The following is a 57671-nucleotide window of genomic DNA, read 5'->3' as shown; positions in this document are numbered from 1 at the left end:
CAATTCGTGCCATGCAGGCGACCTTAACGGCCGCCGCCGACAGCCCCGCCGTCAACCCCAGGGAGCGCTGGACGGGGGCCCGACGGGCTGGTGCGCCCGGCGCTTCTCCGCGCGGCGCTCGGCCCTGCGGCGCCAGAACCGGCGGATGCGGGAGGCGAGGAAGAACACGATCGCCAGACCCACGACGAGGAGCGTCCCGGCGAGCGTGGCGGCTATCCACGGATGGAAGATCGCGAAGGTGATGACGCCCGCGACGCCCAGATCCTCGGCGGCACTCAGCGCGATGTTGCTGAACGGCTCGGGGGAGGTGTTGACCGCCATCCGCGTCCCGGCCTTGACCAGATGGCTCACCAGGGCGGTCGAGCCCCCGATGGCACCGGCCGCGATCTCCGGGAGCGAACCGCTCTCGCCGGCCAGCAGCGCCGCCACGACCGCGCCCGCCACCGGCCGGACGACCGTGTGCACCGCGTCCCACACGGTGTCGACGTACGGAATCTTGTCGGCGACGACCTCGCAGAGGAAGAGGACCGCGACGACCACGAGCACGTCCGTGCGCTGGAGCGAGGCGGGCACCTCGTCGCTGACACCGGTCGCGCCGAATATGCCGAGCAGGAGGACCACCGCGTACGCGTTGATCCCGCTCGCCCAGCCGCTTGTGAACACCAGAGGGAGTACCGACACGCAGGCGATCGTAGCCAGCGGGTCCGGCATCCCGGCAGGGCGCGTGGTACCCGGCTCTGAGTACCCGTACTCAGGGCGCGGGTTGAGTAGCCGCACGGATGGGCCTTGACCTGCCGGAACGGCAGAGTTGGTGTCCACGGAAGGGGCGCCGCCCCGCCACCGCCGGCACGGGGCGGCGGTGGCGGGGCGGCGCCGCCCTTCCGAACGGGGGTGCGCGGCGGAGGACTTCGGGACCACGGGGGCAACGGGTCACGGGGGAAGGTCCTCCGGCAGCACGGAAGGCGCCGGTCGGGCGGGCTCGGGGGACGGGCCGCGCGCGACCGGCGCCTTCGTGCGTACGGGGGCGGGCGCGGCCTCAGTGTCCGCTGACGCGGCCGCGCAGCAGCAGGGACAGCGCCGAGTGCACGTCGTCGATCGAGCGCTCCGGCTGGAACGCCTGCCAGTCCAGCGCCGCCACCAGCACCATCCCGACCAGCGCCGCCGCGGTCAGCGGCACGTCGATCTCCTCGCTCAGTTCGCCGCTCGCCACGCCGTCCGCGATGACGCCCTCCACCACGGCGACCGCCTCGCGGCGCACCACCAGCAGCGTGGACTGCCAGGCGCGGTTGGTACGCCACAGCTCGGCCACGTACAGCTGGGTGAAGGCCGGGTAGCGGTCGATGAAGACCAGGCCGGCCCGGATCATGGCGTCCAGTGCCTCGACCCGGCTGCCGCCGCGGGCGCCGGTCTCCTCGGCCGCCGTGCGCAGCGAGGAGGTGAGCAGCCCGACGCCGTGGCGCAGCAGCTCCTCGAAGAGCTCGGTCTTGCTCTTGAAGTTGTAGTAGACCGTGCCCTTGGCGACCCCCGCCCGGTCGGCGATCTCGTCCACCGTGGTCGCCGAGAAGCCCTTCTCGGCGATGAGGGTGACGGCGGCTTCGTAGAGCTTCTGCCGGGTGGCCTGGCGGCGCGCGCTGCTACTGCTTTCCATGGACCTGATTCTCACAGGTCCCGGCACGGTCACAGGCTCAGCTCCGGATGCAGCCGCTCCAGTGTCCACATCTGCTTGCGGCGGGCCGACAGGGCGGTCAGCGCGAGCGCCCCGGCGGTGAAGGCGGCGAGCACCGCACAGCCCTGCCAGACCGGGCCGAGCCCGCCGCCCGTGATGAGCCGGCGCAGCCCCTCCACGACGTAGCTCATCGGCAGGTACGGGTGGATCGCGTTGAAGAAGCCCGGACTGGTCTGGACGGGGTAGGTGCCGCCGGCCGAGGTGAGCTGGAGCATCAGCAGCGCGAGGACGAGGATGCGCCCGGCCGCGCCGAAGCAGGCGTTCAGCCACTGCACGATCGCCGCGAAACAGCAGGTGACCAGCGCCAGGAAGCCGAGGGTCCCGGCGGTGTGCGCCATGTCCAGGCCGGGGCCCCAGTGCAGCACGGACATCAGCGCGGCCGTCTGGAGCAGCCCGACCCCGGCCACCGGCAGCCAGCCTGCGAGGGCGATCCGCCAGGACGGTGCCCCGGCGGCCAGCGCGCGCCCGCTGAGCGGCCGGATCAGCATGTACGCCACCATCGCGCCGACCCAGAGGGAGAGCGGGATGAAGTAGGGCGCGAAGCCGGTGCCGTAGTTCGGGGCGGAGTGCAGGGACTGCGAGGCCAGCCGCACGGGGTCGGCCATGACCTCCGTACGGGCGTCGCGGTCCTTCTTCCCGTAGTCGGGAATCCGGCCGACACCGTCACCGAGCCCCCGGGCGAGTGTCGCTGATCCGTCCGTGAGGCGGACCAGCCCCTTGTCGAGGCTCGTGGCGCCCTTCCTGAGCTTGCCGACGCCCGTGTCCAGGTCGGCCGATCCGGTTTTCGCCGTGCCCAGGCCGGTGTGCAGCCGGTCCGCGCCGGTGGCGACCTTGTGCGCGCCGGTGTTCAGCGCGTTGATCTTCTTGACCGCGGCTTCCAGGTCCTCGTCCAGGTGCGGGGAGCGCGCGGCGAGTCCCTTCGCCTGCTTCTCCAGCGTGGTCAGCTGGGTGCGGAGCTTCTTCAGGTCCCCGTTCTGATTCCTGACCAGCGCGTTCACGTCGTCGGCCACGGCGGCGACGTCGGCCGCCGCCGTCACGGCCCGCTTGAGCGGCGGGCAGACGGCGGGGTCGGGGACCGGCTGCGCCGCGCACCGGGTGCGGTGGACCTCGGTGAGGTCGTCGGCGGCGGTGTGGGCGGCGGTGGCGGCGGTGGGCGCCGCCTTCACGAGCAGGTCCAGGTTGTCCCGTACGGTCTTCGACGTGTCGGCGACCAGCCGGGCGGTGTCGCCGATGGCCTTCCCGTTGTCCTTCAGGAACGGGCGCACGTCGGCGGCGACTCCGTTGACCTTGTCGGCGAGGAGCTGGGTGCCGTCGGCGACCTGGCGCGAACCGGTCTCCAGGTCTCCCGCGCCCTTGTCCAGCTTCACGATCCCGCCGGCCAGCTTGCCGCTGCCCTTCTCGGCGTCCTTCAGCCCGTCCGCGAGGTCCTTGGAGCCCTTCTTCGCCCTGCCGATCCCGTCCTTGAGATCGGTCGCGCCCCTGGCCGCCTTCGCCGTCCGGTCGTGCAGGTCGGAGAAGCTGATGAAGATCCGGTCCAGGAACCCGCGCGAGGCGTTGGCCGAGGCGGCGGTGCGGACCTCGGAGAACACGGTCCGGGATATCTGCCCGACGATGTAGTTGTTCGCGTCGTTGGTCCGCACCTGGAGGGCGCCGGTCTCGGGGGAGTCACCGGCGCTGGAGGCGATGCGCGCGCTGAAGTCGGCGGGCATCCGCAGCGAGAGGTAGTACGTGCCGTCCTCGACGCCCCGGTCCGCCTCCTCGGCGCTCACCTCGTGCCAGTCGAACGTCTTCGAATCGAGGAGCTTGCCGGTGATCTCGTCGCCGGCCGCGATCCGCTTGCCGTCGGCGGTGGCGCCCTTGTCCTCGTTGACCAGGGCGACCGGGATGCGGTCCAGCCGGCCGTACGGGTCCCAGAAGGACCACAGGTACAGGGCGCCGTAGAGCAGGGGGAGCAGCAGGAGCGCGGCGAGGGCGGCGCGCGGCAGCCGCCCCCTGCCGAAGCGCCTCAGCTCAAGCGCGGCCAGTTTCGGCGAACGCATCGGCCGGTTCCTCCTCGTGCGTGGTGGCGTCGGTGGTGTCGGGGGCGGTGCCCGTGCGTACGGTGACGGCGTCCTCGGGCGCCTCGCTGCAGACGGCCAGGACGGTCGTGCCGGTGGCGGCCACGGAGCGCAGCAGCGCCCAGACCTCGGCCCGCTCGGCGTCGGACAGCTTCAGATCGGTGTCGTCCACCCCGAGCAGCCGGGGCCGGCCCATCAGCGCGAGGGCCACGGACAGCCGGAGTGCCTCGGTCCGCTCCAGATCCCGTACGGCGGTGCGCTCCGCCTTGGGCAGGGCGGCGGGGTCGAGTCCGGCGGCGTCCAGGGCGGCGTCGATCCGGGCGCGCGCGGCGGCGCTCCGCTCACGGGGCCGGCGCAGCAGGGCGCGCGGGGAGCCGTCGTAGCGGCGCAGGAGCAGGGCCCGTTCGCGCAGGTGCTCGGCGACCGTGAACGCCGGGTCCAGCTCGCTGACGCCGGGCACCGGGCCGAGGGCCGCGACGCGGCGGACGGCGGCGGCCCGGCGCGGCAGGGCGAGGCCGGCGGTGGCGGCCTCGCCCTCGGTGGGGCGCATACGGCCGGTGAGGGCGAGCAGGAGGCAGGTGCGGCCGGAGCCGGACGGGCCTTCGACGGCGATCAGGGCGCCGGGCTCCGCGCGGAAGCCCACCCCCCGGAAGGCCCAGCCGCGCGGCCCGCGGAGCCCCAGGCCCTCGGCGGTGACGGCCGCCCCGTGCGGACGCTCCACGCCCTTCCCCCTTCATTTGAACTGACTGGTCAGTTCAAAAAGTAGCGTGAACGTGCGATCGAAGCAAAACGCCAGGTCAGCACCGTGCGAGGGGTGATTGTCAGTGGGGGCCGTCACGATGGATACAGACGGCCACGGAGCCGTCACCGAGACAGGAGGTTCTGTCATGGCCCACTCGTCCGCAGCCGCCGCTCCGCGACGCCGCGCAGACGGCCCTGCTCCCTCACCGACCGGCCCGGCCCGCGATGTCCACCCCGTCGTCCGGCGCACCAGCGCACCGCCCGCCGCCCTCGATCTCCTCGCCCAGGCCCGCGCCGGTCTGGACGAGGCAGCTGTCCTTTCCGTGCCCAACGAGCGGTACGCCACCGCACACCTCGCCGCCCTGCGCACCGCGGCGGCCGTCCTCGCGGCTCGGGCACGCCCGGAGCCCGCGCGCCGGCGCCGGGAACCGATCCGCAGCGCCTGGGAGATCCTTCCGGAGCTGGCCCCCGAGCTGGCCGAGTGGAGCGCCCTCTTCGCCTCCGGCGCCGCCCGGCGGGCCCGCGCCGAGGCGGGCATACCCGGCGCGGCCAGCCGGCGGCAGGCCGACGACCTGCTGCGCGACGCCGCCGTGTTCCTGCGCCTCGTGGAGCGGCTGCTCGTGCTCCAGCCGGTGCTGCCCCAGCCGCGCGGGGAGCGGCCCGAGGCGGGGTGACCACGGGGGCGGCGCCAGGCAATAAGGTGGGCGGTACCTGTCATCTGCGCTGTTCACGCTCCGCCCCCGGGCGGCCCGTGCCGAGGAGTCAACTGCCGTGTCGGACCCGCTGCGCCCCCGTGCCTCCCTCCGTACCGCCGTGGTCTGGGAGGTCCTGAAGGACGCCCTCGACCGCCGGGTCGAGGCGACCGGCCGGGACGCCCTGGACGTGCTGGACACCGGCGGCGGCACGGGCAACTTCGCGGTGCCCGTCGCCCGCCTCGGCCACCGCGTCACCGTGGTCGACCCCAGCCCCAACGCGCTCTTCGCGCTGGAGCGCCGCGCCGCCGAGGCCGGGGTCGACGACCGGGTGCGCGGGGTGCAGGGCGACATCCTCGGCCTGTTCGACGTGGTGGAGCGCGGGGGCTACGACGCGGTGCTCTGCCACGGCGTCCTGGAGTACGTGGACGACCCCGCCGAGGGCGTACGGCACGCGGTGGAGGCCCTCCGTCCGGCCGGTGCGCTCAGCCTGCTCGCCGCCGGTCTCGGCGGCGCCGTCCTGGCCCGCGCCCTGGCCGGCCACTTCAACGAGGCGCGGCACGCGCTGGGCGACCCGCAGGGCCGCTGGGGCGACGGGGACCCGGTGCCCCGGCGGTACACGGCCGAGCAGCTGGCCGAGCTGGTCACGGCCGCCGACGTCGAGGTGGGCGCCGTGCACGGGGTCCGGGTCTTCGCCGACCTCGTGCCCGGGGTCCTGGTGGACACCGAGCCGGGCGCGATGGAGGCCCTGCTCCGACTGGAGGCCGCCGCAGCCGAACTGCCCGCCTTCCATTCCGTGGCCACCCAGCTGCACGTCCTGGGCACCAAGCGGGGCTGAACCCCGGAGGATGACCGGCGGGAGCGGGGCTGATCAGCGACGCAGCGGCAGACGGAGTAGGCACCGACAGCCCCGTTCGGCGCTCCGGCCCCGTATGATCGGGGGACACCATCCGGCATGACGGATCGGAGGTTGGGGAATCAACTCAGCAGCTGAGCCGTCGTGGCGGCCCGGACTGGCTGTTTGGCAATGAGGGCGGGTTTCACGGGGGCGATTCCCTGCCTATCCTGGAAGGGCCGCATACCGGCCGCCCCCCGCGGCCGACGACGAGGAGGACTCCGTGCCGCTCTCGGAGCACGAGCAGCGAATGCTCGAGCAAATGGAGCGAGCGCTGTACGCCGAAGATCCCAAGTTCGCGACAGCGCTCGAGGGAAGCAAGCTGCGTACGTACACCCGGCGACGGGTCTACCAGGCGGTCGCTGGCTTTCTGGTGGGTATCGCGCTCCTCATGGGCGGAATGGTCGCCCGGCTGACCTGGGTCAGCGTGGTGGGCTTCCTCGTCATGCTGGGCTGCGCGGTGCTCGCGGTCACGGCATGGCGCAACGCGCCCAAGCCGGGTGAACAGCAGTCCGTGCGCACCGGTGGTGCGGGTGACCGCAGGCAGTCCCGGCAGCGTCGGTCCGTGATGAACCGGATCGAACAACGGTGGCAACGCCGCCGCGACGAGCAGGGACAGTAGGCACAGAACGCTTCCGATGAAGGGGCGGCCGCGACACGCGGCCGCCCCTTCACGCGTGCGGGGGCCTTGGGCGGCCGGCATCGGTGCGGACGCGGCGCCCGCGTGGGCGTCGGCCGGGGGCGCGACCCCCGGCGCTCCGTGGGCCTGCGCGGTGGGGAGGCGTCCCGTGCTCCCGCGATCCGGTCTGTCGGCCGGGGCCCGGCATCCGGCCCTCGGTGCCTCGGCCCGGGGCGGTCGCGCCTCGGTGCCTCGGTGCCTCGGTGCCTCGGCCCGGGGCCCGGACCTCAGCCGGGACGCGCCCCCGGCCCGGGCCGCCTGTGGCCCCCCTCAGCCCTCCTGGCGGGTCGGGCGGCGGGTCCATGCCGGGCGGGGCGGCAGGCGGAAGCGGGCGGACAGGGCCGCCCTCCGCTTCGAGAGGGCCCAGGCCACCCGTACGGACGAGCGCGGGGTGAGGAGCGCGCGGAGGCGGGCCGGGCGGCCGGCCGACAGGCCCAGGCCGGTCCGTACCGCCCGCGCGTCCTCGGCGAGGCCCGGCGCCGGGCGCGCCTCACGGGCGTAGAGCACCTGCTCGACCGCATCGGCGACCCGGTGCACCGCGTCCGCCGCCTCCGTGTCCAGCCGGCCCAGGCGCACCAGCCGCTCGGCCGCCCGGCGCGGCGTCAGCGCCTCGTCCGGGGGAATGCCGTGGTCCCACGCCGTGTCGGTGACCTCCCGCCACACCGCCAGCGTCCGCGCGGTCGCGTCGGCCGGGGTGCGCCCGCCCGAGGAACCCAGGCGGCGGGCCCGCGCCCGCAGCCGCCAGAGCATCGGCAGCAGGGGCAGCACCAGGAGCAGCACCACCGCGGCGGTCACGCCCAGCACGGTGCCCGCCGGTGTCCCCGGGTCCGCCGGCGCGGCGGCACCGGGCGCCGCCGACTGCCCGCACTCGCCCTGCTTCCGCATCTGCGCCGGGCAGCTCTCCGACGCGGACGGCGTCACCGCGACCGGCGCCGAGGCGTTCGCCTCCGGCCGGGCCGGGTCCGCCGTGTCACCGGACGGCGCGTCGGGCAGGGTGTACGACGGGACGGAGCCCCGCGTGGGCGTCGGCTCGAAGCGCGTCCAGCCGATCCCCTCGAAGTACAGCTCGGGCCAGGCGTGCGCGTCGCGCAGCCCCACCGAGTACGAACCGTCCGCCTGCGCGCTGCCCGGTGTGAAGCCCACCGCGACCCGGGCCGGGATGCCCAGCGTCCGGGCCATCGCCGCCATCGTGAACGAGAAGTGGACGCAGAAGCCCTGCTTGTCCTTCAGGAAGCGGGCGATCGCCGCGCTGCCCGTACCGGAGTCGACCGAGGTGTCGTACGTGAATCCGCCGTCGGTGGAGAAGTAGTCCTGGAGCCGCACCGCTCGCTCGTAGGAGTTGGCCGCCCCCGCGGTGACCTCGTCGGCCGTCCGCGCGACCACCTCCGGCAGCGCATCGGGCACCTGCGTGTACTCGCGCAGCAGCTCCGGCGGCACCGCACCCGCGCGGGCCAGCTGGTCGGCCGTCGGCTGCACGTCGAGGCTGGTCACCGTGTACTGCGCACCGCCGGTGGTCTCTCCGTCGTCACCGACGAGGGTGCGCCCCTCGGGCTCGAAGCGCCACCGGCCGCCGACCCGCACCTCGGCCGCCGGGTAGGGCAGCGGCAGATACGTCTGCTTGTAGGAGGCCGACGCCGAGACGGTCGACCTGACCTCCGTGACCGCGACGGACGGGGAGAGGCCGGCCGGGGTCGGCAACCGCTTCGGCACGTCCTGGAGCGCGCGCGTCGACGCGCGCCACTCGTTCCCGTTGAACCGGTCCAGGGCCAGGATGCGCAGATAGAAGTCGCCCGGACTGCTCGCGTTGGTGCGGTACGACATCACCTGCCGGTTCTCCGGCTGGTTGAGGTTGTCCTGGAGCGAGACCAGCGGGTTCACCGCGGAGATCGTGCCGCCCCCGCCCCCCTTGCCGCCCCCGCCGCCCGTACCGGCCAGCAGGCCGCCGTCGAGCGCCGGCAGCGCCGCGGGCACGACCAGCGCGATCCCGAGGGCCACCGCCCCGATCCGGCGCCCCGTGCGCACCGGGGCGAGCGCCCGGCCGCCGCCCGAGGTGTCGAGCCCGGCGGACGAACCGCCCCGGGGCCGCGCGGCCCCGGCGAAGACCCGGCCCCACTGGGCGAGCCGGTCGCGCCCCTCGGCCAGCAGGAGCAGCAGGTAACCGCAGGCGGCCAGGACGAACCAGAGCCAGCCCGCGCCGCCCTCAGCCAGCCCGGCGGCCACCGAATACAGCGCCAGCAGAGGCAGCCCGGCGGGCGCCGCGCTGCGGAACGTCACCGCCAGCGTGTCCACCACGAGCCCGACCAGCAGGACACCGCCCACCAGCATCAGCCGGATGCCGGGGGTCGCCGGTGCCGGGATCGCGTACTGCCCGACGTCGTCCCCGCCGGCCGTCAGGAGGTCCGCGAGCTGCCGCAGGGCCTGCGGTCCGGGCAGCACGCCCGCCACCGCCTGCTCCCGGGCGAACGCCACGGTCAGCAGCATCACCATGACCAGCGCCTGGGCGGCGGCCGTCAGCATCCGGGGCAACGGCACCCGGCGGCCCAGCATCCCCACCCCGCACTGCACGGCCAGCAGGAACGCCGCCTGCACGAGCCAGCTGACCGGGTCCACCAGCGGCAGCATCGAACAGGACGCCATCAGCGTCGCCGCGAAGGCGGCCAGCGCCAGCCGGCCCCGGCCGCTCACGACCGGCCCCCGAATCCCGCCGGACCGGCGGCGGCGCCGGACCCGGCCACCGCGCCGTGCCGGCCCGCCAGCTGCCACAGATCGGCCAGCCGTGCGCCGGGCCGCACCGGCACCACCGTCCACCCCGCCTCGCGCAGCAGCCGCAGCCGCCGCTCCGCCGCCTCCCGGGTGGCGGGCGACTCGCCGCTCACCCAGGCGGCGCTGTCCAGGACGAAGGCCACGGCCCCGCCGCTGCGCTCCCGCATCCGGGCGGCCATACCGGTCTGCTCCTCGTCCAGATCGCCGAGGAACGCGATCAGCAGCCCCTCGCCGCCCCCGCGCAGCACGTCGTGGGCGCGGGAGAGGCCCCCGCCGTCGGAGTGCTCGATCTCGGCGAGGGTGTCCATCATCAGCCCGGCCGCGTCCGCGGCGGCCTGGGTGGCGGCGAAACCGCCCTCGCCCTCGCCCGGCACCGCGTTCCCCGAGTCCGTCAGCAGCCGGACCGCGAAGCCGCGCTCCAGCATGTGCACCAGCGCGGACGCCGCCCCGGAGACGGCCCACTCGAACGCGGAGTCCGGCCCCGTCCCCCGGTAGGCGGCCGCCCGGGTGTCCAGCAGGACCGTGCACCGGGCGCGCTGGGGCTGCTCCTCGCGGCGCACCATCAGCTCGCCGTAGCGCGCGGTGGAACGCCAGTGGACCCGGCGCAGATCGTCCCCGTAGCGGTAACCGCGCGGGATCACGTCGTCGTCACCGGCCAGCGCCAGGGACCGCTGTCGCCCCTCGCCGTAACCGGAGGACTCACCGGCCAGCGGCACCGGGGGCAGCGGTTCGGTACGGGGGATCACGACCAGGGTGTCGTAGGCGCTGAACGAGCGGGTCAGCTCGCACATGCCGAAGGGGTCGCTCAGCCGCAGTTGCAGCGGCCCGAGCGGATAGCGTCCGCGCAGGTCGGAGCGGACCCGGTAGGACACCTCGCGGCGTCCGCCCGCCTCCACCCGGTCCAGCACGAACCGGGGCCGCGGCCCGAGCACGTACGGCACCCGGTCCTGGAGCATCAGCAGCCCCGTGGGCAGCCGTGAGACGTTGTCCATGCGCAGGTGGACGCGGGCCTCGGAGCCGGCCGGGACGCGCGAGGGGGAGAGCCTGCGGGTGCCCGTGACCCGGTAGCGGGTGCGGTAGAGCACCGTCACGGAGACCAGCGGCAGCACGGCGAGCAGCAGCCCGACCCGCAGCAGGTCGCCCTGGCCCAGCACATAGGCGCAGACCGCCGCCGCGATCCCGGCCGCGAGGAAGGACCGCCCACGCGTCGTGAGGCCGCCGAGCGCGGCCCGCACCCCGCCCTTGTCGTCGCCGCCGTCCACCGCGACGGCCCCCGACGCGGCCATCACGGACGCCGCGCGCCGGGCTGCTGCGCTCCGCCGTACGCCGGGCCCGCCGGATAGGCGGGGGCCTGGGTACCGGCCCCGCCGGAGGCGGTGGGCACCGGGGTCTGGTGAAGGATCTCCCGCACCACCTGCTCGGCGGTGCGGCGGTTGAGCTGGGCCTGCGCGGTGGGCAGCAGCCGGTGGGCGAGCACCGGGACGACCAGGGCCTGCACATCGTCCGGCAGGCAGTAGTCACGGCCGGCCAGCGCGGCGGACGCCTTGGCGGCGCGCAGCAGATGCAGCGTGGCGCGCGGGGAGGCGCCGAGCCGGAGGTCGGGGTGGCCGCGGGTGGCCGCGACGAGCTGGACCGCGTATCTGCGGACCGCCTCGGCGACGTGGACCGCGCGTACCGCCTCGATCAGCTTCACGATGTCGTGCGCGTGCGCCACGGGCTGGAGGTCGTCCAGCGGCGAGAGGCCGCCGTGCACGTCGAGCATCCGCAGCTCGGCATCCGCGCTGGGGTAGCCGATCGACACCCGGGCCATGAACCGGTCGCGCTGGGCCTCGGGCAGCGGATACGTGCCCTCCATCTCCACCGGGTTCTGCGTCGCCACGACCATGAAGGGCTCGGGCAGCTCGTAGGTGTGCCCGTCGATGGTGACCTGGCGCTCCTCCATCGACTCCAGGAGCGCGGACTGGGTCTTCGGCGAGGCGCGGTTGATCTCGTCGCCGATCACGACCTGCGCGAAGATCGCGCCGGGCTTGAACTCGAAGTCCCGGCGCTGCTGGTCGTATATGGACACACCCGTGATGTCCGAGGGCAGCAGGTCGGGCGTGAACTGGATGCGCCGCACCGAGCAGTCGACGGACCGGGCCAGCGCCTTGGCCAGCATGGTCTTGCCCACGCCCGGGACGTCCTCGATCAGGAGGTGGCCCTCCGCGAGCAGCACGGTCAGCGAAAGCCGCACGACCTCGGGCTTGCCCTCGATCACGGCCTCCATCGACCCGCGCACCCGATCGACGGTGGTGGTCAGATCTGTGAGGCTCGCTCGATCGTCATAGGTCGTCACCCCGGCCCTCCTCGGCCCCGCCCCACGCTCACCAGGAGCAGGGGATTTCCCCAGTCACGGGCCGGCGCCCTCGTGCGGCCCGGCCCACCCCGAATTGCGGACACCGCGCCGGACGGGGTCCGGCGCGTGTCACTCACGCATTCTTGTTGCCGTTACCGCTTCGTGTCACTCGCCTGTGGACAACCAGGGGTGATATGTCGGATTGGGTGAGGATTTCGTCACCGGAAGGTGGTGGTCCGGCGTCGGTCGGACCTTCGGTCAGGAGGCGGGCAGGACCTCGCGCAGCTTGCCGGTGGTCACGTCGAAGACGAATCCGCGCACGTCGTCGGTGTGCTTGAGGAACGGCGAGGTGCGGGCCCGCTGCATCGACTGCCGCACGTCCTGGTCCGCGTCGGTGTACGCCTCGACGGCCCAGGACGGCCGCTGCCCGACCTCGTGCTCCAGCTCCTGGCGGAAGTCCTCCGTGATCGACTCCATGCCGCAGCCCGTGTGGTGGATCAGGACGATGCTGCGGGTGCCCAGGGCCCGCTGACTGATCGCCAGCGACCGGATGACGTCGTCGGTGACCACGCCGCCCGCGTTGCGGATGGTGTGGCAGTCGCCCAGCGAGAGACCGAGCGCCTTGTGCAGGTCGAGACGGGCGTCCATGCAGGCGACCACGGCGACCTGGAGTACCGGCTTGGCGTCCATGCCGGGGTCCTTGAAGTCTGCCGCGTAACGGCTGTTCGCCTCGACCAGGCGGTCGGTGACGGTGGCGGTGGGGGCGGGGGAGTGCGCGGAAGTCGACATGCCCAAGACGTTAGCCCTCACCACCCGCCCCAGGGCGAGAGGGAAGCGGACAAAAAACGTCAACGGTGCTTGTTGTGAGGTAATCCACAAGCCCGCTCCGGCCGCCCGCTCGGATGAACGGGCGGCGGCCGACGCGCTGCCGGGTTGATTGATCGGGAATCGATCGAGTGGCAGGGTGGACTAAAGTGACGGGAAGTTACCGACACCCTGCACATTTCGAACTTTTACCCGTGTGCGCGGCGTACGTACGGCCCGGCCCTCTCCCGCTCGCCGGTCGGCTGACGCCCCTTCCCCGGCGCCGGCGGACCTCCCCTTCGCGAGCGGGCGGGGACCAGGCCGTACGTCCCGCCACCCGGGAGCTGAGCCTGAGAGGGCGCATGAGCCAGACCCGACACGTCCCGGTGATGCTCCAGCGATGCCTGGACCTGTTGGCACCGGCTCTGGAGGCCCCCGGCCCGCAGCCCCCCGTGGTGGTCGACTGCACCCTCGGCCTCGGCGGCCACAGCGAGGCGCTGCTCGCCGCCTTCCCCACCGCCCGGCTGATCGCCCTCGACCGGGACAAGGAGGCCCTGCGGCTCTCCGGCGAGCGGCTCGCCCCCTTCGGCGACCGCGTGACCCTGGTGCACGCCGTCTACGACGAACTGCCCGAGGTGCTCGACCGGCTCGGCATCCCCCGGGTGCAGGGCGTCCTGTTCGACCTCGGCGTCTCCTCGATGCAGCTTGACGAGTCCGACCGGGGCTTCGCCTACGCCCGCGACGCACCGCTCGACATGCGCATGGACCAGACGACCGGCATGAGCGCTGCCGAGGTCCTCAACACCTACCCGCCGGGCGAACTGGTGCGCATCCTGCGCGCGTACGGCGAGGAGAAACAGGCCAAGCGCATCGTCTCCGCCGTCGTACGCGAGCGCGAGAAGGAGCCCTTCACCAACAGCGCCCGGCTCGTCGAGCTGATCCGCGAGGCCCTGCCGCAGGCCGCCATGCGCACCGGAGGCAACCCGGCCAAGCGCACCTTCCAGGCCCTGCGCATCGAGGTCAACGGAGAGCTCACCGTCCTGGAGCGGGCCATCCCGGCCGCCGTCGCCGCCCTCGCCGTCGGCGGGCGCATCGCGGTCCTCTCGTACCAGTCCCTGGAGGACCGGCTCGTGAAGCAGGTCCTCGCGGCGGGCGCCGCCAACACCGCACCGCCCGGCCTGCCCGTCGTCCCCGAGCGCTACCAGCCCCGGCTGAAGCTCCTCACCCGGGGCGCCGAACTCCCCACCGAGGAGGAGGTCGCCGAGAACCGCCGCGCCGCCCCCGCCCGGCTGCGCGGCGCCCAGCGCATCCGCGAGGACGAGCGGTGAGCCGGCGGACGGCCGTGCGCGCCGGGGACGGAGCGGCGCGGTGAGCAAACCGGCCGGGCAGCGACAAGGGCGCGTCGCACGGCTCACCCGGCTGATGCCCGCCGGGCCGAGCACCGCCGCCCGGACCCCGTTCGTCCTGCTGGTCGTGGTGCTCCTCGGCGGCGGCCTGATCACCCTGCTGCTGCTCAACTCGGCGCTCAACGAGGGCTCCTTCGAGCTGAGCGAGCTGAAGAAGCGGACCACCGAACTGACCGACGAGCAGCAGGCCCTGCAGCGCGACGTCGACGCCTCCTTCGAGCCCGACGCCCTGGCCCGCCGCGCCCGTGAGCTGGGCATGGTCCCCGGCGGCAGCCCCGCCTTCCTCGACCCGGACGGCACGGTCCGGGGCGTCCCGTCCAAGGCCGCTCCGGCCCCGGTCGCCGCGCCTCCGCCGAGCACGCCCACGCCCACGCCCACGCCCTCGCCCACACCCGGCCCCACCGCCCCCTCCGCCGGCACCCCGGCGCCCGGGCCCGTCGGGTCGACGCCGCCCTCCGGCACACCGGCAGCCCAGCCCTCCACGAGCCCTGGCAGGTGACGCAGTGCCCCCCAAGGAACCGCCGCGCCGCCGGGTCCCCGGCCCCGCGCGTCCCCGTAACGCCTCCGCGGCGTCCGGCCGCCCGCGTCCCCAGCAGCGACGGCGGCCCCCGTCCGCCGCGCCGCGCGGAGGAGCGCCGCGCGGTGGCGCGTCCCGTGCCCGCCCGGCCCGCCCGCTGCGGCTGGGCAGCCCGCGCCCCCGGCTGCGGCTGGTCAGCCTCGCCCTGACGCTCGTCATGATCGCGTTCGTCGTACGGCTCCTCCAGGTCCAGGCCGTCGACGCCCACGCGTACGCCGCGAAGGCCGAGACGAACCGCTACCTGAGCTACACGGTCGCCGCCGAGCGCGGTGAGATCACCGACCGCAGCGGCATCGCGCTGGCGACCAGCGTGGACGCGTACGACATCACGGCCGACCCCAAGATGTTCACGCCGGCCGACAGCAAGGCGCCCGACGCCCCTCAGCAGGCCGCCGCCCTGCTCGCGCCGATCCTCGGCGTCGACGCGGAGGGACTGGTCAAGAAGCTCTCCAAGCCCAAGAGCCGGTACGCGGTGCTGGCGCGCAGGCAGACCCCGCAGGTCTGGAAGCAGATCAAGGACCTCAAGTCCGTGTTCGCCGAGAAGGCCGCGAAGGACAAGGCGGCCGGCGGGCCCGGGGCCAACGTGCTGGCGGGCGTCTTCCAGGAGGCCACCACCAAGCGGGTCTACCCCAACGGCACCCTGGCCGCCGGGATACTGGGTTACGTCAACGCGGCGGGCGAGGGCGCCGGCGGCCTCGAATCCCAGCTCGACAAGCAACTCGCGGGCGAGGACGGCACCATCAAGTACGCCCAGTCCGGAGGCCGCAGGGTGCCCACCGCCGGCACCAAGGAAGTGCCCGCGGTTCCCGGCTCCGACATCGAGCTGACCATCGACCGCGACATCCAGTGGGCGGCCCAGAAGGCCATCTCCGACCAGGTGGCGAAGTCCAGGGCCGACCGCGGTTACGTCATCGTGCAGAACACCCGCACCGGCGAGGTCCTCGCCATGGCCAACGCCCCCGGCTTCGACCCCAACGACCTCTCCCAGGCCGACGCCGCCTCGCTCGGCAACGCGGCCCTCCAGGACGTCTACGAGCCCGGCTCCACCAGCAAGGTGATGTCCATGGCCGCGGTGCTCGAAGAGGGCGCCGCCACCCCGCTCACGCACGTCACGGTCCCCAACCGGCTGCACCGGGGCGACCGTCTGTTCAAGGACGACATCGACCACCCCACGTGGCATCTGACGCTCAACGGCGTCCTCGCCAAGTCCAGCAACATCGGCACCATCATGGCCACCGGCGAGCTGGGCAGGACGCAGGCCCGGGCGAACAAGGTGCTGTACTCCTATCTGAGGAAATTCGGCATCGGATCGCCCACCGGGCTCGACTACCCGGGCGAGACGGCCGGCCTCCTCGCCAAGCCCGAGGACTGGTCCACCTCGCAGCAGTACACGATCCCGTTCGGCCAGGGCCTCTCCCTCAACGCCATGCAGGCCGCCTCGATCTACTCCACGATCGCCAACGGCGGCGTACGCATCGAACCGACGCTCGTACGCGGCACCAGGGGCCCGGACGGCCGCTTCACCCCGGCCGAGGCGCCCGAACAGACGCGCGTGGTCAGTGAGAAGACGGCGAAGACGCTCGCCACCATGCTCGAATCCGTGGTCGCCGACCAGGAGGGCACCGGCACCAAGGCCCAGATCCCCGGCTACCGGGTCGCGGGCAAGACGGGCACCGCCAACCGCGTGGACCCGGTGCGCGGCGGCTACCACGGCTACACCGCGTCCTTCGCCGGTTTCGCGCCCGCCGACGACCCCCAGGTCACCGTCTACTGCGCGATCCAGAACCCCACCAAGGGCAGCCACTTCGGCGGCCAGACCTGCGGACCCATCTACAAGCAGGTCATGGAGTTCGCCCTCAAGACGCTCCAGACACCCCCGTCCGGCCGCGCGCCGGCCAAGCTGCCGGTGTTCTTCGGAACCGGCGAGTGAACTCGCGGAGACCACCAGTGACAACCATCACCCCCGACCCCGGGAACCGGAACGAGAACGTCCGGTCACCGGGCCCCTCACTTCGCGAGAGGCCGGGTGAGCCCGGTACGCTCACCGCCGTGCCCCACGCCGAACAGCCCCGAACGACCCAGAAGGACGCGCCTGTGAACTACCCGGGAGCGCCTCGCCCGGACCGCCTGCGGCCCACCTCCCTGGTCACGCTGGCAGAGCGACTGGGAGTCGAACCGCCGGGCACCGGCGACATCACCGGCATCACCCACGACTCCCGGGCCGTGCGCCCCGGCGACCTGTACGCGGCCCTGCCGGGCGCCCGCCTGCACGGCGCCGACTTCGCCACCCAGGCGGCCGGCCTCGGCGCCGCGGCCATCCTCACCGACCCCTCCGGCGCCGACCGCGCCCGGGCCACCGGGGTGCCGGTCCTGGTCACCGAGGACCCGCGCGGCCGGATGGGCGAGCTCGCCGCCGAGATCTACGGCCACCCCGGCACCGGCCTCCTCCAGGTCGGCATCACCGGCACCTCCGGCAAGACCACCACCGCCTACCTCGTCGAGGGCGGCTTCCGCGGCGCCGGACGCACCTCCGGGCTCATCGGCACGGTGGAGATGCGGATCGGTGACGAGCGCATCAAGTCCGAGCGCACCACCCCCGAAGCCACCGATCTCCAGGCCCTGTTCGCCGTCATGCGCGAACGCGGCGCCGACGCCGTCACGATGGAGGTCTCCAGCCACGCGCTGGTCCTGGGCCGGGTCGACGGCTGCGTCTTCGACGTCGCCGTCTTCAACAACCTCAGCCCGGAGCACATGGAGTTCCACTCCGGCATGGAGGACTACTTCCAGGCCAAAGCCCAGCTGTTCACCCCGCGCCGCAGCAGGCAGGGCGTCGTCAACTACGACGACGAGTACGGCCGCAGGCTCGTCACCGAGGCGACGGTGCCGATCACGACCTTCTCCGCCGAGGGCCACCCGGACGCCGACTGGCGCGCCGAGGACGTCGTCGTCGGCCGGCTCGGCTCCCACTTCACCGTCGTCGGGCCCAAGGGCGAGCGGGTCACCGCCAAGGCCCCGCTGCCCGGCCCGTTCAACGTCGCCAACACCCTGGCCGCGATCGTCGCCCTCGCCACCGCCGGCATCGACCCGCAGACCGCGGCGGACGGCATCGCGACCGTGCCCGGGGTGCCCGGCCGGCTGGAGCGCGTCGAGGCCGGACAGCCCTACCTGGCGCTGGTCGACTACGCGCACAAGACCGACGCCGTCGAGTCCGTGCTGCGGTCCCTGCGCAAGGTCACCAAGGGCCGGCTGCACATCGTCCTCGGCTGCGGCGGCGACCGCGACACCACCAAACGCGGCCCGATGGGCGCGGCGGCCGCCCGGCTCGCCGACACCGCCGTGCTGACCTCCGACAACCCCCGGTCCGAGGACCCCCTCGGCATCCTCGCCGCCATGCTCGCGGGCGCCGCCGAGGTGCCCGTCCACGAGCGCGGCGACGTCCTGGTCGACGCCGACCGCGCCGCGGCCGTCGCCGCCGCGGTGGCCCGGGCCGAGCCCGGCGACACCGTGCTCGTCGCCGGCAAGGGCCACGAGCAGGGCCAGGACGTCCACGGCGTGGTCCGCCCCTTCGACGACCGGGTCGTCCTGCGCGAGGCCATCGAGCGCTCCCTGGGGCACGAAGGCGCCGGAGCCCGTGCCTCCCACCACGAGAACAACAGTCAGGGATGACCAAGTGATCGCCCTTTCCCTCGCCGAGATCGCCGAAATCGTCGGCGGGCAGACGCACGACATACCGGATCCGTCGGCAACCGTCAGCGGGCCCGTCGTCATCGACTCCCGCAAGGTGACCCCCGGCAGCCTCTTCGTCGCCTTCGCCGGCGAACGGGCCGACGGCCACGACTACGCCGAGCGCGCCGTCGAGGCGGGCGCGGCCCTCGTCCTGGCCACCCGCCCCGTCGGCGTGCCCGCGATCGTCGTGGACGACGTCGTGGCCGCCCTCGGCGCGCTCTCCCGCGCCGTCGTCGGCCGCCTCGGCGCCACCGTCGTCGCCCTCACCGGCTCCGCGGGCAAGACCTCCACCAAGGACCTCATCGCGCAACTCCTGGAGCGCAAGGGGCCCACCGTCTACCCGGAGGGCAACCTCAACAACGAGATCGGCCTGCCGCTCACCGCGTTGCGCGCCACCGACGAGACCCGGCACCTGGTCCTCGAAATGGGCGCCCGCTACATCGGGGACATCCGCTACCTCACCGGACTCGTCCCGCCGCGCATCGGCCTGGTGCTGAACGTCGGCAGCGCGCACATCGGCGAGTTCGGGGGCAAGGAGCAGATCGCCCAGGCCAAGGGCGAGATGGTCGAGTCGCTGCCCGAGGACGGCATCGCCGTGCTCAACGCCGACGACCCCCTCGTACGCGCCATGTCCTCCCGTACCAAGGCGCGCGTCGTCCTCTTCGGCGAGGGCGCGGATGCGGACGTACGGGGCGAAGACGTGCACCTCACCGACGACGGACGCCCCGCGTTCCGCCTCCACACACCCACCGGGTGCAGCGAGGTGACCATGCGCCTGTACGGTGAGCACCACGTGTCGAACGCGCTCGCCGCGGCCGCCGTCGCCCATGAGCTGGGCCTGTCCGCAGACGAGATCGCCGAAGGGCTCTCCGAGGCGGGCACCCTCTCCCGCTGGCGCATGGAGGTCACCGAGCGTCCGGACGGCGTGACGTTCGTCAATGACGCCTACAACGCCAACCCCGAATCCATGAAGGCCGCGCTCCGCGCGCTGGCCGCCATGGGGAAGGGGCGTCGTACGTGGGCGGTGCTCGGCCTGATGGCCGAGCTCGGCGACGCCTCGCTCGCCGAGCACGACGCGGTCGGACGGCTCGCCGTCCGGCTCAACGTCAGCAAGCTCGTCGCGGTCGGGGGCAGAGAAGCCTCCTGGCTGCAACTGGGCGCATACAACGAGGGTTCGTGGGGTGAGGAGTCGGTGCACGTGTCCGACGCACAGGCTGCCGTCGACCTGTTGCGCAGGGAACTGCGCCCGGGAGACGTGGTGCTGGTGAAGGCGTCCCGGTCGGTCGGCCTTGAGCAGGTCGTCACAGCGCTGCTGGAGAACGCGACCGAGGGCGAGGTCGCGGGCCGATGAGGCAGATCCTCTTCGCGGGAGCCATCGGGCTCTTCCTGACCCTGGTCGGCACGCCGCTGCTGATCAAGCTCCTGGCCCGCAAGGGATACGGGCAGTTCATCCGCGACGACGGCCCGCGTACCCACGGGTCCAAGAAGGGCACGCCCACGATGGGCGGCATCGCCTTCATCCTGGCGACGCTCATCGCGTACTTCCTGGCGAAGGTGATCACCGGCGAGGAGATGCGCTTCTCCGGTGTGCTGGTCCTCTTCCTGATGACCGGCATGGGACTCGTCGGCTTCCTGGACGACTACATCAAGATCGTCAAGCAGCGCTCGCTCGGCCTGCGGGCCAAGGCGAAGATGGCCGGCCAGCTGATAGTCGGGATCGCCTTCGCGGTGCTCTCGCTCCAGTTCGCCGACGCCCGCGGCAACACCCCGGCCTCCGACAAGCTCTCGTTCGTCGAGGACTTCGGCTGGTCGATCGGCCCGGTGCTCTTCGTCGTCTGGGCGCTGTTCATGATCCTCGCCATGTCCAACGGCGTGAACCTGACGGACGGTCTGGACGGCCTGGCCACCGGCGCGTCGGTGATGGTCTTCGGCGCGTACACCTTCATCGGGCTCTGGCAGTTCCAGGAGTCCTGCGCCAACGCCGGCACCCTCACGAACCCGAGCGCCTGTTTCGAAGTGCGCGACCCCCTCGACCTCGCGGTCGTGGCCTCCGCGCTGATGGGCTCCTGCTTCGGCTTCCTGTGGTGGAACACCTCGCCGGCCAAGATCTTCATGGGGGACACCGGCTCGCTCGCCCTCGGCGGCGCGCTCGCCGGCCTCGCGATCTGCTCCCGCACCGAATTCCTGATGGCGATCCTCGGCGGCCTCTTCGTGATGATCACGATGTCCGTCGTCATCCAGGTCGGCTCGTTCAAGATGACCGGCAAGCGCGTCTTCCGCATGGCCCCGCTCCAGCACCACTTCGAACTCAAGGGGTGGTCCGAAGTCCTTGTCGTGGTCCGCTTCTGGATCATCCAGGGCATGTGCGTGATCGTCGGACTCGGCCTCTTCTACGCAGGGTGGGCAGCCAAGAAGTGAGCAACGTGGACTGGCAGGGCAAGCACGTCACGGTCGCCGGGCTGGGGGTCTCCGGAATCCCTGCGGCCCGGGTGCTGCACGGCCTCGGCGCCGTCGTCACCGTGGTCAACGACGGCGACGACGAGCGCTCCCGCGCCCAGGCCGCCGAACTGGAGGCGCAGGGCATCACCGTGCGCCTCGGCGACGGCGACACCCTGCCCCCGTCCACCGAACTCGTCGTCACCGCCCCCGGCTGGAAGCCCGGCAAGCCGCTGTTCGCCGCGGCCGCCGAGGCGGGCGTCCCGGTCTGGGGCGACGTCGAACTCGCCTGGCGGCTGCGCGGCCGGGACGGCCGCGAGCCGGCCCCCTGGCTCGCGGTCACCGGCACCAACGGCAAGACCACGACCGTACGGATGCTCGCCTCCATCCTGGAGGCCGCCGGGCTGCGCACCGCCGCCGTCGGCAACATCGGCGTCTCCCTGCTGGACGCCGTCCTCGGCGAGGAGACGTACGACGTGCTCGCCGTCGAGCTCTCCAGCTACCAGCTGCACTGGGCGCCCTCGCTGCGCGCCCACTCCGCCGCCGTGCTCAACCTGGCCCCAGACCACCTGGACTGGCACGGCTCCATGGCGGCGTACGCGGCCGACAAGGGCCGGATCTACGAGGGCAACCGCGTCGCCTGCGTGTACAACGCGGCCGACCCGGCCACCGAGGAGCTGGTGCGCGAGGCCGACGTCGAGGAGGGCTGCCGCGCCATCGGCTTCACCCTCGGTACGCCGGGCCCCTCGCAGCTCGGCGTCGTCGACGGCATCCTGGTGGACCGCGCCTTCGTGCAGAACCGCCAGAAGCAGGCCCAGGAGCTGGCCGAGGTCGCGGACGTGAATCCGCCGGCCCCGCACAACATCGCCAACGCCCTGGCCGCCGCCGCCCTGGCCCGCGCCTACGGCGTCGAGCCCGCCGCCGTCCGCGACGGGCTGCGGAACTTCCGCCCCGACCCGCACCGCATCGAGCACGTCGCGGACGTGGCCGGGGTCGCGTACGTGGACGACTCCAAGGCCACCAACACGCACGCCGCCGAAGCCTCGCTCGCCGCCTACGACTCCATCGTCTGGATCGCCGGCGGCCTGGCCAAGGGCGCCACCTTCGACGAGCTGGTGACCGGCTGCGCCAAGCGGCTGCGGGGCGTCGTGCTCATGGGCGCGGACCGGGCCCTGATCCGCGAAGCCCTCGCGCGACACGCCCCCGAAGTACCCGTGGTCGACCTCGACCGGACCGACACTGGGGCGATGTCCGAGGCGGTCCGCGAAGCCGCACGGCTCGCCCGGCCGGGAGACACCGTACTGATGGCCCCGGCCTGCGCCTCCATGGACATGTTCGTCAACTACAACAAGCGGGGCGAGGCCTTCGCGGACGCCGTCCGCACACGCGCCGCCGAGAGCGTCTGACGGGCCCGGCCGCCGCGCCCCGGGCACGAGCAGTGGAGGGGACAGGGACATGCCGGCCGAAGAGAGCGTGCGGGTACGGCCCGCTGACAAGGCCCGGCGGCCCGCGTCGGTGCGGGTCCGGAGCACCGGCAGCCCCCGCAGCCCGCGCGGCGGCGGAGCCCGCCGGCTGTACGAGCGGGCACGACGGGCCTGGGACCGCCCGCTGACGGCGTACTACGTGATCCTGGGCGCCGGACTGCTGATCACCGTGCTCGGCCTGGTGATGGTCTACTCCGCCTCGATGATCAAGGCGCTGGAGCTCGGCAAGCCGGGCACCTACTTCTTCCGCAAGCAGTTCCTGGCCGCCGTGATCGGGGCCGGGCTGATGGCGGCCGCCGCCCGGATGCCGGTGAAGCTGCACCGCGCGCTGTCCTACCCGCTGCTGATGGGCGCCGTCTTCCTGATGGTCCTGGTCCAGGTGCCGGGGATAGGGATGTCGGTCAACGGCAACCGCAACTGGCTCTACCTGGGCGGGCCCTTCCAGCTCCAGCCCAGCGAGTTCGGCAAGCTGGCGCTCGTGCTGTGGGGGGCCGACCTGCTCGCCCGCAAACAGGACAAGCGGCTGCTGACCCAGTGGAAGCACATGCTGGTGCCGCTGGTGCCGGTCGCCTTCATGCTGCTCGGGCTCATCATGCTCGGCGGCGACATGGGCACTGCGATCATTCTCACGGCCATCCTGTTCGGCCTGCTCTGGCTGGCCGGGGCGCCCACCCGGCTGTTCGCCGGAGTGCTCGCCACCGCGGGGCTCATCGGCTTCCTGCTGATCAAGACCAGCCCCAACCGCATGTCCAGGCTGGACTGCATGGGGGCCAGCGAGCCCGGACCCGGTGGCTCCTGCTGGCAGGCCGTGCACGGCATCTATGCTCTGGCGTCAGGCGGATGGTTCGGTTCCGGCCTCGGCGCGAGTGTGGAAAAATGGGGCCAACTTCCCGAACCGCACACCGACTTCATCTTCGCCATCCTCGGGGAGGAACTGGGGCTGGCGGGGACGCTGTCGGTGCTCGCCCTCTTCGCGGCTCTAGGCTATGCGGGTATCCGCGTGGCCGGACGCACGGAGGACCCCTTCGTGAGGTACGCAGCGGGAGGTGTGACCACCTGGGTCACGGCGCAGGCCGTGATCAACATCGGTGCGGTGCTCGGCCTGCTGCCGATCGCCGGTGTCCCGCTCCCGCTGTTCTCCTACGGGGGATCGGCCCTGCTGCCGACCATGTTCGCCGTCGGGCTGCTGATCGCGTTCGCGCGGGACGAGCCCGCCGCGAAGGCGGCCCTGGCCGTGCGGAGGCCCGGGGTGAGATGGAAGACGATGAGACGGCGCGTCAAGAAGCGTCCGTCCGGAGAGCGGTGAAATTCGGTGCATGTCGTACTCGCCGGTGGGGGGACCGCCGGCCACATCGAGCCCGCGCTTGCCCTCGCGGACGCCCTGCGCAGGCAGGACCCGAGCGTGGGGATCACCGCTCTCGGCACGGAGCGCGGACTCGAGACCAGACTCGTACCCGAGCGGGGGTACGAACTGGCGCTGATCCCGGCCGTACCGCTGCCGCGCAAGCCCACTCCCGAACTCATCACCGTCCCGGGCCGGCTGCGCGGCACCATCAAGGCCGCCGAGCAGATCCTGGAACGCACCCGGGCCGACTGCGTGGTCGGCTTCGGCGGGTACGTGGCCCTGCCGGGCTATCTCGCCGCCAAGCGCGCCGGCGTCCCGATCGTGGTCCACGAGGCCAACGCCCGCCCCGGCCTGGCCAACAAGATCGGCTCGCGCTACGCGCACGGCGTGGCCGTCTCCACGCCCGACAGCAAGCTGCGCGGTGCCCGCTACATCGGCATCCCGCTCCGCCGCACCATCGCCACCCTCGACCGGGCGCGCGTCCGGCCCGAGGCGCGCGCGGCGTTCGGCCTCGACCCCAACCTGCCGACGCTGCTGGTCTCCGGCGGCTCGCAGGGCGCCCGCCACCTCAACGAGGTGGTGCAGCGCGTCGCTCCGCTGCTCCAGCGCTCCGGCATCCAGATCCTGCACGTGGTCGGGCCGAAGAACGAATTGCCGCGCGTGGACAACATGCCCGGGATGCCCCCCTATATCCCGGTACCGTACGTGGACCGGATGGATCTCGCGTACGCCGCGGCCGACATGATGCTCTGCCGCGCGGGCGCGATGACCGTCGCCGAACTCTCCGCCGTCGGACTGCCCGCCGCCTACGTCCCGTTGCCCATCGGCAACGGCGAACAGCGGCTCAACGCCCAGCCGGTGGTCAACGCCGGCGGCGGGCTGCTGGTGGACGACGCCGCGCTCACCCCCGAGTGGGTGCAGGGCAACGTCCTCCCGGTGCTGTCCGATCCGCACCGGTTGTATGAGATGTCCCGGGCCGCCGCGGAGTTCGGCCGCCGGGACGCCGACGATCTGCTGGTCGGCATGGTGTACGAGGCGATTGCCGCACGCCGTAACGCGTGAGGCGGACGGGTCCGGGGGCGATGGCTCCCGGACCCGGCATAAGGAGCGAGCGTGGCCGGACCGACGACCGCCCAGCGCGGTGCAGGGAAGCAGGAGGACGCCCCGGACCGGCAGCCGCGTTCACGCCCCGAGGGGCGCCGCGTCTCCCGCCGGCTGCTGCTCCTGATCGCCGGAGCCGTGCTGCTGCTCGGCTCCGGCGTCGTCTGGGCGCTGTACGGCTCCTCCTGGCTGCGGGTCGAACAGGTCAGGATCACCGGTGTGCGGGTGCTGACGCCGGCCGAGGTGGAGCGCGCCGCGGCGGTGCCGATGGGCGCCCCGCTCGTCTCCGTGGACACCGGTGCCATCGAGAAGAGGTTGCGCCAGAAGTTGCCTCGTGTCGACGAGGTGGATGTCGTTCGGTCATGGCCGCACGGCATCGGACTTAAGGTGACCGAGCGAAAGCCGGTCCTGTTGGTGAAAAAGGGCACGAAGTTCATCGAAGTGGACGACGAGGGCGTGCACTTCGCGACGGTGGAGAGGCCTCCCGGGCACGTACCCCTGCTGGAGGTGGCGACCGGCCGTTCCGCGAGCCTGCGCCGCTTCGGCAGTGACCGGCTGGTGCGGGAAGCGGTCCGGGTCGCCGGTGACCTCCCGGACGGCGTCGCGGAGGACACCCGGGTCGTCCGGGTCGATTCGTACGACGCCATCTCCCTGGAACTCAGCGGGGATCGCACGGTGATGTGGGGAAGTGGTGGAGCGGGTGCGGTGAAGGCGAAAGTCCTCACCGCTCTCATGAAGGCCGCACCCAAAGCGGGACACTTCGACGTGAGTGCCCCCACCGCGCCCGCGGTGTCGGGTGGTTGACGCACATTTGGCCTGGCCAGCACCCTGGTTGGTCAGCGCTACGGGTGATCACATAGGGTGAAAAGAAAAACGGGAGGTTCGGCGTGTTCGTTGAACGTGCGCCACTTGTCGACTTAGTGTCCTGTTCGGAAGAGTCCATGAAGCAGACACACTGGTAACCCTAAACTTGAACGTTAGGGTTTGGGTCGGCGTTCGGACCGTCCCAATCGGCATCCGTCGTCGCGGCGGGATCACCGCGAAGCGACGACACGTAACTCGAGGCGAGAGGCCTTCGACGTGGCAGCACCGCAGAACTACCTCGCAGTCATCAAGGTCATCGGTGTCGGCGGCGGTGGTGTCAATGCCATCAACCGAATGATCGAGGTCGGTCTCAAGGGCGTCGAGTTCATCGCGATCAACACGGATGCGCAAGCCCTGTTGATGAGCGACGCCGACGTCAAGCTCGACGTCGGCCGCGAACTCACCCGCGGCCTCGGCGCCGGGGCGAACCCGGCCGTCGGTCGTAAGGCGGCAGAGGACCACCGTGAGGAGATCGAGGAGGTCCTCAAGGGGGCCGACATGGTCTTCGTCACCGCAGGCGAAGGCGGCGGCACCGGCACCGGTGGCGCACCCGTCGTCGCCAACATCGCGCGCTCGCTCGGCGCCCTGACGATCGGTGTGGTCACCCGCCCGTTCACCTTCGAGGGCCGGCGCCGCGCCAACCAGGCGGAGGACGGCATCGCCGAGCTCCGCGAAGAGGTCGACACCCTCATCGTCATCCCCAACGACCGGCTGCTGTCCATCTCGGACCGCCAGGTCAGCGTGCTCGACGCGTTCAAGTCGGCCGACCAGGTCCTGCTCTCGGGTGTCCAGGGCATCACCGACCTCATCACCACCCCGGGCCTGATCAACCTGGACTTCGCCGACGTCAAGTCGGTCATGTCCGAGGCCGGTTCCGCGCTCATGGGCATCGGCTCCGCCCGCGGCGACGACCGCGCGGTGGCCGCGGCGGAGATGGCGATCTCCTCGCCGCTCCTGGAGGCGTCCATCGACGGCGCCCGCGGTGTCCTGCTCTCCATCTCCGGCGGCAGCGACCTCGGTCTCTTCGAGATCAACGAGGCCGCCCAACTGGTGAGCGAGGCGGCCCACCCCGAGGCCAACATCATCTTCGGCGCGGTCATCGACGACGCCCTCGGCGACGAGGTGCGGGTCACCGTCATCGCGGCGGGCTTCGACGGCGGACAGCCGCCGGCCCGGCGGGAGAACGTCCTCGGCGCGAACAGCGCCAAGCGCGAGGAGCCGGCCCCGACGCCGGTCCGGTCCGCGCCCGAGCCGGTGCGCCAGTCCGGCGGGCTCGGTTCGGTGCCGCCGCGCGAGGAGCCGCCGGTGCAGGCCGAGCCGGTTCCGGTGTCGGGTGAGACCCACCTCCCGCCGGTCGTCTCGCCCCCGCACGTCCCGCCGGCCCGTCCCTACTCGGACTCCCAGGCCGAAGAGCTGGACGTACCGGACTTCTTGAAGTGATAGGTCCGCATGACGCAGTGAGCCCGACGGTCTCTGTCTTTTCGCGGGGCGGCGCTCACTTCTCCTTCACCGACAGGTGGGGCGGAGTGAGCGCCGCCCCGTACGCGGAGCTCAACCTCGGCGGCGCGGTCGGCGACGACCCCGCCGCCGTCCTCGCCAACCGCGAGCGGGCCGCGCGTGCCCGGGGGCTCGATCCGGCGCTGGTCGTCTGGATGAACCAGGTCCACGGCCGGGACGTGGCCGTGGTCGACGGACCCTGGGGCGAAGCGGCGGAGATCCCCGCCGTCGACGCGGTGGTCACCGCGCGGCGCGGGCTCGCGCTCGCCGTGCTGACCGCCGACTGCACGCCCGTCCTGCTCGCCGACCCGGAGGCCGGCGTCGTCGCGGCGGCGCACGCCGGGCGGCCCGGGCTGGTCGCCGGGGTGGTTCCGGCCGCGGTCGAGGCCATGGTCCGGCTGGGCGCGGAGGTCTCCCGGATCATCGCGCGGACCGGGCCGGCCGTCTGCGGGCGCTGCTACGAGGTGCCGGCCGCGATGCGGGACGAGGTCGCCGCGCGTGTGCCCGGCTCCCGGTCCGAGACCAGCTGGGGCACCCCGGCGGTGGACGTCACGGGCGGGGTGCACGCCCAGCTGGCGGAGCTCGGCGTCACCGACCGGCAGGCGTCGCCTTTCTGCACTCTGGAATCGGGCGACCACTTCTCGTACCGACGCGACCGCACCACCGGGCGGCTCGCCGGATATGTCTGGCTGGACTGATAGGGCATGACGGAACGCAAGGAACAACTCGCCGCGAATCTGGCGCGGGTGGAGGAACGGATCGCTTCGGCCTGCGTCGCGGCCGGACGCGCGCGGGAGGAGGTGACCCTGCTCGTGGTCACCAAGACCTACCCCGCGAGCGATGTGCGGATTCTGCACGGACTCGGTGTGCGTCAGGTCGCGGAGAACCGCGACCAGGACGCCGCCCCCAAGGCCGCCGAGTGTGCGGATCTGTCCCTCTCCTGGCACTTTGTCGGTCAGTTGCAGACCAACAAGGTCCGTTCCGTGGCCGGTTATGCCGATGTCGTGCAGTCTGTGGACCGTACGAAGCTGGTGACCGCCCTCTCGACGGCGGCCGAGCGCCGCGAGCGCGCACTCGGCTGCCTCATCCAGGTCGCCCTCGACGCGGAGAGCGGCGAGCGGGGGGCCCGCGGGGGTGTCGCCCCTGACGGGATCGCGGAGTTGGCGGACGCGGTGGCCGCCGCGCCCGGGCTCCGGCTGGACGGGCTGATGACCGTCGCGCCGCTCTCCGGCCCCTTCGCCGGGCGGCAACGGGCCGCGTTCGACCGGCTGATGGAATTCTCATCCCGGCTGCGCGGGAACCATCCGGCTGCGAACATGGTCTCTGCGGGGATGAGTGCGGACCTCGAGGACGCGATCGCGGCCGGAGCGACACATGTACGCGTCGGTACTGCGGTACTCGGAGTCCGCCCCGGGCTCGGGTAACGTCGCCAAGCAAGTCGGACCACAGCAGAAAATATGGTCATTACCGCCCAGGGCGGGGAGGGCCGGAGTGGATCGCGGGCACTTGGTGACAGATGCCGATCCACCACAGAGCGGAGGACTCAGAGCATGGCCGGCGCGATGCGCAAGATGGCGGTCTACCTCGGCCTCGTGGAGGACGATGGGTACGACGGCCCGGGGTTCGACCCCGACGACGAATTCGAACCCGAGCCGGAGCCCGAGCGCGACCGGCGCCGGCACCAGCCCGCGCATCAGGTGGAGCGGGACCGCGAGCGCGACGAACCGGTACGCGCGGTCCAGCCGCCGGCGCAGCGGGAGCCGGTCCAGATCCCGGCGGAGCGCGAGCGACCCGCCCGGATCGCACCCGTGGCATCCATCACACCTGAACGTCCGAACATGGAGAAGAACGCACCGGTGATCATGCCCAAGGTCGTGTCCGAGCGCGAGCCCTACCGGATCACGACGCTGCACCCCAGGACGTACAACGAGGCCCGTACCATCGGGGAACACTTCCGTGAGGGCACTCCGGTGATCATGAATCTCACGGAGATGGACGATACGGACGCAAAGCGACTTGTCGACTTTGCCGCGGGACTCGTCTTCGGTCTCCATGGCAGCATTGAGCGAGTGACACAGAAGGTGTTCCTGTTGTCGCCTGCTAACGTCGATGTCACGGCGGAGGACAAGGCCCGCATCGCAGAGGGCGGATTCTTCAACCAGAGCTGAGAACACGACACCGGGAACAACCCGGCCGAGAGGCCGGTGCTACGAGAGCCAGGGGAGAGGGAAGCGCGAGAGATGGGCGTCGCACAAAGTGTTGTCTACATCGCGTTGATGTGTTTCCTCATCGTGCTGATCTTCCGGCTCGTCATGGACTACGTCTTCCAGTTCGCACGTTCATGGCAGCCGGGCAAGCCGATGGTGGTCGTCCTGGAGACGACCTACACGGTCACCGATCCACCGCTCAAGCTCCTGCGGCGGTTCATCCCGCCGCTGCGTCTCGGGGGCGTGGCACTCGACCTGTCCTTCTTCGTTCTGATGATCATCGTTTCCATCCTGATCAGCATCGTGATCAGGCTGTGAGCGATACGGTCTTGCCGACTGCCGACGACTACGTAGAGGTGAAGAAGAGATGCCGCTGACTCCCGAGGATGTGCGGAACAAGCAGTTCACGACAGTCCGCCTCCGAGAGGGCTACGACGAGGACGAGGTCGATGCCTTCCTCGACGAGGTCGAGTCGGAGCTGACCCGCCTGCTCCGTGAGAACGAGGACCTGCGCGCCAAGCTGGCCGCCGCCACGCGTGCCGCCGCGCAGAACCAGCAGCAGGGCATGCGCAAGCCGCCGGAGCAGCAGGAGCGGCCGGGTGCCCCGGTGCCCGCCGCCATATCGGGCCCGCCGGTCCAGCAGCAGCCCCCGCAGATGGGTCCCCCCCAGCTGCCCGGTGGTGCTCCGCAGCTGCCCGCCGGTCCCAGCGGTCACGGCCCCCAGGGCCCGCACGGCCCCGGTCCGCAGGGCCCGCACGGCCCCGGCCCGATGCAGGGCGGTCCCATGGGCGGCCCGATGGGCGGCCCCATGGGCGGTCACAACCCGCAGCAGCAGATGCAGCAGATGCAGCCCCCGCCGCAGATGCAGCAGCAGGGCCCCGGCGGCGACAGTGCCGCCCGTGTCCTGTCCCTGGCCCAGCAGACCGCCGACCAGGCGATCGCGGAGGCCCGTTCCGAGGCCAACAAGATCGTCGGCGAGGCGCGCAGCCGCGCCGAGGGCCTGGAGCGGGACGCCCGCGCCAAGGCGGACGCGCTGGAGCGGGACGCGCAGGAGAAGCACCGCGTGGCGATGGGCTCGCTGGAGTCGGCCCGCGCGACGCTGGAGCGCAAGGTCGAGGACCTGCGGGGCTTCGAGCGCGAGTACCGGACCCGTCTGAAGTCCTACCTGGAGAGCCAGCTGCGTCAGCTGGAGACCCAGGCCGACGACTCGCTGGCTCCGCCGCGCACCCCGGCCGCCGCGTCGCTGCCGCCGTCGCCCTCGCTGGCTCCGGCCGGTGCGGGTGCCATGGGGCACACGATGGGCGGCAACCACGGCGGTCAGCCGATGGGCGGCGGAAACCCGTCCATGGGCGGTGGCCCGTCGTACGGCGGTCAGCAGCAGATGTCGCCGGCGATGACGCAGCCGATGGCGCCGGTGCGGCCGCAGGCGCCGCAGCCGATGCAGCAGGCCCCGTCGCCGATGCGCGGGTTCCTGATCGACGAGGACGACAACTGAGCGGGGCGCGCTCGTTGAGCGCGTAGCCGTCGGCAGGCTGAGGGCCGGGCCCCGGGGTTTCCCCGGGGCCCGGCCCTTTTGCGTGCGCGGCCCGCCGCGGCGCCGTTGCGGGGGCGCTGCCCCCGTACCCCCGCTCCTCAATCGCCGGAGGGGCTTGATTCTGCCGCGCCGCTACCGGCAAAGGGCCCGGCCGAAACGGTCTCCGGCCGGGTCCCTCGGCTTACGGCTACGCCTTGCGGAGGCGGAACACCAGGCCCAGGCCCTCGTCCTCGAACGGGGCGCCGTACGCGCCGTCCGCCTCGCCCTCCGCGTAGTCCAGCGCCAGCACCTCGTCCGCGATCAGCGTCGCGTGCTCGGTCAGGGCCTCCGCCGTGGCCGGGGACGTGGCGGTCCAGCGGACGGCGATGCGGTCGGCCACGTCCAGGCCGCTGTTCTTGCGGGCCTCCTGGATCAGGCGGATCGCGTCACGGGCCAGGCCCGCCCGCCGCAGCTCCGGGGTGATCTCCAGGTCCAGGGCCACCGTCGCGCCCGAGTCGGAGGCGACCGACCAGCCCTCGCGCGGGGTCTCCGTGATGATCACCTCGTCCGGCGCGAGGGTGACCGTCTCACCGTCCACCTCCACCGACGCCGTGCCCTCGCGCAGGGCCAGCGACAGCGCCGCCGCGTCCGCGTTCGCGACCGCCTTGGCCACCGCCTGGACGCCCTTGCCGAAGCGCTTGCCGAGCGCCCGGAAGTTCGCCTTGGCCGTGGTGTCGACCAGCGAGCCGCCCACCTCGGAGAGCGAGGCGAGCGAGGAGACGTTCAGCTCCTCCGTGATCTGGGCGCGCAGCTCCGCGGACAGGGCCTCGAAGCCCGAGGCCGCGACCAGCGCCCGGGACAGCGGCTGGCGGGTCTTGACGCCCGACTCCGCACGCGTGGCCCGGCCCAGCTCCACCAGCCGCCGCACCAGCGCCATCTGCGCCGAGAGCGCGGGGTCGACCGCCGCCGGGTCCGTCTTCGGCCAGGAGGACAGGTGCACCGACTCCGGCGCGTCCGGGGTGACCGGCACGACCAGGTCCTGCCAGACCCGCTCGGTGATGAACGGGGTCAGCGGGGCCATCAGCCGCGTGACGGTCTCCACCACCTCGTGCAGCGTGCGCAGCGCCGCCTTGTCGCCCTGCCAGAAGCGGCGCCGGGAGCGCCGCACGTACCAGTTGGACAGGTCGTCCACGAACGCGGACAGCAGCTTGCCGGCGCGCTGCGTGTCGTAGCCCTCCAGCGCCTGCGTGACCTGGTCCACCAGCGTGTTCAGCTCGCCGAGCAGCCAGCGGTCCAGGACCGTGCGGTCGGCGGGCGCCGGGTCCGCGGCCGAGGGCGCCCAGTCCGACGTACGGGCGTACAGGGCCTGGAAGGCCACCGTGTTCCAGTAGGTGAGGAGCGTCTTGCGGACGACCTCCTGGATCGTGCCGTGGCCCACGCGCCGGGCCGCCCAGGGGGAGCCGCCCGCCGCCATGAACCAGCGCACCGCGTCCGCGCCGTGCTGGTCCATGAGCGGGATCGGCTGGAGGATGTTGCCCAGGTGCTTGGACATCTTCCGGCCGTCCTCGGCCAGGATGTGGCCCAGGCAGACCACGTTCTCGTAGGACGACTTGTCGAAGACGAGCGTGCCGACCGCCATCAGCGTGTAGAACCAGCCGCGCGTCTGGTCGATGGCCTCCGAGATGAACTGCGCGGGGTAGCGGCTCTCGAAGACCTCCTTGTTCTTGTACGGGTAGCCCCACTGCGCGAACGGCATCGAGCCCGAGTCGTACCAGGCGTCGATGACCTCCGGGACGCGGCGCGCCTCCAGGCCGCAGCCCTCGTGCGTACAGGCGAAGGTGACGTCGTCGATGAACGGGCGGTGCGGGTCCAGGCCCGAGAGGTCCGTGCCGGCCAGCTCGCCCAGCTCGGCGCGGGAGCCGACGCAGGTGAGGTGGCCCTCCTCGCAGCGCCAGATCGGCAGCGGGGTGCCCCAGTAGCGGTTGCGGGACAGCGCCCAGTCGACGTTGTTGGTCAGCCAGTCGCCGAAGCGGCCGTGCTTGACGGAGTCCGGGAACCAGTTGGTCTTCTCGTTCTCCTGGAGCAGCCGCTCCTTGACCGCCGTGGTGCGGATGTACCAGGACGGCTGCGCGTAGTAGAGCAGCGCGGTGTGGCAGCGCCAGCAGTGCGGGTAGCTGTGCTCGTACGGGACGTGGCGGAAGAGCAGGCCGCGGTCCTTGAGGTCCTCGGTCAGCGCCTCGTCGGCCTTCTTGAAGAAGACCCCGCCGACCAGCGGCAGGTCCTCCTCGAAGGTGCCGTCGGGGCGGACCGGGTTGACCACCGGCAGGCCGTACGCCTTGCAGACCAGGAGGTCGTCGGCGCCGAAGGCGGGGGACTGGTGGACCAGACCCGTACCGTCCTCGGTCGTCACGTACTCGGCGTTGACGACGTAGTGCGCCTCGGCCGGGAAGTCGACCAGGGCGAACGGGCGCTCGTACGTCCAGCGCTCCATCTCGCGGCCGGTGAACGACTGGCCGGTGAGCTCCCAGCCCTCGCCGAGCGCCTTCTCGACCAGCGGCCGGGCGACGACGAGCTTCTCCTCGCCGTTCGTCGCGACGACGTAGCTGACGTCCGGGTGCGCGGCGACGGCGGTGTTCGAGACCAGGGTCCACGGGGTCGTCGTCCAGACCAGCAGCGCCGCCTCGCCGGCCAGCGGGCCGGAGGTGAGCGGGAAACGCACGAAGACCGAGGGGTCGACGACCGTCTCGTAGCCCTGCGCCAGCTCGTGGTCGGACAGGCCGGTGCCGCAGCGCGGGCACCAGGGGGCGACGCGGTGGTCCTGGACCAGCAGGCCCTTGTTGAAGATCTCCTTCAGCGACCACCACACGGACTCGACGTACTCGGGGTCCATCGTGCGGTACGCGTCGTCCAGGTCGACCCAGTAGCCCATGCGGGTCGTCAGCTCGGCGAAGGCGTCGGTGTGCCGGGTCACGGACTCGCGGCACTTGGCGTTGAACTCGGCGATGCCGTACGCCTCGATGTCCTTCTTGCCGTTGAAGCCCAGCTCCTTCTCGACCGCCAGCTCGACCGGCAGGCCGTGGCAGTCCCAGCCGGCCTTGCGGCCCACGTGGTAGCCCTGCATGGTCCGGAAGCGGGGGAAGACGTCCTTGAAGACGCGGGCCTCGATGTGGTGGGCGCCGGGCATGCCGTTGGCGGTCGGCGGGCCCTCGTAGAACACCCACTCGGGGCGGCCCTCGGACTGGTCGAGGCTCTTGGTGAAGACCTTGTTCTCGCGCCAGAAGTCGAGCACGGCGTGCTCGAGGGCGGGCAGGTCGACCTGGGCGGGTACCTGGCGGTACTGCGGCGATGTCATGTGCGGGCTTCCTCCGGCGGACGTCTTCCACTTCCGTCGGAGGGACGAGAACCGAGCCGGTCCCCGCGGTACCACCCTCCTTGGCCCCGGGCGTGCGCCCCGGACCCCCTCATTGGGGTGCGATGCCGGTTCTACTGGCCTTCGGGCCCGTGGGAGGTCCCCACTGACCCGGGCTTTCTTCCGGCGGCTCCGGGTTGATCTTCACGACGCGCTCGCCCCCGGGCTCCCACCGTCCCCGGGTCGCTGCCGGCTGCGTACGACGCTACTCGTCCCATCCACGCCTTTCGCTGGGGCCAGTGTACGGGCCGCGGGCCACCGCGGCCGACCGGTTTGCGGAGGGGCCGGGCGTGACCCGAATGGCCACACGGGGCGCATCCGGCCGGCGCGCGGCCCGGCGCACGGCGGAAAGCCGGATTACCCGCCGGGGAGCTGGGCACAACGGATGCAGGCGCGCAGTGATCCGGACACGGGGAGGGGCGATGCGGCGGCGTGCCCCGTTGCCGCGGGCCGGGGGTCGACTTATCGTCCCAGCACGACTCGCGAGCAAGATCACAGTGTGTGAAGGGGCCGCGGCCATGGTGGAGAAGAAGGCGCCCGGCGAGAAGACCTCCGCCAAGAAGGCGGCGGCCCGGAAGACCGCGTCGAAGAAGACCACGCCGAAGAAGACCGGGGCCACCGCGGCCTCGGCGACCACGGGGGCGGCCGAGGCCGCCGAGCAGACGGGAGCCCACACGGTGGTAGCCAAGAAGAGCGCGGCCGGTACCCGCACCGCGGGCGAGGACACGGCACCCGTGCCGCCCGCCCGGGTCGCCACGGCGCCGGGAGACCTGGCCGTACGGCCGGGCGAGGACCCGTGGACCCCGGAGGAGGTCACCGCCGCGCGGGACGGGCTGACCGACGAGGCCACCCGGCTCCGCAACGAGCTGGAGGCGTCCGGTCTGGCGCTGGCCGGGCTGATGCGCGACTCCGGCGACGGGGCGGGCGACGACGAGGCCGACACCGGCACCAAGAACATCACCCGCGAGCACGAGATGCAGCTCGCCGCCAACGCACAGGAGATGCTGGACCAGACCGAGCGTGCCCTGGCCCGTCTCGACGCCGGCACGTACGGGCTGTGCGAGGTCTGCGGCAAGCCGATCGGCAAGGCGCGGATGCAGGCGTTCCCCCGGGCCACGCTGTGCGTCGAGGACAAACAGAAGCAGGAGCGACGAGGCTGATCCGCACGGGCGTGCCGTACCCTCGTCCTCAGTCGGGAACTAGGTTGAGGGACTCACGTGGCAGAGGCGGAGCGCATCATCGGTACGCCGGACATCACCGGAGCTGAGGGAAGCGGAGAGACCGGGCCGGACGGCTCGGCCGCTTCCCCGGACCCGGCTGCGCCGGACGCCCAGGAGGCCGGGGCCACCGCGACGGACGCGGACGTCGACCGTTCCCCGGCCACCCGCCGGCGGCGGGTCGTCCTGCTGTTCTGCGTCGCCGTCGTCGCCTACCTGCTCGACCTCGGCAGCAAGATGCTCGTCGTGGCGAAGCTGGAGCACCAGGAGCCGGTCGAGCTCATCGGCGACTGGCTCAAGCTGGACGCCCTGCGCAACTCGGGCGCCGCCTTCGGGTTCGGCGAGGCGTTCACGATCATCTTCACGTTCATCGCGGCGACCGTCATCGTGGTGATCGCGCGGCTGGCGCGCAAGCTGTACAGCCTGCCGTGGGCCATCGCGCTCGGCCTGCTGCTCGGCGGGGCCCTCGGGAACCTCACCGACCGCATCTTCCGTGCGCCGGGCGTCTTCCAGGGCGCGGTGGTGGACTTCATCGCCCCGGCCCACTTCGCCGTCTTCAACCTGGCCGACTCCGCGATCGTCTGCGGCGGCATCCTCATCGTGTTCCTCTCCTTCAAGGGCCTGGACCCCGACGGCACCGTGCACAAGGACTGAGGGAACGCGGACCGAGGGAACGCGGACCGAGGGACGGGGACCGGCGGGGGCAAGGCATACTCGACTGGTGAGTACGCAACCCGAGGTCCGCACCCTGCCCGTCCCCGATGGCCTGGAGGGCGAGCGCGTCGACGCCGCCATCTCCCGGATGTTCGGCTTCTCCCGCACCAAGGCCGCCGACCTGGCCGCCGCCGGCAAGGTGCAGGTGGACGGCTCGGTGGTCGGGAAGTCCGAGCGGGTGCACGGCGGTGCCTGGCTCGAAGTGGAGATGCCGCAGGCGCCCGCGCCCGTGCAGATCGTCGCCGAGCCCGTCGAGGGCATGGAGATCGTCCACGACGACGACGACATCGTGGTGATCGTCAAGCCCGTCGGCGTGGCCGCCCACCCCAGCCCCGGCTGGACCGGCACCACCGTCATCGGCGGCCTCGCCGCGGCCGGGTACCGGATCTCGACGTCCGGCGCCGCCGAGCGCCAGGGCATCGTGCACCGGCTCGACGTCGGCACCTCCGGGCTGATGGTCGTCGCCAAGTCCGAGCGCGCCTACACCCTGTTGAAGGCCCAGTTCCGCGACCGGGTCGTGGAGAAGAAGTACAACGCGCTGGTCCAGGGCCACCCGGACCCGATGAGCGGCACCATCGACGCCCCCATCGGCCGCCACCCGAACCACGACTACAAGTGGGCGGTCGTCGCCGACGGCAAGCCCTCGGTGACGCACTACGACCTCATCGAGGCGTACCGGGCCGCCAGCCTGCTCGACATCAAGCTGGAGACCGGGCGCACCCACCAGATCCGGGTGCACATGTCCGCCCACCGCCACCCCTGCGTCGGCGACCTCACCTACGGCGCCGACCCCACCATGGCCAAGCGCCTCGGCCTGACCCGGCAGTGGCTGCACGCGGTGAAGCTGGGCTTCGAGCACCCCGCCGACGGGAGCTGGGTCGAGTTCACCAGCACCTACCCGGACGACCTCCAGCAGGCGCTGGACCGCATCGCGGCGGAGAGCCAGTGACGGCCGCGCCCCTCGCGTACGCCACCCGGACCGTCACCGACGAGCGGGACCGCGCCGCGTGCTTCCAGCTGCGCAAGGAGGTCTTCGTCGGTGAGCAGAACGTGCCCGAGGAGATCGAGTACGACGTCTACGACGCGGACGCGCTGCACGTCATAGCCGTCGCCGCCGACGGCACCGCCCTCGGGACCGGCCGCCTGCTGCACGGCGCCGCCGCCACGGCGCACACCGGCGGGGACCTCACCGTCGGCTCCCTGGGCCGGCTCGCGGTGAGCCGGGAGGCCCGCGGTCTCGGCGTCGGCGCCGCCCTCGTGCGGGCCATCGAGGACGCCGCCCGCGACAACGGCCTCGCCGCCGTCGACCTGCACGCCCAGACGCACGCCCTGCGCTTTTACGAGCGCCTCGGCTACGAGCCGTACGGCCCCGAGTTCATGGACGCGGGCATCCGGCACCGCGCGATGCGCCGGACGATCTGACGCCCCGCCGCACCCCCTGACCCCGGCGGCCGGGGGGTGCATGGCAGGGTGAGGGGAATCGGACGGGCGTGGACCGGGCCCGGCCGGAGCGCTCCGGAAGGCACCCCGTGGACCAGATGTCACTGCTGCTCCTGCTGCTGCTCGGGGCCGTGGTCACGGTTCCGCTGGGGGACCGGCTGAAGCTTCCGGCGCCGGTGCTGATGACGCTCTTCGGCGTCGTCCTGGCCTTCCTCAGCTTCGTGCCGAACGTGGACATCCCGCCGGAGATCATCCTCCCCGCGCTGCTGCCGCCGCTGCTCTACGCCTCGGTGCAGCGCACCTCCTGGCGGCAGTTCGCCGCGAACAAGCGGCCCATCTTCCTGCTGGCCGTCGCCCTGGTCTTCCTCACGACGGCCGCCGTGGCCGCGGTCGCCGACGCGATCGTGCCGGGGCTGCCGCTCGCCGCCGCCGTCGCGCTCGGCGCGCTCGTCGCCCCGCCCGACCCGGTCGCCGCCACGGCCGTCGCGGGCTCGGTCGGGCTGCCCCGGCGGCTCGTCTCCATCCTGGAGGGCGAGGGGCTGTTCAACGACGTCACCGCGATCGTGCTGTACCACGTGGCCATCGCGGCGGCCGTCAGCGGGACCTTCTCGTGGCCGGAGGCGTTCGGGCTGCTCGTGCTGTCCGCGGTGGTCGCCGTCGTGGTGGGCGTCGCGCTCGGCTGGCTCACGATCAAGCTCATGGGGCTGCTCGGCGACGCCACCCTCCAGGTGGGCCTGACTCTGCTGGTGCCGTTCGTCAGCTACGTGCTCGCCGAGGAGCTGATGGGCTCCGGTGTGCTCGCCGTCCTGATGACCGCGATGTTCCTCGCGGAGCACACCGCGGACGCCGATGACGTCCTCGGCCGGCTCACCGGACGCACCTTCTGGGACATCGTCGACACCCTCGTCACCGGGATCGCCTTCGGGCTCATCGGCCTCGAACTGCACAACGTGTTCGGCACGGCCGACGGGCGCCTGCTGAAGACGGCCGGCTGGGGTCTCGTGGTCGTCGCGGTCGTCGTCGGCGTACGGCTGCTGTACCTGCTGCCGGCCACCTGGCTCGCCAAGCGGCTGCACACCCGGCGGGACGTCAGCGAGGAGATCCCCACCAGCTGGCGGGAGACCGTGATCATGTGGTGGGCCGGGATGCGCGGGGTGGCCTCCGTCGCGCTGGCCCTCGCGATCCCGCTGGAGACGGACGACGGCAAGCCGTTCCCCGGCCGCGACGAGATCGTCTTCATCGCGTTCTCCGTGATCATGGTGACCCTGGTCTTCCAGGGGCTGACGCTGCCCTGGCTGGTGCGGCGGCTCGGGGTGCGCGCGGACACGGACGCCGAGGCGGCCCTGGAGAAGGAGCTCGCGGTCCGGGCGGCCAAGGCGGCCAGGCAGCGGCTCAAGGAGATCGAGGAGACCGAGGACTTCCCCGAGGAGGTCACCGAGCGGCTGCACCGGCTCGCCTACGACGTGGGGGCGCGGATCAGCCCGGAGATGGTGGACGACGAACGGCGCGACGCCTACGCCAGGCGCGCCGAGCGGTTCCAGGCGGTCAGCCGGATTCAGCGCGAGATGATGTCGGCCGCCCGCCACGCCGTCCTCGCCGCGCGCAGCGAGCCGGGCTCCGACCCGGAGGTCGTGGACCGGGTCCTGCGGCAGCTGGACGTACGCAGCCTGCGCTGAGGGCCTGTTCCGGGGACCGGTCGGTCAGCCCCGGCCGGTCCGCGGGGTCCTGTTCCAGCTGCTCGCGGACTTCTCGTCCTTGCCGTTCACCGACGGCCACGCGTCGCCGGGCGGGAGCGCCGCGGGGGCCGTCGCGACGCGCGGCAGGGCGTACGGGTGGTGGTCGCGCAGCCAGCCGATCAGCTGCTCGCGGACCGCGCAGCGCGCCGTCCAGATGTCGTCCGCGTCCTTCGCCGTGACCACCGCGCGCACCTGGATCGTCGTCGGGGTGGTGTCCGTGACGGCCAGGGACCAGTTCCGGCCGTCCCAGGCGGCGCACTCGCCGAGGATGTCCCGCAGCTTGTCGCGCATCGCCTCGATCGGCGCCGAGTGGTCGAGGTGGAAGAAGACCGAGCCGGTCATCTGCGCCCCGCCCCGCGACCAGTTCTCGAACGGCTTGCCCGTGAAGTACGAGACCGGCATCGTGATCCGCCGCTCGTCCCAGGTACGCACCGCGAGGAAGGTCAGCGTGATCTCCTCGATCGTGCCCCACTCGCCGTCCACCACCACGGTGTCGCCGATGCGGACCATGTCGCCGAACGCGATCTGGAGGCCCGCGAAGAGGTTGCCCAGCGTGGACTGGGCGGCGACACCGGCGACGATGCCGACGAGGCCGGCCGACGCCAGCATCGAGGTGCCCACCGCCTGCATCTCGGGGAACGTCAGCAGCATCGCCGCGACGGCCAGGATCGTCACGACCGCGATGACCACGCGCTGGATCAGCGTCACCTGCGTCCGCACCCGGCGCACCCGCGCCGGGTCCCGGTTGTGGGCCGCCGCGTAGCGCGCGTACACCGAGTCCACGACCGCGATGGCGACCCGCACCACCAGCCAGGCCGACGCGCCGATCAGCACCAGCGTCAGCAGCCGGCCGATGCCCACCCGGTGGTCCTGGACCGGGCCGAGACCGGTCCGGGCGTACGTACCGCGCAGCAGCGCCGCGCACATGACCAGCTGGAACGGTATGCGGCAGCGCCGCAGCAGGCCCCACAGCGGGGTGTCGTGGCGCCGGGCGTCGGCGCGCCTCAGCAGGAAGTCGAAGAACCAGCCCGCCGCCAGGGTGATCACCACCGAGCCGCCGAGGACGATCAGCGGCCGCAGAACACTCTCCATGCTGTCGCTCTCCATCCCTTCGAACGCAACTGGCACCATGGGCGTCATGAACATCATGCTTTTCCACTCGATGTACGGTCTGCGCCCCGCCGTGCACGCCGCAGCCGAACGGCTGCGCGCCGCAGGGCACGAGGTGCGCGTGCCCGATCTGTTCGAGGGGCACACCTTCGATTCGGTGGAGGAAGCGGAGGCGTTCCGGGAGGAGACCGGCAAGGAGGAGCTGCTGAAACGGGCCGTGCTCGCCGCCGCGCCCTACTCCGACCAGGGCCTCGTGTACGCCGGTTTCTCGCTCGGCGCCTCGGTCGCCCAGACGCTGGCGCTCGGCGACGAGAAGGCGCGCGGGCTGCTCCTCCTCCACGGCACCTCGGACATCGCCGAGAACGCCTCGGTCGACGAGCTGCCCGTGCAGCTGCACGTCGCCGACCCCGACCCGTACGAGACGGCCGACTGGCTGAACTCCTGGTACCTGGACATGCGGCGGACCGGGGCGGACGTCGAGGTCTACCGCTACCCGGGCGCCGGGCACCTCTTCACCGACCCGGAGCTGACGGACTTCGACCGGGACGCGGCGGAGCTGGCCTGGAAGGTCGCGATCGGGTTCCTCGCCACGCTGTGACGGCCGAAGGGCTCCGCGCGGGTCGCGCGGAGCCCTTCGGGAGACGCCGGGGCGGTCAGCCGCGGTAGGCGGCCCAGCTGTCGCTCATCCGCTGCACCTGGCCCGGGGTGAACTGGGTCATGCAGGCGTCGTACGTGTAGTCCATGAAGTTGTGGACCGGGTCGATGCCGGACTGCCTGGCGCAGGAGTCGCGGCCGGTCGGGCACTCGTACGCGGGGCTCTTCTCGGCCGGCGTGTCGTTCACGTAGTCGCCCTTGCCGTTACAGCCGCCCTGGAAGGTGTGGTAGAGCCCCATCCAGTGGCCGACCTCGTGCGTCGCGGTGTCGCCCTCGTCGTAGTGCGTCGCGGGGCCGCCCGGCAGCGAGGCGTCGAGGATGACGACGCCGTCCATGGAGGGGTTGGAGGCGTAGGAGCTGGGGAACGTCGCCCAGCCGAGCAGCCCGCCGCCGAGGTTGGCGGTGTAGATGTTGAGCGCGTTCTTGCCGCCCTTGCGCAGGGCCGTCTTCATCGCCTTCTCGGCCGACGAGCCGGAGGAGAGGTTGTACCAGGAGGCGTTGTCCGTGTAGTCGGTGCCGGCCAACGAGAACTGGAAGCCGGTGGCGTTGTTGCCGGTGCCCTGGCCGCTGTACGCGGCGTTCAGCACGTTCAGCTGGCTGCTGATGTCGCCCGAGGTGAGCTTGCCGGTGGCACCGGAGTGGATGACGTGGAAGTAGACGGGGATGGTCGCGCCGGCGGCGAGCGAGGGGCCGGTGAGGCGGCGCTCGGCGAGTCTCTGTCTCATCTGCTTGTCGATGGCCGCCGCCTGGGCGCTGGTGAGTTCGTTGGGGTCGGCCGCGTGCTGGGCGCCGCTGGGCCGTGACTCGCGGGCTGCGGCGGAGGCGGCCGGGGCGTCCGCGCAGGCGTCGGCGGACCTGGCCGCCGTGGCGCCGTCGGACGCGGCGGCGGCGCCGGAGGGAATGGTGAGGGGCGCCAGGGCCAGGGTTCCGGCCAGGGCGGCGATGCCGATCGCGCGGTGGCGCATACGCGGTGATATACGGGCAAGAGTGCGCACGGGGGCTCCTCGCGGACGTGGGAAGGGGAGGGGTTTCCTCACCTGTCGCCGGGAGATTACGTGCGCATGTCATGTCGGGGCAGGAGTGATCCGGCCCAATGATTCGCGGTGCAGAACGGGGCAACGGGGAGAAATTCTTCCCCCCGGTCCGGAGTTTGAGAAACGAACTTCATGTATCGGCGTGCTCCGGTGGTCGGTGTGTCCGTATTCCGTCCGCGTGGAGAGCCGTTCGCAACGCAGCCGTCACCGGCCGGTGACGGGCTCTTCGGTGGCCGGATCACAACGGTCGGGCGTACACCGGGCCGATACGTGAAGGGGGTGGGCCCGGACGGGTCCACCCCCTTCACGGCAGCAGCCGGAGGTCAGCCCTTCAGCGCGGCGGTGATCGCCGTGTTGAACTCGTCCACCGTCATCGGCGCGTTCTTGCCGTCGCTGCCGGTGACCTTCTTGCCGTCCATGACGAGGGTCGGCGTGCCGGTCACGTCGTCCTTGTTCTCGTCGAAGCTCTTGGACATCTTCAGGGCCCAGGCGTCGTACGTGCCGTCCTCGACGGCCTTCTGGAACTCCTTGTTGCCCTTGAGCTCCTTCACCGAGTCGGCCACCTTGATGAGGTAGCTGTCGTCCTTGAACTTGTCGTCGGACTCCTCCGGGTGGAACTCCGCCGAGTACAGGGCGCTCTTGTACTCCAGGAAGGCGTCGGTGCTCACGTTCAGCGCCGCGCCGAGCGCGCTCAGGGCGTTCTTCGACCCCTCGCCGTTGCTGCCGATGACCCCGTCGCCGAGGCTGTCACCGTCGATGAACGACGCGCCTATGTACTGGATCTTGTACTTGCCGTCCTCGACGTCCTTGGCGATGGTCGAACCGATGGTCTGCTCGAACGAGGCGCAGATCGGGCAGCGGGAGTCCTCGTACAGCTTGAGGGTCTTCTTCGCGCTGTCCTTGCCGATGACGACGGTGGTGCCGTTCTCGCCCGAGGTGTTCTCGGGCGTGACGACCTTCGCCTTGTCGTCCTCGACCGCCTGCCAGTGGGACGGCTTGTTCAGCTCCATGATGGCGTAGCCGACGCCGGCCGCGACGGCGAGGACGCCGACGGCCGAGACGACGACGATGACCTGCCGGCGGGCCTTGTCCTTCTTCGCCTGGCGCTCGCGCTCCGCGCGCAGCCGCTCGCGGGCGGCGGACTTGTTGGCCTGGCTGTTGCGCTTGCTCATGGTGGTGTTCTCCGTATGGGGGTGGGTCGTACGGTGCGGGGCTCGCGTGCTCAGAGGGCACAGGCCCCGAGCGGCGGACCCCTCCGTCCCACGGAGTGCACGAGGAGGCGGGCGCGGGCGGGCAGCAGCGGCCCGGACGCGGCGGCGCGGGCCCCGGTCCCCGGCGGGCGGCCCGCCGTGCGCACCACGGCCACCGCGATCAGCAGCGGCCGGAACGCCAGCAGCGCGCCCGCCCGGAGCAGCCCGGCGAGCGCCAGCTCCCCGCGGTGCAGCCAGGCGGCGGCGAGCAGCCCGACGGTGACATGGGCGGCCAGCAGCAGCCAGGGGACCAGCGGTCCGGGGGAGGCGAGCAGCGCGGCGGCGCCCTGGCCGCCCGAGGTCACCGAGGCGAGCGGGGTGCCGACGTCGCCCAGGGACGCGGTGCCGGGGCCGAGGTCGCCGCCGCCGCACAGGACGTCGACGCCCACCGAGCGCAGGGGGCCCGCTATCGGGCCGCCCGCCGCCCCGTAGCAGAGGTGCTGGCCGGTGGTGAAGAAGGTGTCGGCCGCCAGCTCCAGGGGGACGAGGAGTCCGGCGATCGCGCCGAAGCCGCGCTGGCGGCCGGCCAGGGCGTAGGCCGCCGCGAAGACGGCCCCGGCCAGCACGGCGACGGGGACCAGGGGCAGCGCGACCTGGGAGAGCAGGACGTGGGACGCGGCGGAGAGCGTCACGACGAGCGCTGTGAAAAGCGCCGCGCGTGCCGCTCTGAGCTGCGTCCCGGATATGTCCATCGCCCAGGAGTGTCGCATGCGAACCTGTAAGCGACCCCTAAAGGTTCCGTTTCGCCTACAGCCCCGGGATGCGGCCGTTGCGGAAGAGGTCCACGAAGATCTGGTGATCCGCGCGGGCCCGCGCGCCGTAGCTGTGGGCGAAGTCCACCAGGAGCTCCCCGAAGCCCTCCTCGTCGGCCGCGATGGCGGCGTCGATCGCCCGCTCCGTCGAGAACGGCACCAGCGAGTGGCCGCTCTCGTCGTCCGCCGCCGAGTGCATCGTGGCCGTGGCCCGGCCGAGGTCGGCGACGACCGCCGCGATCTCGTCGGGCTCGTCGATGTCGGACCAGTCCAGGTCCACCGCGTACGGCGACACCTCGGCGACCAGCTGGCCGGCCCCGTCCAGCTCGGTCCAGCCGAGCCACGGGTCGGCGTGGGCCTGGAGGGCGCGCTGCGAGATCACCGTGCGGTGGCCCTCGTGCCGGAAGTAGCCGCGCACGGCCGGGTCCGTGATGTGCCGGGAGACGGCCGGGGTCTGGGCCTGCTTGAGGTAGATCACCACGTCGTTCTCCAGGGCGTCGCTGTTGCCCTCCAGCAGGATGTTGTACGAGGGCAGGCCCGCCGAGCCGATGCCGATGCCGCGCCGGCCCACGACGTCCTTCACCCGGTACGAGTCCGGCCGGGTCAGGCTCGACTCGGGCAGCGTCTCCAGATAGCCGTCGAACGCGGCCAGCACCTTGTACCGCGTCGCCGCGTCCAGGTCGATCGCGCCGCCGCCCTCGGCGAACCGGCGCTCGAAGTCGCGGATCTCGGTCATCGAGTCCAGCAGCGAGAACCGGGTCAGCGAGCGGGCGGTCCGCAGCGCGCCGAGCAGCGGCCCCTCGGCCGTGTCCAGCGTGAAGGGAGGCACCTCGTCGTTCTTGGCGCCCGTGGCCAGGGCGCGGATGCGCTCGCGGTAGGCCGCCGCGTAGATCCGCACCAGCTCGGTGATCTGCTCGTCACCCAGCGCCTTCGCGTACCCCAGCAGAGCGACCGAGCCGGCGAAGCGCTTGAGGTCCCAGGTGAAGGGGCCCACGTACGCCTCGTCGAAGTCGTTCACGTTGAAGACGAGGCGGCCGTTGGCGTCCATGTAGGTGCCGAAGTTCTCCGCGTGGAGATCGCCGTGTATCCAGACCCGGCCGGTGCGCTCGTCCAGGTACGGGCCGCCGTGCCGCTCGTGCTCCAGGTCGTTGTAGAACAGGCAGGCCGTGCCCCGGTAGAACGCGAAGGCGGAGCCCGCCATCTTGCGGAACTTGACCCGGAAGGCCGCCGGATCGGCGGCCAGCAGCTCCCCGAAGGCGGCGTCGAAGACCTCGAGAATCTGCTCCCCGCGCCGCTCCGCGCCGGTCTGCGTGTCCGACATCTGTGACTGCCTCCTGGTACCTGGCCTGCGTGATGACGTGCATGACAAAAGGGACGGGTGGTCCCGCCCTTCCAACGCGCGACCGTATCGCGGAGTGCCCGTCGCCGCGTCCGTCGGAGACGTAGACTTCCACGCTGTCCCCCCAGACATCCCGAGACGTCACCCGTCCCGTCGTCCACATTCCCCCGGAGGCACAGCGCCGTGACCAAGCCGCCCTTCACGCACCTTCACGTCCACACCCAGTACTCGCTCCTGGACGGTGCCGCGCGGCTCAAGGACATGTTCAAGGCGTGCAACGACATGGGCATGACCCATATCGCCATGACGGACCACGGCAACCTGCACGGGGCGTACGACTTCTTCCACTCGGCGAAGAAGGCGGACGTGACGCCGATCATCGGCATCGAGGCGTACGTCGCACCCGAGTCGCGCAAGCACAAGCGGAAGATCCAGTGGGGGCAGCCGCACCAGAAGCGCGACGACGTCTCCGGTTCGGGTGGTTACACCCACAAGACCATCTGGGCGGCGAACAGGACGGGTCTGCACAACCTCTTCAAGCTGTCCTCGGACGCCTACGCCGAGGGCTGGCTCCAGAAGTGGCCGCGTATGGACAAGGAGACCATCGCCCAGTGGTCCGAGGGCCTGATCGCGTCCACCGGCTGCCCCTCCGGCGAGGTCCAGACACGGCTGCGGCTCGGCCAGTTCGACGAGGCGCTCAAGGCGGCGTCCGACTACAAGGACATCTTCGGCGAGGGGCGCTACTTCCTGGAGCTGATGGACCACGGCATCGAGATCGAGCGCCGGGTCCGCGACGGGCTCCTGGAGATCGGCAAGAAGCTCTCCATCCCGCCGCTCGTGACGAACGACTCGCACTACACGTACGCCTCCGAGGCGACCGCGCACGACGCCCTGCTCTGCATCCAGACCGGCAAGAACCTCTCCGACCCGGACCGCTTCCGCTTCGACGGCACCGGCTACTACCTCAAGACCACGGACGAGATGTACGGCGTCGACTCCTCCGACGCCTGGCAGGAGGGGTGCGCCAACACCCTCCTGGTCGCCGAGCAGATCGACACCTCCGGGATGTTCGAGAAGCGCGACCTGATGCCGAAGTTCGAGATCCCCGAGGGCTACACGGAGATCACCTGGTTCCAGGAGGAGGTCCGGACCGGGATGAACCGCCGTTTCCCGAACGGCGTCCCCGAGGACCGGCAGAAGCAGGTCGAGTACGAGATGGACATCATCATCCAGATGGGGTTCCCGGGGTACTTCCTGGTCGTCGCCGACTTCATCATGTGGGCCAAGAACAACGGCATCGCGGTCGGTCCCGGCCGAGGTTCCGCGGCCGGCTCGATCGTCTCGTACGCGCTGGGCATCACCGACCTCGACCCGATCGAGCACGGGCTGATCTTCGAGCGGTTCCTCAACCCCGAGCGCGTCTCCATGCCCGACGTCGACATCGACTTCGACGAGCGCAGGCGCGTCGAGGTCATCCGGTACGTGACGGAGAAGTACGGCGCCGACAAGGTCGCCATGATCGGCACCTACGGCAAGATCAAGGCCAAGAACGCGATCAAGGACTCCGCCCGCGTCCTCGGCTACCCGTACGCCATGGGCGACCGCCTCACCAAGGCCATGCCCGCCGACGTCCTCGGCAAGGGCATCGACCTCAACGGCATCACCGACCCCAGCCACCCGCGGTACAGCGAGGCGGGCGAGATCCGGGGGATGTACGAGAACGAGCCGGACGTCAAGAAGGTCATCGACACCGCCAAGGGCGTCGAGGGCCTGGTCCGGCAGATGGGCGTGCACGCGGCCGGCGTGATCATGTCCAGCGAGCCGATCGTGGACCACGCCCCGGTCTGGGTGCGGCACACCGACGGCGTCACCATCACGCAGTGGGACTACCCGCAGTGCGAGTCGCTCGGCCTCCTCAAGATGGACTTCCTGGGGCTGCGCAACCTGACGATCATGGACGACGCCATCAAGATGGTGAAGTCCAACAAGGGCATCGACCTGGAGATGCTCGCCCTGCCGCTGGACGACCCCAAGACGTACGAGCTGCTGTGCCGCGGCGACACGCTCGGCGTGTTCCAGTTCGACGGCGGGCCGATGCGCTCGCTGCTGCGCCAGATGCAGCCCGACAACTTCGAGGACATCTCCGCCGTCTCGGCCCTCTACCGGCCGGGCCCGATGGGCATGAACTCGCACACGAACTACGCGGAGCGCAAGAACGGCCGCCAGGAGATCACCCCGATCCACCCGGAGCTGGAGGAGCCGCTCAAGGAGGTCCTGGGCCTCACCTACGGCCTGATCGTGTACCAGGAGCAGGTGCAGAAGGCCGCCCAGATCGTCGCCGGCTACTCGCTCGGCGAGGCCGACATCCTGCGCCGCGTGATGGGCAAGAAGAAGCCCGAGGAGCTGGCGAAGAACTTCGTCCTCTTCGAGGCCGGCGCCAAGAACAAGGGCTTCTCCGACGCGGCCATCAAGGCGCTCTGGGACGTCCTGGTCCCGTTCGCCGGGTACGCGTTCAACAAGGCGCACTCCTCCGCGTACGGCCTGGTCACCTACTGGACCGCGTACCTCAAGGCGAACTACCCCGCCGAGTACATGGCCGCCCTGCTGACCTCGGTCAAGGACGACAAGGACAAGTCCGCCGTCTACCTCAACGAGTGCCGGCGCATGGGCATCAAGGTGCTCCCGCCGAACGTCAACGAGTCGGAGTCCAACTTCGCCGCCCAGGGTGACGACGTGATCCTCTTCGGGCTCACGGCCGTCCGCAACGTCGGCCAGAACGTCGTGGACTCGATCATCCGGTGCCGCAAGCAGAAGGGGAAGTACAGCTCGTTCCCCGACTTCCTGGACAAGGTCGAGGCCGTCGTCTGCAACAAGCGGACCGTGGAATCCCTGATCAAGGCCGGCGCCTTCGACGAGATGGGCCACACCCGCAAGGGGCTCGTCGCCCACCACGAGCCCATGATCGACAACGTGGTGCAGGTCAAGCGCAAGGAGGCCGAGGGGCAGTTCGACCTGTTCGGCGGCGGCGAGGAGGACAGCGACGAGCCGGGCTTCGGGCTCGACGTGGAGTTCTCCGACGTCGAGTGGGAGAAGTCCTATCTGCTGGCCCAGGAGCGCGAGATGCTCGGGCTCTACGTCTCCGACCACCCGCTGTTCGGTCTGGAGCACGTCCTGTCCGACAAGTCGGATGCGGCGATCTCGCAGCTCACCGGCGGTGAGCACGCCGACGGCGCGATCGTCACCGTGGGCGGCATCATCTCCGGCCTCCAGCGCAAGATGACCAAGCAGGGCAACGCCTGGGCCATCGCCACCGTGGAGGACCTGGCCGGCTCCATCGAATGCATGTTCTTCCCCGCCACCTACCAGCTGGTCTCGACCCAGCTCGTCGAGGACACCGTCGTCTTCGTCAAGGGGCGCCTCGACAAGCGCGAGGACGTGCCGCGCCTGGTCGCCATGGAGATGCAGGTCCCCGACATCTCCAACGCGGGGACCAATGCGCCCGTCGTCCTGACCATCCCCACGGTCCGGGTGACCCCGCCCATGGTCAGCCGGCTCGGCGAGGTGCTGAACAGCCACCGGGGCGACACCGAGGTGCGCATCCGGCTCCAGGGCCCCCGCAAGACCACGGTGCTCCGGCTCGACCGGCACCGGGTGAAGCCGGACCCGGCGCTCTTCGGTGACCTGAAGGTGCTGCTCGGGCCGTCCTGCCTGGCGGGCTGAGCGCAGACGTACGAGAGGGGCGGCTCCGCTTGCGCGGGGCCGCCCCTCTCGGTGTGCCGGCCTTGCCGGGAGTCCGGTCAGTTGTGGCCGAAGCGCCGCTGATGCTTGCGCGCAACATCGGCAGGGCTGCCCTGTGCCTGCGACTGGGCCGCGCTCTGGGCCTCCATGGCCGACGAGCGTGCCTCCTGGGTACCGCGCTCCGCCTGCGAAGCGCGGTCCTGCTGGCTGCCCTGCTTGCGGTTCTTGTTCTTGGCCATGGTGTTCCTCCTATAAGGACTCTCGGGGCCAGGACCACCGTCAGATTCACATAATCGGATAAACATCGCATGTCGGATCATTACCGTGCGTAGTGACGGGGTATGATGCGCGCTTTTCGCGATCCGCCACGCCGATGATCGAGTTCCGGCCGTCAACCCCGGCGTGGTCGGGCAGACTCGAAGGAACCCTGAGAAAACCCGATCCCGATTGCCTGGAAGAGGGTGGAACGCGTGGACCGTTGCGTCGTCCTGGTGGACGCCGGCTATCTGCTGGGTGCAGCCGCGAGTCTGCTGGCAGGAGAGCCCGCCCGGTCCCGCATCACCGTCGACCACGCGGCCCTCATCCAGCAGCTGCGCGAACGCGCCGAGGCCGACACCGCGCAGCCGCTGCTGCGGATCTACTGGTTCGACGGTGCCCCCGACCGCGTCCCGCAGCCCGAGCACCGCAGGCTGCGCGTGATGCCCCGGGTCACCGTCCGGCTGGGCGCCCTCACCCGCAGTGACGGGCGCTGGGCGCAGAAGGGGGTCGACGCGGCGATGCACGCCGAGCTCACCGAGCTCGCCCGCAACCGCGCCTGCTCCGACGTGGTCCTGGTGACCGGCGACGGCGACCTGCTGCCCGGCCTGATGTCGGCCAAGGAGCACGGCGTCGCCGTCCACCTCTGGGCCGTCCAGGCCGCCGACGGCGACTACAACCAGTCCGAGGACCTGGTCGCCGAGGCCGACGAGCGCCGCGTCCTGGACCGCGCCTGGATCACCCAGGCCGTCCGGGCCAAGGAGACCGGCGGCCTCTGCGCCCCACCGCCCGCCCCGCGCCCCGAGATCGCCGCGATCCTCTCCGCCCCGCTGCCCGAATCCGCCCTCGCCGCCTCCGCCGAGCGCGCGTCCCGGGCCGCCGCGCGGGCCGAGGCGGCCCGCGAGGACGAGGAGTCGGCCCCCCGGACCGGTGAGAGCCCCGCCCCGCCCGCGCACGGCAGCAAGGGCGTGCCCACTCCGAAGGACCTCGCCGGCACCCTGCGCGGCCCCGCCGGGCCGGCCGAGCGGCATCCTGCCCCGCAGCCCGCGGCGACCCTGCGCTGGTCCTCCGACCGGGGCTGGGTGGAGCGCGGCGGCCCGCTGGGCGAACCGGCGGAGACCGCGTCCCTGCCGACCCTCGCCCAGCTCACCAGCGCCGAACAGCGCTGGGCCGACCGCGAGGAGGACATCACCACGGTCGGCGGCGACCCCTTCGAGGTGGGCCAGGTCTTCGCCCGGCGCTGGATGGAACGGCTTCCGGAGACCGGCCACCTGCCGAAGCTCTCCGCCCTCTACCCGCGCATCCCGCACCGCATCGACGGCGAACTCCTCCGGTACGCGGCCCGCTTCGGTCTCCTCGCCCACAAGGACGACCAGATCGACGAGCACGACCGGTACGCGATCAGGGCGGGCTTCTGGCGCGAGATCGACGTACGGGCCGCCGCCGACCACGCCCCGGCGGGCGAGCGGGCCGCGGACAAGGCCGGCCGGGCCGGGCCCTCCGGAGACTGAGTCCGCCTCCGGCCGGCCGCCCGGCCCGGCCGTCCCCGGCCGCGCCGATGTCCGATCGGTGCGGCCCCGGGCGTAATGCCGGTCCCCGGACCCCGTACCCTCGTACCTCGTGAGTACGGGGACGGCGCAGGCGCCGACGGCGAGCGGCACCGTGTGCGCGGTGCGCGATCTGGTGAAGACCTACCCCCCGGTCCGGGGCCGCCGCGGCGCGCCCGCGTCCCCCGGGGTACGCGCCACCGACGGCATCAGTCTCGACGTCCGGCGCGGTGAGATCTTCGGACTGCTCGGGCCCAACGGAGCCGGCAAGTCCACCCTCGTACGGCAGCTCACCGGGCTCATGCGGCCCGACTCCGGCAGCGTCGACATCCTCGGCCACGACCTCGTCCGCCACCCCGAGCGGGCCTCCCGGCTGATCGGCTACCTCGGGCAGGAGTCCACCGCGCTGGACGAGCTGACCGTCGCCCTGGCCGCCGAGACCACCGGCCGGCTGCGCGGGCTCCCGGTGCGCGAGGCCCGGGCCGAGCGCGACGCGGTGCTGGACGAGCTCGGCCTCACCGACCTCGCGGACCGCCCGCTGAAGAAGCTCTCCGGCGGTCAGCGGCGCCTCGCCTGCTTCGCCGCCGCGCTGGTCGGGGAGCGCCCCGTGCTCGTCCTGGACGAGCCCACGACCGGCATGGACCCGGTGGCGCGGCGCGCCGTCTGGGCCGCCGTCGACCGCCGGCGCGCGGAGCGCGGTGCGACGGTCCTGCTCGTCACCCACAACGTCATCGAGGCCGAGACCGTCCTCGACCGGGTCGCCGTCATCGAACGCGGCAAGGTCATCGCCTGCGACACCCCCGCCGGGCTCAAGGAGCGCGTCGCCGGTGAGGTCCGGGTCGAGCTGGTGTGGCGCGAGCGCGCGCCGCTGGAGATCCCCGAGGTCGCGGCCCTGCGGGCGGGCGCCCAGGAGTCCGGGCGGCGCTGGGCGCTGCGGCTCGCGCCCGATGAGGCGCGCGCGGCGGTCGCCGCGGTCACCGGGGGCGCGGCCTTCGCGGCGCTCGACGACTTCAGTCTGGCGACACCGAGCCTGGAGGACGTCTACCTCGCGCTGGGCGGCGGCGCGACCAAAGGACTGGTGAAGGCATGAGCGGAATCGGTGCGGTGGCCGGGGCGGCGGCGCCGCTCGCTCCCCGGGCCCGGCTGTTCCCCTCCCTAGCGGCCGTCTACCGCGCCCAGCTCTCCCGGGCCCGGGTGGCCCGCATCCCGCTGCTCTTCGTGGCGACCTTCCAGTCCGTCGGCATCATGATCCTCATGCGCGGGGTGGTGGACGGCGGCTCCGAGGCGCGGGCGGTCGTCGCCGGGTCCAGCGTGCTGGTCGTCGCCTTCGTCGCGCTGAACCTCCTCGCCCAGTACTTCGGGCAGCTCCGGGCGGGCGGCGGGCTCGACCACTACGCCACCCTGCCCGTGCCGCCCGCCGCGGTCGTGCTCGGCGCGGCGGGGGCGTACGCCTCCTTCACCGTCCCCGGGACCGTGGTCACCGCGGTGACCGGCAGCGTGCTGTTCGGGCTGCCGATGGCCCATCTGTGGGTGCTCGTGGCCGTCGTGCCGCTGTCCGGCGCCGCGCTCTCGGGCCTCGGCGCCGCGCTGGGGCTCCTCGCGCCGCGCCAGGAGCTCGCCACGCTGCTCGGACAGCTGGGCATGTCCGCCGCGCTCCTGCTGGGCGTCCTGCCGGCCGACCGGCTGCCGGCGCCGGTGGGCTGGGCGCGCGACCTGCTGCCGTCCACGTACGGGGTGGAGGCGCTGGCCCGGTCCTTCGGCGCCCATCCGGACTGGGTGGTCGTCGCGCTCGACCTCGCGGTCTGCGCCGTCGTCGGCGTGGTCTCGCTCGCCGTGGCCACCTGGGCGTACCGCAGGGCGGCGGTCCGGTGAGGCGCGGTCCGCGGGCGCCTGGCACGATGGCACGGTGACCGCACCCCTGACGCCGCCGAACCGGCCCTCGTCCGACGACCACCACGACTGGCGGAAGCCGGCTCCGGGGGGTGAGCCCGGCGGTCCCGCCGTTCCGTACGGCTCCCACCTGGCGCCCTCGCCGGGGGTGGACCGGGACGAGCTGCGGGCGGATCTGCGGCGGGCGGGCGTCGTCGCGGCCGTGGTGACCGTCGCCGGTGTCCTCATGGGGCTGCTGTGGCTGTGGCTGGCGCCCCGGGTGCCGCTCATCTCCGACAACACCGCGGTGTTCCTCAACGACAGCGAGGGCGAGGAGGCGATCGGGGCCGACGGCACGTTCGCCCTGCTCGGGCTGGCGTTCGGGGCGGTCTCGGCGGGGCTCGTCTTCTGGTTCCACCGGCGTGGCGGGATCTGGCTGACGGTGGGTCTCGCGGTCGGCAGCGTGCTCGGGTCGCTGCTGGCGTGGCAGCTCGGGACGCGGCTGGGGCCCACGTCCGACGTGGTCGCGCACGCGCGGGAGGTCGGCAAGGGGGTCGTGTTCGACGCGCCGCTGGAGATGCACGCGCACGGGGTGCTGCTGGCTTGGGGGCTGGCGGCGATGCTGGTGCATCTGGGGTTGACCGCGGCTTGGGGGCCGCGGGAGTTCGAGGGGGAGTGGGCGTCTTACGGGGGGTGGGGGCCGGGGGCGCCTTCGGCGCCGGGGGCCGGGGCGCCGTCCTCCGGGTCCGCCGCGCCGTCCGACGGGGCGTAGGGGGCCGCTGCGCGGGGCCTTCTCCCCTCCCCGCCCCTTCCCGAAACCGGGGCGCGGCCCCGGACCCCGCGCCTCAAACGCCGGCGGGGCGGGGGGGGCGCCCCGGCCCCGCCCCCCCCCGGGGGGGGGGGGGGGGGGGGGGGGGGGGGGGGGGGGGGGGGGGGGGCTCTGGCCACGGTCCCCGGGCCTCTAACGCCGGCGGGGCTGGGGGTGCGGCTCGGGCACGGTCCCCGGGCCTCTAACGCCGGCGGGGCTGGGGTGCGGCTCTGGCCCCGGGCCCCGCGCCTTAGCGTCGGCGGGGCTGGGGTGCGGCGGTCGGGCGGATTCAGCCCGTCCGGCGTTTGAGGACGGAACCGGTCCGCCGGGGGCCCGCGCCTCGTGTTACCGGTCGATCGGGGGCTCCGCCCCCCACTCAGCCCCGGCCGATGTCCGCGAACACCGCGCCCGTCAGCGTCGCCAGGTCCTCCGGTGACAGTTCGACTTCCAGGCCCCGGCGGCCCGCCGACACGCAGATCGTCGCGTGGGCGCGGGCCGACGCGTCCAGGACCGTGGGGAGGCGTTTGCGCTGGCCCAGGGGGGAGATGCCGCCCCGGACGTAGCCCGTGGTGCGTTCCGCCGCGGCCGGGTCCGCCATCGTGGCGCGTTTGCCGCCCGCCGCCGCGGCCAGGGCCTTCAGGTCCAGGGAGCCCGCGACCGGGACGACGGCGACCGTCAGGCGGCCGTCCACGTCGGCGACCAGGGTCTTGAAGACGCGGTCGGGGGAGACGCCCAGGGCCCGGGCCGCCTCCTCGCCGTAGGAGGGCGACGCCGGGTCGTGGTCGTACGCGTGCACGGTGAACGCCGTGCCCGCCGCCGTCAGGGCGACCGTGGCGGGGGTGCCGCCGGACTGGGGTTTCCTCTGCTTCTTCGCCATGGCGTCAGTTGGGGTGCGTCGGGGCGACGGTCAGGTCCACCGCGGGCAGCGACGGCAGGTGCCGGATCACCGCCGTCTCCGAGCGCAGGAGCCGCAGCTCCTCGCGGAGCCGGGTCGCGGTGTCCGGGGCCTGGAGGAGCCGCTGCTTGGCGGGGACGTCCAGGACCACCGTCGAGGCGACCAGGTACGAGACGACCGACGGGTCGTCCGGCAGGTCGGCGCCCGTGGTGAGGGAGCGCTCGCTCGCGCCCGCCAGCCGCTTCTGGTAGCCGCGGAAGGCCCGCAGGACGCCCTCGGCGAGGGGGCCCGCCTCGTCGCCCGGGTCCTCCTCCAGCTCCTCCAGTTCGGCCGTGAGGAAGGGGCCGCTCGCGTCCACGGACAGGAGCCGGACCCGGGTGGTGCCGGTGGCCAGGACCTCGAAGCTGCCGTCCGCGCGTTCCCGGACGGTCGCGGCGTCGGCGACGCAGCCCACCCGGTGGAGCGACTGGAGGGGGTCGGCGCCGAAGCCGTCGCCCGGACCGCGTTCGACGGGCTTGCGGACCGCCTCCGGCATGCCGAGACCCGTCACGGCGGTCTCCCGGCCGTCCCGGATGGCGACCACGGCGAACCGGCGCGGTTCGTCCTCGTCGATGGTCAGGAGCTCGCGCATCATGGCGCGATATCGCTCCTCGAACACGTTGAGGGGCAGCACGAGGCCCGGGAACAGCACCGCGTTCAGCGGGAACAGAGGCAGGCGAGCGGTGGTCACAGCGGTCAAGCGTAATGGCCGCGGGCCCGTCCTCGTCCGGAGCCTTGCCTCAACGGGGTCCCGGAGGCCACCCGAAGCCGTGCGCTGTCCCGCGCGTCCAGGAACCGGCCCAGCGGATCGCCGGACACCGAAGCCCACGGGAACGAGGACGCGTGCGCGCCGATCCGGCCGAACTGCTCCAGCGCCTCCGCCCACCGGCCCCGTACCACCAGGACGTACGCGAGCAGGTTGCGGACCTCGGCCGGCCACGGGTCGCCCGGGGCGAAGGCGGCCGACAGGGAGATCGCCAGATCCGCCGCCGCGTCGATCCGCTCCTCCTGGACCGAGGTCGACCGGGCGTCCCACGCCCCCTCGGTCAGCATCGCGAACGCGGCCCGCAGCGGCAGCGCCTGGACCAGGGAGCTGGGGACCGAGTCCTCGGCGGCCCGCTCCGCGAAGTCGAAGCACTCCCGGTGCGAGCCGTACCAGGCGGCCGACAGGTACTGGAGCGCGGCGACATGGCAGCCGTAGTGGTGCGTGGAACGCTGGAGGGCCTGCTCCCACAGCGCCTCGAACGTGGTGTGCGTGGCCTGGGTGCCCCGGGCGTGGTCGAGCGCGAGGCGCCAGGGCACCGGGTCGCGCGGATCACCGGCCGCCGCCGCCGTGATCAGCGGCCCCACCTCGCGCAGCTGCTCCGCGCGCGCCGGGGACTCCCAGGCGCGGTCGACCGCGAGCTGCGCCTTGACGAGCAGCGCGTCCGGATCGTGCGGCGCGGCGGCCAGCCAGTCCGCGAGCCAGCCGTCCCGGTTGCGGGCGAACGCGACGAGCCGTCTCAGATAGCGGTCCCGGGTCTCCCACTCGGCGGCGTCCCGGGTGGTCGCCAGGAGCTTCGCGGCCGGTTCGTACTCCCCGGCCGCGGCGGCCACCAGCGCGGGGGACAGCCGTTCGTCGGGGGCGTCGAGCAGCACCGCGTGGTCCGCGGGCAACCCGGTGGAGAGCGCCGGGGTGTGCCGGATCACGCGCGCGGTTCGGAGCAGAGCGCGGAGGAAAGGCATGGTGCAGACCATTGAAAAGCGCTGGTGGAGGCGGCGCCAAGGGGAGCGCTGTGAAGCATTTGTGCCGAGTGGATGGGTTGTCCGGCCGTCGGTCAAGGAGCGGTAAAGGAATGCGCGGATTCTGGCTGAATCCCGTCGGCCCCGGGCAGAAGGCCCGTGGTCTGCCCCCGGCGGTGGCGCCCCGCGCGGCCCGCCGCCACCGGGGACGCCGCCGGCCCCGGCGCCCGGCGGTCAGCTCCGGCGCAGCAGCCGGGAGGCGCCCGCCGCGACCGTGGTGGCCAGTATCCACCCCACCATGACCAGCCCGGCCGCCATCCACTGCCAGCCGCCCTCCAGCCGCCAGTAGCCCTGCTGGCCGAGATCGATCACCGGGATGAGCAGGTCCAGCGCGTAGAGCGCCGCGTTCCACTGCGGATGCTCCGCACCCTTGATCGAGGCCGGGTCGTACCGCGAGAAGGCCAGCGTGCCCGCCGCCCACAGCACCGCCATCCACACCGTGGCCCGCCCCGGCCGGTACCCGTACGCCACCGTCCAGTCCTGGAGGTAGCCCCAGAGCTTCCCGGCCGGCGGCAGCGTCTCGCGGCGGCGGCGCTGCTTGGCGAGCAGCACCTCCCGGGCGTCCGCGTCCTCGCCGCAGCTGCGGAGCACCGCAGCCAGCCGCTCGTACGGCTCCGGCACGTACTCCGGGGTCGCCGCCGCCACCCACTCCAGGCGCCGGGAGAGCGGGAAGTGCCCGTACGGGACGAGGTTCTCGTACACGAACCCGCCCATCGCGAGCCCGCCCGGGCCCGGCCAGCTCGTCGAGACGTCGATCAGCGTGACGACCTTCGCGCCGTTGAGCACCACCCGGCCGCGCACCGGGCGCTCCGGGTTGAACCGCAGCTCCGGTGTGACCGTCCGGCGCAGCGACAGCTCCTCGTGCGTGTCCAGCACGAACACCGCCTTGTGCAGGTCCACCGCGTCCCCGAACCTGCCGTCGTCCAGCCGCACCCCGCCCCGGCAGCGGAACACCTGCGACCGGGTGCCGTGCGCGGGGGTCGGCGACGTGGCGATGCCGTACGGGGGAGTGGTGCCCTGGTTCCCCGTGTCGACGCTGACCCACGCCTCGCTCATGTACAGCGTCCGCTCGACGCTGAGCTGCGGGGCGTTCAGCGCGCGGCGGCCCCGGGCCGCCCGCAGCCGGCTGCCGCGCAGGCTCAGCGAGCCGCCCACCTTCGCCCCGCGCAGACTCAGCTCGCCCAGCATGTCCGCCATCTCGGCCTGGAGGTCCTGGGCGACCGTCAGCCCGTCCC

Annotated in this window: 50 protein-coding genes (2 of these 50 only partly in view); 30 read left to right on the top strand and 20 right to left on the bottom strand. The window is 72.4% G+C overall.

Annotated features, from left to right (window positions below; genetic code table 11):
- The 5 genes from ACFUJY_RS14360 to ACFUJY_RS14340 form a co-directional block, all read right to left on the bottom strand.
- On the bottom strand, positions 1-13 hold the 5' portion of the coding sequence (locus ACFUJY_RS14360; RefSeq protein ID WP_383298555.1) for a phytoene desaturase family protein. Its footprint begins 1499 nt before the window's first position; the window shows 13 of its 1512 coding nt (coding positions 1-13); it begins with the start codon at positions 11-13; its stop codon lies off the left edge, out of view.
- Positions 14-51: 38 nt separating this feature from the next.
- Entirely contained in the window at positions 52-681 is a 630-nt protein-coding gene (locus ACFUJY_RS14355) for a DUF4126 domain-containing protein (protein WP_383298553.1), read from the bottom strand.
- A gap of 355 nt (positions 682-1036) precedes the next feature.
- A complete protein-coding gene (locus ACFUJY_RS14350; RefSeq protein ID WP_383298551.1) occupies positions 1037-1648 on the bottom strand; it encodes a TetR/AcrR family transcriptional regulator in 612 nt (203 codons plus the stop codon).
- Between the two features lie 29 nt (positions 1649-1677).
- Positions 1678-3765 (bottom strand): YhgE/Pip family protein, encoded by a 2088-nt coding sequence (locus ACFUJY_RS14345; RefSeq protein ID WP_383298549.1) that lies wholly within the window; start codon positions 3763-3765, stop codon positions 1678-1680.
- Entirely contained in the window at positions 3737-4504 is a 768-nt protein-coding gene (locus ACFUJY_RS14340) for an ATP-binding cassette domain-containing protein (RefSeq protein ID WP_383298547.1), read from the bottom strand. The genes ACFUJY_RS14345 and ACFUJY_RS14340 overlap by 29 nt, the downstream gene beginning before the upstream one ends.
- 166 nt (positions 4505-4670) lie before the next feature.
- Here ACFUJY_RS14340 and ACFUJY_RS14335 point away from each other — a divergent pair, with 166 nt between their 5' ends.
- The 3 genes from ACFUJY_RS14335 to ACFUJY_RS14325 all read left to right on the top strand — a co-directional run bounded on the left by ACFUJY_RS14335 (position 4671) and on the right by ACFUJY_RS14325 (position 6733).
- Positions 4671-5198: an SAV_6107 family HEPN domain-containing protein gene (locus ACFUJY_RS14335; protein WP_383298545.1), complete on the top strand. Its 528-nt coding sequence runs from the start codon at positions 4671-4673 to the stop codon at positions 5196-5198.
- 97 nt (positions 5199-5295) lie between these two features.
- Positions 5296-6054 (top strand): class I SAM-dependent methyltransferase, encoded by a 759-nt coding sequence (locus ACFUJY_RS14330; protein ID WP_383298543.1) that lies wholly within the window; start codon positions 5296-5298, stop codon positions 6052-6054.
- A 280-nt stretch (positions 6055-6334) separates the two neighbouring features.
- Complete coding sequence (locus ACFUJY_RS14325) at positions 6335-6733, top strand: DUF3040 domain-containing protein (RefSeq protein ID WP_383298541.1); 399 nt, start codon at positions 6335-6337, stop codon at positions 6731-6733.
- A gap of 327 nt (positions 6734-7060) precedes the next feature.
- On the opposite strand, the gene ACFUJY_RS14320 is transcribed toward ACFUJY_RS14325, so the two are convergent.
- The 4 genes from ACFUJY_RS14320 to ACFUJY_RS14305 all read right to left on the bottom strand — a co-directional run bounded on the left by ACFUJY_RS14320 (position 7061) and on the right by ACFUJY_RS14305 (position 12677).
- Positions 7061-9475 carry a DUF3488 and DUF4129 domain-containing transglutaminase family protein gene (locus ACFUJY_RS14320; RefSeq protein ID WP_383298539.1) on the bottom strand — a complete coding sequence of 805 codons (2415 nt, stop codon included), beginning with the start codon at positions 9473-9475 and terminating at the stop codon, positions 7061-7063.
- Entirely contained in the window at positions 9472-10839 is a 1368-nt protein-coding gene (locus ACFUJY_RS14315) for a DUF58 domain-containing protein (RefSeq protein WP_383298537.1), read from the bottom strand. The genes ACFUJY_RS14320 and ACFUJY_RS14315 overlap by 4 nt, the downstream gene beginning before the upstream one ends.
- Positions 10839-11888, bottom strand: coding sequence for an AAA family ATPase (locus ACFUJY_RS14310; RefSeq protein WP_383298535.1), 1050 nt, complete (start codon positions 11886-11888; stop codon positions 10839-10841). Before ACFUJY_RS14310 ends, ACFUJY_RS14315 begins: the two co-directional genes overlap by 1 nt.
- Positions 11889-12146: 258 nt before the next feature.
- A complete protein-coding gene (locus ACFUJY_RS14305) occupies positions 12147-12677 on the bottom strand; it encodes a beta-class carbonic anhydrase (protein ID WP_383298533.1) in 531 nt (176 codons plus the stop codon).
- 377 nt (positions 12678-13054) lie between these two features.
- On the opposite strand from ACFUJY_RS14305, the gene rsmH reads away from it, so the two are divergent.
- The 16 genes from rsmH (at position 13055) to ACFUJY_RS14225 (ending at position 30830) form a co-directional block, all read left to right on the top strand.
- Positions 13055-14020 carry a 16S rRNA (cytosine(1402)-N(4))-methyltransferase RsmH gene (gene rsmH, locus ACFUJY_RS14300; protein ID WP_383298531.1) on the top strand — a complete coding sequence of 322 codons (966 nt, stop codon included), beginning with the start codon at positions 13055-13057 and terminating at the stop codon, positions 14018-14020.
- 94 nt (positions 14021-14114) lie between these two features.
- A complete protein-coding gene (locus tag ACFUJY_RS14295) occupies positions 14115-14597 on the top strand; it encodes a septum formation initiator family protein (protein ID WP_383298650.1) in 483 nt (160 codons plus the stop codon).
- A 4-nt stretch (positions 14598-14601) separates the two neighbouring features.
- The gene (locus ACFUJY_RS14290) at positions 14602-16605 is read left to right on the top strand and encodes a peptidoglycan D,D-transpeptidase FtsI family protein (protein WP_383298529.1); all 2004 of its coding nucleotides are present in this window, start codon (positions 14602-14604) and stop codon (positions 16603-16605) included.
- Between the two features lie 17 nt (positions 16606-16622).
- Complete coding sequence (locus tag ACFUJY_RS14285; protein ID WP_383298527.1) at positions 16623-18341, top strand: UDP-N-acetylmuramoyl-L-alanyl-D-glutamate--2,6-diaminopimelate ligase; 1719 nt, start codon at positions 16623-16625, stop codon at positions 18339-18341.
- Between the two features lie 4 nt (positions 18342-18345).
- Complete coding sequence (murF, locus tag ACFUJY_RS14280; RefSeq protein ID WP_383298525.1) at positions 18346-19752, top strand: UDP-N-acetylmuramoyl-tripeptide--D-alanyl-D-alanine ligase; 1407 nt, start codon at positions 18346-18348, stop codon at positions 19750-19752.
- A complete protein-coding gene (mraY, locus tag ACFUJY_RS14275; RefSeq protein ID WP_383298523.1) occupies positions 19749-20819 on the top strand; it encodes a phospho-N-acetylmuramoyl-pentapeptide-transferase in 1071 nt (356 codons plus the stop codon). Before murF ends, mraY begins: the two co-directional genes overlap by 4 nt.
- Entirely contained in the window at positions 20816-22243 is a 1428-nt protein-coding gene (gene murD / locus ACFUJY_RS14270) for a UDP-N-acetylmuramoyl-L-alanine--D-glutamate ligase (protein ID WP_383298649.1), read from the top strand. Before mraY ends, murD begins: the two co-directional genes overlap by 4 nt.
- A 49-nt stretch (positions 22244-22292) precedes the next feature.
- Positions 22293-23627 (top strand): putative lipid II flippase FtsW, encoded by a 1335-nt coding sequence (gene ftsW, locus ACFUJY_RS14265; RefSeq protein ID WP_383298521.1) that lies wholly within the window; start codon positions 22293-22295, stop codon positions 23625-23627.
- A gap of 6 nt (positions 23628-23633) precedes the next feature.
- Complete coding sequence (gene murG, locus ACFUJY_RS14260) at positions 23634-24728, top strand: undecaprenyldiphospho-muramoylpentapeptide beta-N-acetylglucosaminyltransferase (RefSeq protein WP_018104454.1); 1095 nt, start codon at positions 23634-23636, stop codon at positions 24726-24728.
- 51 nt (positions 24729-24779) lie between these two features.
- A complete protein-coding gene (locus ACFUJY_RS14255) occupies positions 24780-25571 on the top strand; it encodes a cell division protein FtsQ/DivIB (protein WP_383298519.1) in 792 nt (263 codons plus the stop codon).
- 276 nt (positions 25572-25847) lie between these two features.
- Positions 25848-27071, top strand: a complete 1224-nt coding sequence (gene ftsZ, locus ACFUJY_RS14250) for a cell division protein FtsZ (RefSeq protein WP_328899754.1) — start codon at positions 25848-25850, stop codon at positions 27069-27071.
- On the top strand, positions 27068-27826 hold the full coding sequence (gene pgeF, locus ACFUJY_RS14245; RefSeq protein WP_383298517.1) for a peptidoglycan editing factor PgeF: 759 nt from the start codon (positions 27068-27070) through the stop codon (positions 27824-27826). Before ftsZ ends, pgeF begins: the two co-directional genes overlap by 4 nt.
- Before the next feature lie 6 nt (positions 27827-27832).
- Entirely contained in the window at positions 27833-28552 is a 720-nt protein-coding gene (locus ACFUJY_RS14240) for a YggS family pyridoxal phosphate-dependent enzyme (protein WP_383298515.1), read from the top strand.
- A gap of 126 nt (positions 28553-28678) precedes the next feature.
- Positions 28679-29296 carry a cell division protein SepF gene (locus tag ACFUJY_RS14235; protein ID WP_018104459.1) on the top strand — a complete coding sequence of 206 codons (618 nt, stop codon included), beginning with the start codon at positions 28679-28681 and terminating at the stop codon, positions 29294-29296.
- A 72-nt stretch (positions 29297-29368) separates the two neighbouring features.
- Complete coding sequence (locus tag ACFUJY_RS14230; protein WP_093709231.1) at positions 29369-29653, top strand: YggT family protein; 285 nt, start codon at positions 29369-29371, stop codon at positions 29651-29653.
- Between the two features lie 49 nt (positions 29654-29702).
- On the top strand, positions 29703-30830 hold the full coding sequence (locus tag ACFUJY_RS14225; RefSeq protein ID WP_383298513.1) for a DivIVA domain-containing protein: 1128 nt from the start codon (positions 29703-29705) through the stop codon (positions 30828-30830).
- Positions 30831-31056: 226 nt separating this feature from the next.
- On the opposite strand, the gene ileS is transcribed toward ACFUJY_RS14225, so the two are convergent.
- Positions 31057-34200 (bottom strand): isoleucine--tRNA ligase, encoded by a 3144-nt coding sequence (ileS, locus tag ACFUJY_RS14220; RefSeq protein ID WP_383298511.1) that lies wholly within the window; start codon positions 34198-34200, stop codon positions 31057-31059.
- A gap of 575 nt (positions 34201-34775) precedes the next feature.
- Between ileS and ACFUJY_RS14215 the strand changes: the two genes are divergently transcribed.
- From ACFUJY_RS14215 to ACFUJY_RS14195, 5 genes are all read left to right on the top strand, one after another.
- Positions 34776-35417, top strand: a complete 642-nt coding sequence (locus tag ACFUJY_RS14215; protein WP_383298509.1) for a TraR/DksA family transcriptional regulator — start codon at positions 34776-34778, stop codon at positions 35415-35417.
- Positions 35418-35474: 57 nt separating this feature from the next.
- Positions 35475-36128 (top strand): signal peptidase II, encoded by a 654-nt coding sequence (lspA, locus tag ACFUJY_RS14210; RefSeq protein WP_383298508.1) that lies wholly within the window; start codon positions 35475-35477, stop codon positions 36126-36128.
- Between the two features lie 67 nt (positions 36129-36195).
- Positions 36196-37137, top strand: a complete 942-nt coding sequence (locus ACFUJY_RS14205) for an RluA family pseudouridine synthase (RefSeq protein WP_383298506.1) — start codon at positions 36196-36198, stop codon at positions 37135-37137.
- A complete protein-coding gene (locus ACFUJY_RS14200; RefSeq protein ID WP_383298505.1) occupies positions 37134-37610 on the top strand; it encodes a GNAT family N-acetyltransferase in 477 nt (158 codons plus the stop codon). Before ACFUJY_RS14205 ends, ACFUJY_RS14200 begins: the two co-directional genes overlap by 4 nt.
- Before the next feature lie 107 nt (positions 37611-37717).
- On the top strand, positions 37718-39304 hold the full coding sequence (locus ACFUJY_RS14195; protein WP_383298503.1) for a Na+/H+ antiporter: 1587 nt from the start codon (positions 37718-37720) through the stop codon (positions 39302-39304).
- A gap of 24 nt (positions 39305-39328) precedes the next feature.
- Here the strand turns inward: ACFUJY_RS14195 and ACFUJY_RS14190 are convergent, their stop codons facing one another.
- Complete coding sequence (locus ACFUJY_RS14190; RefSeq protein WP_383298501.1) at positions 39329-40456, bottom strand: mechanosensitive ion channel family protein; 1128 nt, start codon at positions 40454-40456, stop codon at positions 39329-39331.
- A 37-nt stretch (positions 40457-40493) separates the two neighbouring features.
- Between ACFUJY_RS14190 and ACFUJY_RS14185 the strand changes: the two genes are divergently transcribed.
- Entirely contained in the window at positions 40494-41072 is a 579-nt protein-coding gene (locus tag ACFUJY_RS14185; protein WP_383298499.1) for a dienelactone hydrolase family protein, read from the top strand.
- Positions 41073-41127: 55 nt separating this feature from the next.
- Here ACFUJY_RS14185 and ACFUJY_RS14180 read toward each other — a convergent pair whose 3' ends face one another.
- The 4 genes from ACFUJY_RS14180 to ACFUJY_RS14165 all read right to left on the bottom strand — a co-directional run bounded on the left by ACFUJY_RS14180 (position 41128) and on the right by ACFUJY_RS14165 (position 45485).
- Positions 41128-42093, bottom strand: a complete 966-nt coding sequence (locus ACFUJY_RS14180; RefSeq protein WP_383298497.1) for a zinc metalloprotease — start codon at positions 42091-42093, stop codon at positions 41128-41130.
- Between the two features lie 392 nt (positions 42094-42485).
- The gene (locus ACFUJY_RS14175) at positions 42486-43334 is read right to left on the bottom strand and encodes a thioredoxin domain-containing protein (RefSeq protein ID WP_383298495.1); all 849 of its coding nucleotides are present in this window, start codon (positions 43332-43334) and stop codon (positions 42486-42488) included.
- Positions 43335-43384: 50 nt separating this feature from the next.
- Positions 43385-44104, bottom strand: a complete 720-nt coding sequence (locus ACFUJY_RS14170) for a hypothetical protein (RefSeq protein ID WP_383298493.1) — start codon at positions 44102-44104, stop codon at positions 43385-43387.
- Between the two features lie 55 nt (positions 44105-44159).
- Positions 44160-45485, bottom strand: a complete 1326-nt coding sequence (locus tag ACFUJY_RS14165; protein ID WP_383298491.1) for a DUF2252 domain-containing protein — start codon at positions 45483-45485, stop codon at positions 44160-44162.
- Positions 45486-45686: 201 nt separating this feature from the next.
- Here ACFUJY_RS14165 and dnaE point away from each other — a divergent pair, with 201 nt between their 5' ends.
- Positions 45687-49223, top strand: a complete 3537-nt coding sequence (gene dnaE / locus ACFUJY_RS14160) for a DNA polymerase III subunit alpha (RefSeq protein WP_383298489.1) — start codon at positions 45687-45689, stop codon at positions 49221-49223.
- A gap of 77 nt (positions 49224-49300) precedes the next feature.
- On the opposite strand, the gene ACFUJY_RS14155 is transcribed toward dnaE, so the two are convergent.
- Positions 49301-49480, bottom strand: coding sequence for a hypothetical protein (locus tag ACFUJY_RS14155; protein ID WP_383298487.1), 180 nt, complete (start codon positions 49478-49480; stop codon positions 49301-49303).
- Positions 49481-49702: 222 nt separating this feature from the next.
- Between ACFUJY_RS14155 and ACFUJY_RS14150 the strand changes: the two genes are divergently transcribed.
- From ACFUJY_RS14150 to ACFUJY_RS14135, 4 genes are all read left to right on the top strand, one after another.
- Positions 49703-51007 carry an NYN domain-containing protein gene (locus ACFUJY_RS14150; protein WP_383298485.1) on the top strand — a complete coding sequence of 435 codons (1305 nt, stop codon included), beginning with the start codon at positions 49703-49705 and terminating at the stop codon, positions 51005-51007.
- 151 nt (positions 51008-51158) lie between these two features.
- Positions 51159-52133, top strand: a complete 975-nt coding sequence (locus ACFUJY_RS14145) for an ABC transporter ATP-binding protein (RefSeq protein WP_383298648.1) — start codon at positions 51159-51161, stop codon at positions 52131-52133.
- Positions 52130-52915, top strand: a complete 786-nt coding sequence (locus tag ACFUJY_RS14140; protein ID WP_383298483.1) for an ABC transporter permease — start codon at positions 52130-52132, stop codon at positions 52913-52915. Before ACFUJY_RS14145 ends, ACFUJY_RS14140 begins: the two co-directional genes overlap by 4 nt.
- Positions 52916-52949: 34 nt before the next feature.
- Positions 52950-53684 carry an ABC transporter permease gene (locus tag ACFUJY_RS14135; RefSeq protein ID WP_383298481.1) on the top strand — a complete coding sequence of 245 codons (735 nt, stop codon included), beginning with the start codon at positions 52950-52952 and terminating at the stop codon, positions 53682-53684.
- A gap of 412 nt (positions 53685-54096) precedes the next feature.
- On the opposite strand, the gene ybaK is transcribed toward ACFUJY_RS14135, so the two are convergent.
- The 4 genes from ybaK to ACFUJY_RS14115 form a co-directional block, all read right to left on the bottom strand.
- The gene (ybaK, locus tag ACFUJY_RS14130; protein ID WP_383298479.1) at positions 54097-54597 is read right to left on the bottom strand and encodes a Cys-tRNA(Pro) deacylase; all 501 of its coding nucleotides are present in this window, start codon (positions 54595-54597) and stop codon (positions 54097-54099) included.
- Between the two features lie 4 nt (positions 54598-54601).
- A complete protein-coding gene (locus ACFUJY_RS14125) occupies positions 54602-55345 on the bottom strand; it encodes an LON peptidase substrate-binding domain-containing protein (RefSeq protein ID WP_383298477.1) in 744 nt (247 codons plus the stop codon).
- A gap of 5 nt (positions 55346-55350) precedes the next feature.
- Positions 55351-56391 (bottom strand): hypothetical protein, encoded by a 1041-nt coding sequence (locus tag ACFUJY_RS14120; protein ID WP_383298475.1) that lies wholly within the window; start codon positions 56389-56391, stop codon positions 55351-55353.
- Positions 56392-56610: 219 nt separating this feature from the next.
- Positions 56611-57671: the 3' portion of an oxidoreductase gene (locus ACFUJY_RS14115; protein WP_383298474.1), read on the bottom strand. The gene runs 541 nt beyond the window's last position; 1061 of the gene's 1602 nt are visible here — the last part of the coding sequence; its start codon lies off the right edge, out of view; the stop codon is at positions 56611-56613.

The organism is Streptomyces sp. NPDC057249 (genome assembly GCF_042669245.1).
In the GTDB taxonomy this organism is placed as follows: domain Bacteria; phylum Actinomycetota; class Actinomycetes; order Streptomycetales; family Streptomycetaceae; genus Streptomyces.
Note: the sequence above shows the minus strand (reverse complement) of the source record. Positions and strands in the feature narration are given on the sequence as shown.

Bases quoted from the DNA above. Each gene is read 5' to 3' on its own strand.
- ACFUJY_RS14230 (WP_093709231.1), top strand. From the start codon at position 29,369: ATGGGCGTCGCACAAAGTGTTGTCTACATCGCGTTGATGTGTTTCCTC.
- ybaK (WP_383298479.1), bottom strand. From the start codon at position 54,597: ATGGCGAAGAAGCAGAGGAAACCCCAGTCCGGCGGCACCCCCGCCACG.
- ACFUJY_RS14345 (WP_383298549.1), bottom strand. From the start codon at position 3,765: ATGCGTTCGCCGAAACTGGCCGCGCTTGAGCTGAGGCGCTTCGGCAGG.
- ftsW (WP_383298521.1), top strand. From the start codon at position 22,293: ATGCCGGCCGAAGAGAGCGTGCGGGTACGGCCCGCTGACAAGGCCCGG.
- ACFUJY_RS14175 (WP_383298495.1), bottom strand. From the start codon at position 43,334: ATGAGCAAGCGCAACAGCCAGGCCAACAAGTCCGCCGCCCGCGAGCGG.
- ACFUJY_RS14305 (WP_383298533.1), bottom strand. From the start codon at position 12,677: ATGTCGACTTCCGCGCACTCCCCCGCCCCCACCGCCACCGTCACCGAC.
- ACFUJY_RS14215 (WP_383298509.1), top strand. From the start codon at position 34,776: ATGGTGGAGAAGAAGGCGCCCGGCGAGAAGACCTCCGCCAAGAAGGCG.
- ACFUJY_RS14315 (WP_383298537.1), bottom strand. From the start codon at position 10,839: ATGGCCGCGTCGGGGGCCGTCGCGGTGGACGGCGGCGACGACAAGGGC.
- ACFUJY_RS14335 (WP_383298545.1), top strand. From the start codon at position 4,671: ATGGCCCACTCGTCCGCAGCCGCCGCTCCGCGACGCCGCGCAGACGGC.
- ACFUJY_RS14225 (WP_383298513.1), top strand. From the start codon at position 29,703: ATGCCGCTGACTCCCGAGGATGTGCGGAACAAGCAGTTCACGACAGTC.
- ACFUJY_RS14155 (WP_383298487.1), bottom strand. From the start codon at position 49,480: ATGGCCAAGAACAAGAACCGCAAGCAGGGCAGCCAGCAGGACCGCGCT.
- ileS (WP_383298511.1), bottom strand. From the start codon at position 34,200: ATGACATCGCCGCAGTACCGCCAGGTACCCGCCCAGGTCGACCTGCCC.
- ACFUJY_RS14350 (WP_383298551.1), bottom strand. From the start codon at position 1,648: ATGGAAAGCAGTAGCAGCGCGCGCCGCCAGGCCACCCGGCAGAAGCTC.
- rsmH (WP_383298531.1), top strand. From the start codon at position 13,055: ATGAGCCAGACCCGACACGTCCCGGTGATGCTCCAGCGATGCCTGGAC.
- ACFUJY_RS14165 (WP_383298491.1), bottom strand. From the start codon at position 45,485: ATGTCGGACACGCAGACCGGCGCGGAGCGGCGCGGGGAGCAGATTCTC.
- ACFUJY_RS14190 (WP_383298501.1), bottom strand. From the start codon at position 40,456: ATGGAGAGTGTTCTGCGGCCGCTGATCGTCCTCGGCGGCTCGGTGGTG.
- ACFUJY_RS14235 (WP_018104459.1), top strand. From the start codon at position 28,679: ATGGCCGGCGCGATGCGCAAGATGGCGGTCTACCTCGGCCTCGTGGAG.
- ACFUJY_RS14240 (WP_383298515.1), top strand. From the start codon at position 27,833: ATGACGGAACGCAAGGAACAACTCGCCGCGAATCTGGCGCGGGTGGAG.
- ACFUJY_RS14295 (WP_383298650.1), top strand. From the start codon at position 14,115: ATGCCCGCCGGGCCGAGCACCGCCGCCCGGACCCCGTTCGTCCTGCTG.
- ACFUJY_RS14180 (WP_383298497.1), bottom strand. From the start codon at position 42,093: ATGCGCCACCGCGCGATCGGCATCGCCGCCCTGGCCGGAACCCTGGCC.
- ACFUJY_RS14170 (WP_383298493.1), bottom strand. From the start codon at position 44,104: ATGGACATATCCGGGACGCAGCTCAGAGCGGCACGCGCGGCGCTTTTC.
- ACFUJY_RS14185 (WP_383298499.1), top strand. From the start codon at position 40,494: ATGGGCGTCATGAACATCATGCTTTTCCACTCGATGTACGGTCTGCGC.
- ACFUJY_RS14120 (WP_383298475.1), bottom strand. From the start codon at position 56,391: ATGGTCTGCACCATGCCTTTCCTCCGCGCTCTGCTCCGAACCGCGCGC.
- ACFUJY_RS14140 (WP_383298483.1), top strand. From the start codon at position 52,130: ATGAGCGGAATCGGTGCGGTGGCCGGGGCGGCGGCGCCGCTCGCTCCC.
- mraY (WP_383298523.1), top strand. From the start codon at position 19,749: ATGAGGCAGATCCTCTTCGCGGGAGCCATCGGGCTCTTCCTGACCCTG.